This is a genomic window from Acinetobacter sp. ANC 4204 (assembly GCF_002135205.1).
Lineage (GTDB): Bacteria > Pseudomonadota > Gammaproteobacteria > Pseudomonadales > Moraxellaceae > Acinetobacter.
The window spans coordinates 57672-114457 of record NZ_NEFZ01000001.1 but is presented as its reverse complement, the minus strand read 5'-3'; the positions used below and the strand labels follow the sequence as shown (position 1 = coordinate 114457).

Below are 56786 nucleotides of genomic sequence, written 5' to 3'. Positions count from 1 at the left end.
AAGTTCAAAGCTGATAAGCGTGAAGGAGATATTAAAGCGCTTGAGACAGCTTTAAATAAGCAGTTTAGCGCTGAAGAAAAGACCTCTTATACCAATATGGATGACACTTCATTTGCATTCATGTCTCAGCAATTAACGCAATTCTCAGCAGGCAGTCAGCCACCAGCTGGTCAACAGCAGCAGCAACAAATTCCATCACATCTTGCCCACTTGTTCAGTCACCAAGCTACAGGTGGTCAGGGTGGGCAAGGGCAAGGCGGTAATCAAGGTTCAGCACTAGATCAGGCTTTCAGTAAATTCGCAGCCTCTCAGGAGCAAAAATAATGGGAACAATTACTCAAACGATCACATCAGAACAATTGGTCGTTGGAAATGGTGTACGCACTGAAAATGCAAAGGTCACCACCAATACAGCTTATAAGCGAGGAGATTTGCTTAACATCGACGCAGCTAACGTGGCTGGTCATCCAGTAGTGACGGGTGGCGTAGTTGGTGATTGGAATGCTATCGCTGTCACTGATTTCACAGCGGAGCAAGCAACCTACCATGCAGCGAATGACCTAGAAATGCCGATCTATACACAAGGTCCCTTTGATGTGGCTGTGGTTACTGTCAACGGTGTGAAGCTAACAGCGGGTCAGGTCGATGCTGTTCGCGCACAAGGTTTAAACAACAAAATTGAACTACGTAAGGTAGTGGGGAATTAAGACATGGGTCAAATTTTTACCTTTCAGGAAGCACCTGTAGAACTCCTAGATGTACCTCAATTGGTGTTACTAACAGATAACACACAGAAGGTGGATACATGGTTAATGGATCGCTTCTTTCCACAGCGTGTGTCATATAACAAAAATGTGGTACCAGTTGGTGAGTTGAATACGGCTACACCGCTTGCTCCATTTGTAACCCCGAATGCTGGTGCGCGACCGATTAAAGTTGAAGAGTCTGGTCACGTGCAATTTGTTAAGCCAGCGTATTTAAAGCCAATGATGACAGTAACGCCTGCAGATGTTCAAAATGCTGCATTGGTTACCCAATTGCGTAGACATGGCGTTATTGCAACTGGTTCAAACCGCTTAAGCGACGCTGATCTGCTTTTGATTGACCAAGCGCAAAAGGCTCTATATCTGCGTCAGTCTATTGATAACCGAAAATTGCTCATTGCACGTGATGTCTTGTTATATGGTAAGACCACATTTGCATCTGCTGACTTTCCGAAATATGAAGTGGACTACCGACGTAATCCTGCCTGCAATTATTCTCCACTAATCAAATGGGGCCAATCGGGGGCAAAAGTTCTAGATGATATGCAGGCGATGATTGATCTATCTATTGAACATGGCGGTTCATCGCCAAATATGATCTTAACAAGTTCAAAAGTATTCAACGCAATGAAACAGGATGCAGCGTTTATGGCTAAATTTGTAGCTCCATATGCAGGTATCAGCGTTCCATTAACACCTACTTTTGATCATAAAGATAAACCGCAATTCCGTGGTGTGGTGGACAACATTGAAATCTGGACATATGACGTTCAGCACAACATGGATGGTGAAGCGGGTCGCTTCATTCCGGAAGATTTCTTTGGCCTGATTAATGATGCTAATGGTTGGATTGCGCACTGTGCTATTCAAAACCTAGAGGCATTTGGTCAAGCTTTAGATTTCTTTTTAACTCAAGATCAGAAAAAGAACCCGTCTAGCATCGAGTTATTAGCCGAATCATCACCACTCGCAGTTCCTAACAACAAGAACGGTCTTGTTGGTGGTCGTGGGTTTGTATAAGGAATAAATCATGCCAAAGTACATTGCAAAACAGTCCCTCGGTCACTTCCGACCAGGGCAAGAAGTTCAAGGGCTTGAAGAAAATCATCTTCAGGCCCTTTTAGCATCTGGAGCAATTGAAGAAGAAAAAGCACCAGAACAACCGAAGGCGGATGGTACCGCTGCTCAGCTTGCAAGCCTTACTGCAGAAGTAGCAGAGCTGAAAGCAAATGAGGCAATCCTTATTGATGGTAAGGATAAAGCTGAAGCAGAAGTAGCAGAGCTTCAAAAGAAAGTTGAGGGTTTGGAAAAATCACTAGCCACATCCGAAGCTGCTTTAAAGAAAGCCACTGCCGAAGCCAAGAAAACTACAGCTGATAAGTAAGGTGATCTATGTACGCGACTGAAGTTGATTTAAAAACACGGTTTGGTGCACAGGTTATTGATGAGCTTAAGTTGGGGCGTGAAGGTGGCGCGGATCCTGTTGATGTTGTGCAAGTTGCATTGCAGGATGCAGAGGAAGAAATTAACGGCTACATCGGTAGCCGTTATTCTTTACCACTTGCAAGCGTACCTTCCAACTTAAAACGTATAGCGTGTGATATCGCGCGTTATCGTCTTTACACTGAAGATCCTTTGGAGCATATCAGCAAGCTTTATGACGATGCGATTGCCTTCTTGAAGCGTGTCCAGGACAAGAAAGCGGATCTGCAAATCATTGATGAACAGAGTAAAGAAATTATAGACGACGCACCCAAAAACAAACCATCTACAGCACCAATAGGCACGACTTATACGGGTGGTGTTTTTGGTGACGATGTCCTTGGAAAAATGCCGAGCATTAAGTGAGGTGACGTATGCCAGGCGCATTAATTGAAATCCGTACCGATGGTGACTCAGCGATCTCAAAAGCTCTGAGTTTGTATGCTGACGTTGAAGAGCGTCAGTTCAGACTTTATGAGCGTATGGGTGCCGCCTTGGTGGAGAATATCCGCGATCGCTGGTCTCGTGGTGTGGGCTTATACGGCAAGTGGCCATTATCCGTAAGGGTGATGCGCCAAGGCGGTACCACGCTTCGCGATACATCCCGTCTAATGAACTCTATTACCAATAATACAATCAGCAATGGTTTTGAAGTGGGTACAGACGTTGAGTATGGAGCGATCCATCACTTTGGCGGTGAAATTAAACATGAGGCTCGTCAAAGCACGGTTTACTTCCGACAAAACCAAAAGACCGGTGTTGTTGGTAATCGTTTTGTTCGTCAAACACGATCTAACTTTGCTCAAGACGTAACCGTTGGTGCTTATACCGTGAAAATGCCTGCACGTGCGTGGTTGGGTTTAACGTCGGATGACGAGCAGGATTTATTAGACATTGTTGAGGATATTGTCCTAGATGAGTGATGAAAATCTATATGCGGTACGCGATGAGATCGTAGCGCGCCTCGAGCAATTCATGGATGAGTGGGGTGTAAAGAAAATCTATACCCCTAAGAATCTAGGTGTAACTACTGAACTGTCCCAAATCACCCCCAACATTCAAGTGAATTTCCGCCGTACCAAAAGTGCAGGAGTGGTAAGCAAAGGTGATGCACTAAAGCTAAAAGTGGTCTGGGAAGTGACAGCTTGTTGCAAGCATGCAGCATCTCAGGTGACAGATGGTTCTAAAGCATTTGATATGGCTGGTGATCTAACCATTAAGATCATCAAAAAATTGAGTGGCTGGGAACCCGAATCGAGTGCTGAACCACTTATTTATATGAATACGGAAGAAGACATTTCTAAAAGCTGTGTTTACTCAACAGTGGTTCTAGAGTCTGAGTTATTCATTCAAACCGAACCCGATTAAGGAGCATTATGAAAACGCAATACAAAGCCCTAAAGCCGATTGGCCCATGGTTGAAAGATCAAATTGTGGGTGATCTACCACAAGAAAAAATTAAACAGCTTTTAGATGATGGTGCGATTGAAGCAATTAAGCCTGATGTGAAAGTAGAAGCTAAACCAAAAACAAAAGAGGTGTCTGCAAATGGCTAAGAAGTACATTTCATTGCGTGGTAAGTTCTCCCTTGCCCCAATTGTTGAGGGTGTTGTGGGGGCAATGCGAGAGCTGGGCAACATCCCAGACTTTACGCTCGAAATCACAGCTGATAAGACTGAGCATACTGAATCAATGTCTGGTGATGATACGACTGATTTGGTGCTATACAATACCACTGCAGTTTCATTCAGCGGCACACTCGAGCAGGTTGATGCTGATAACCTTGCATATATCCTGTCGGGTAAAAATGTCGCAGTGGCAACGAAAACCGTAGCTGACCATGATTTAGGTGCTGTCACCAAAGGTCAGAAGATTAAACTGGATGGTTTTAATTTGACTGTGCCAACCGTAACTGACGGTGCATCAACACCCGTTGCGATTGAATCAACGAAATATAAACTAGATGCAGTTTATGGCACTATCGAGTTTCTTGATGATTTGCCAAAAGTTGTACTTGGTTATACGACTGGCGCTGTGACACATACTACGATCGCATCTGATTTTGGTGCTGAATATGCATTGTTCTTTGAAGGCATTGATAAGATCAGCAAAGACAAAGTGTTCTTAGCTTTGCACCGTACAATTAAATCTCCCGATTCGAGCTTTGGCCTAATTCATGAAGAATTTGGTTCATACGAAGTCAGCGGAGATGCCTTGGGTGATCTGACCAAAGACAAAGATGGTGCACTTGGCCTATACGGCTATTACACCCAAATCCCTAAAGTAGCATAAACCCATTACAGGCACTTAAATAGGATGCAATAGGCATCTTTTTTTGTGCCCATAAAAAGCAAAAGCCCAGCGACTGCAATCGTTGGGCTTTTTATTTCCACCCGCCAGATAAAAGCAAGGGAAAGAAACTTGTGGTTGAAATTATAGCAGTAGTTTTACAAAAAGTAGAGGTTGTAATGGAAAAACATGGTTATTGGAAGGTAACAGGTGCCATTTTGATGGGTATTTTTATCTGGCAACTCTCAAACATCATTAATGCATTTGTGGCACTAGCTAAGGTATTTCAATGAATGATTTTTTTATCGCTTCAAATCGACCTGTCAAAGTTGGTGAGCTATCGGTGCACCAGCTGCAGATGCATAACTTTGATGAGTGGTCGGGTGCAGCGCAGGTCATCAAAGACTTTTTGAATAATCATCCAGATGGAACCACACAAAAGATATTTGATGATTATTCGTTTGAATCGACGCAATTGATAGCCCACTGTTTGCAATACAGTATTGAACAGGTCATCGATCTATTCAAGAAAGAGGGTGAACTCAATATCTTGTTGTTGGATGCAGTCATTAAAGTGAATGACTCATTCTTTTCCGAGCCAAAACCTAAACACCGGGACGATGTGGATCCGCGTAAAAAGAGCAGTTGGTATGATGTATTTCAGCTTCTCGTATCGAATGGCCACTCACATGAATGCATTATGCAAATGAGCTACGGTTCATTCCGACACTATCTTAAAGCGGCTCAAAAAGCTGAGCGTATGAAGATGCGTAATTTAGCGATTGCAACTCGGGCGCAGAACGCTATCAATAAGAAGTTCAATGAATTCATTAAGAGCCTTGAGAAAGAACAGTAACTTTCACATTGTGCTGTGAATTTTAGCAGGTTATGATTTATCCAATTATAACGAGGGGTAAATTCATGAAAAAATTAATAATTACAGCTGCTTTGATGTCTGTTTTTACATTAGCAAATGCAAATTTGGCAGGGGCAAGCATTAACGGTAAGCAAGTTCGCAAAGGCCAAAGCTATGGTGAGGTGGTTGCAGCTGCAGGACAACCAGTATCTCATTATGACTACGTTAAAAACGTGGGTGGTAAAGACGTTTCAGTGCGCGAACTAAGCTACGTAGATGGCAGCAAAACTTTCACTGTTGTTATTGAAGATGGCAAAGTTACTACGATTCGTAGTGGGCGTTGAGGGTAGGCGATTGCGTTTGATTATTTGGTTACATAGGATTTGATATGTCAAATTGTCCAAGTTGTAATTCATCTAACACCAAGACTCTAAGTATGGTTTGGTCAGGTGGAACTAGAAATGGGAAGAGTGGTTTTGGTGGTGTTGGGGTGTCTAGTACCGGGCGTATCACGGTTGGTGGTGGTAAGGGATCGTCTACATCACAATCTAATCTAGCTGCTTCGTGTGCACCTCCAAAAAAAGGCACTTCAGCAATTCTTATTGTGGGTGTGCTTTTTGTGATGTTTTGGCTTCCATTGCTGGGGGCTTTGCTTAGTGTTAGGGATGCACCAAATTTTTTCCATGGTTTTTTCACAGTAGTTCTACTTGTGCCTTTACTGTTATTAATGGGTTATGGGTTGATAAGGCTATATAAACATTTAGATAAGACAAACAAAGGGCGAATACAAGACTACTCTAGAAGTTGGATTTGCTTAAAGTGTGGGACGAGGTTTGTTCCATACAGGTAGAAAAAGCACCCTAGGGTGCTTTTTTATTATCAAGCCTTTTTAAGATTTCTTTAATTTCTTTGATATCCATCTCAACCTCTAGGGTGGCGGTTTGATGAGTTGAAGTGTTCCCAGAGAGGCTCTGTTCAAGTCTAGTAACAACCTCTGCATTAAGGGATCGGCTATTTTCAACAGCCAGTAACTCTAATTTCTTTTTTAATTCAGCAGGCACTCTGATATTGATTTGAGGGTCTGTTCTAGCCATCACATTGAAGCTCAAAATATTTTCATAAGAATAATGGTATTACCGTGCTTGACACAATGGTATCACCGTTATATATTTATATCACCGTTATATGGGTGATTAAGAATGGCAAGACAAGACCCGCAGGTAAACTTCCGCATACCTGAAGAAACATTAGAGCGATTTAAGATTGAAACAGTCAAAGATCGTAGAACTCAAACAGCTCAGTTGGTTTTAATTATTGAAGAATGGTTGGAAGCGAGAGCAAACAAAGAAGCAAAAGCATGAAATCAATAGGCACAAAAAAACCTTGCTCTCCGCCAAGATCACAAGGTTTTGAATGTCTCACCCAAATCAATTAAGAGAGAATTCTTATGGGCAGTATAGCACAAATAAATAATACTCAAGTATCAATCATTAACTTCAATTCTATCCCGGTAGTAACAACAGAGATGCTTGCCAATTTCTACGGAACGGAACCAAAGCATATTCAAAACAACTTTCTTCGAAACACTGGGCGTTTTGTTGAAGGCAAGCACTTCTTTAAAATTATGGGTGAGCAACTTCGTGAGTTTAAAAAATCACTAACCCTCTTAAAGATGGTTAGTCCAAATGCTAAACATTTAACCCTATGGACAGAACGCGGTGCAGCACGACACGCCAAGATGCTTGATACGGATCAAGCGTGGGATATCTTTGAACAACTGGAAGATTGTTACTTCCATCGCCAAGAGGTTTTAGCTAAAACCCACAAATCTGAACGCACAGCACTACATGAAGCGCATGCACTATTGGTGACTAAGACAAAACACTTAAATGTGAATGAAGCATGGAAGTTGATTCATCAACGTTTTAACGTGAATCACATCGAAGACATTCCATACGAAGCAATCCCTGTTGCCGTGGAATATGTACATCATCTGATTGCTTTATATAGCAGTGCTAATAAACAGGCGGGATTGTTTGATAAGGATGCTTATGAGTTAGTTCGCCATCTTTGTGAGCGCGTTATTTTGGAAAATGAAGAAGTGGTTGTGGTCTTGGAAAAATTTAGAGGGATTTTAGATAGTCGGAAGTTCTTGTTTTACGCCAATTATATTGTTCGCTCTAATGAGGCTGTGAGAAATCTTAGCCGACTATTGGACTTCAAGAATAAGCATGACCAGCCGTTAATTGATGTAAATTGCAAAACTATCGCGCTCTCAACTGGGCAGCGTTTTATAACAAATCCGAATTGGTTTAATGCACCTGCGTGATGGGTTATATTCAAGCAAAGCTATCTAGGTGATAGCTTTGCACTTTAATGAGAATAATATCGCGAAGAGTAAATACAATGGCAAAGATTATACCCACTAATATTCCAGTGAATTTCCAAGCTTTGGCAGAAGAGGTGGTTAACATTCCCGAAGTGGTAAAAACTGTTAAAGAAATTGAGCAGTTTGGCACCGATCCAAATATTGAAGTGGAGTTGTCCTATGAGGCTTCTGGAAATGGTTATACGCTCTTTTATATCGGGTATTTTGATTACTGGGCAATCCATACACCTGATAGAGGGTGGTTGAGGGCTGCTATTGGCTTTGATGATACATACATCCAAACAGTGCTTGAAAGGGATAATTATATAGAGGCGTTCAAGGCTAAAATTAACTCAATGCAAACAGCAGACAAACCACTACCTATTTTTATTCCCCGACAATTGTCTTAAGTAATTAACACAAACCTCCTTCGGGAGGTTTTTATTTAGAAGTCAGACGTATAAGACAAGAGCTACCTGTTGACACCACGTGACCTTATTGGGTTTTAAACCCTATTGACAAGTTTTAAGATTTAACCAAGCGAAGCCGACCTTAACAAGTCGGCTTTTTTAATGCCTGTTTGTTTTATTTGCATTCTGCACTCAGGCCTATCAAAACTCAAAAGGAGTTAATTATGAATGCTATGTTGAAACCAATTGAAATCGTGCGTGTTGAAAATGGCGAACCCATGACAACCACGCTACAAATTGCTCTAGGTTTGGGTATCCAGCATGCCACAATTATTAAGCTTGTTCGAACTTATATGCCAGATTTTCAAGAGTTTGGCTTGGTCAGATTTAAAATCCAACCAAGATTAGAGGGTCAGCACGGTGGTGGTGATGTTAAGTTTGTTCCGTTAAACGAGCAGCAAGCAACATTTCTCATGACACTAATGCGTAATAGTCTACGAGTAATTGAATTTAAAAAAGCCCTAGTAAAAGCTTTCTTTGAAACACGAGAATTTATTCGCTCTCAGGATTTAACATACAACAATATTCATAACAAATTATCGCTTCAATTAAACCTTGAAAAAGCAGATGCAAGTTTGGCTGGTCACATTCTTGGTAGTTATCGCAAAAAAAGGGATTTGCTGGTAACAGCAATTACTGATGTAGAGCGCCTTATGCAACCATGTTTATTCGAGAAATTAGATTAACGCCATGCTGATTAACAAAACTTAAAGGGTCGCATTTTAAATGTGACCCTTTTTTGTATGTAGATGTTTGTGTTTAAAGGAAAATTCATGTCTGGAAAAAATCTAACTTTCAAATTAATCATGGATGGTGATAGTAAAGGCCTTGTAGCCGCTGCCAAGCAATCTGAAGCCGTTACTAAAAAGGTTTTTGACAGTATCAAAGCTGAAGCAGATCAGCTGAAGCAGGCAAGTACTGATACAGCTAAGACTCTTGGGAGTATTGTCCCAGAGAAAAGCAAGGAATTGGCAGATGGCCTAACTAAATCTTTAAGCGGTGCAACTCAAATCATTCGCGATGCTGGAGATAACGCCAAAAGTGCTGCAAGTAACTTCACTGATTTTGGTAATAAGTCTGTAAAAGCTTTGGCATTCTTAAAATCAGATTTAGAAAAAGCAAAGATTAGACTTGAGGCTTTTTCAAAAACAAAAACTACTCCTGCAGATATTGAGATTGCACAAAAGCAAGTAGACCAACTTGAGAAAGAAGTTCAACAGGCTGAAAGTGCATTTATTGATTTTCACACAGAAGTAGGTAAGGCAAATAATTCTTTAAAGCATACGGATACAGCGGCACAGACCGCGCAGAAAGGATTGAATGGTGCAAAGTTTGCTGTAAATGCTCTTGCTGGAGCTATGGCGGCACTAGGTGTTGGGCTTGGAATACGTGAATTAGCTCAAACAGCCGATACCTATACCAATCTATCAGCGCGTATCAACATTGCCACCAAAGAAGGTGGTGATTTCACATCAGCAATGGCTGGTGTACACCAAGTTGCGTTGATGACGAACTCCAGTCTTGATGCTACAGGCAGTTTGTTTACTCGTTTAAATGCTGTCGGTAAAGACATGGGGATGACCCAGCAACAAGCATTAGATTTAACTAAAACTGTTACTCAGGCCATTCAGATTGGTGGTGGATCAGCCCAAGCAAGTGAGGCGGCGGTACAACAATTCATTCAAGCGATGCAGGGCGGTGTTCTTCGGGGTGAAGAGTTTAACTCAATCATGGAGAATGGCTTCGGTGTTGCAGAAGCGTTAGCTAGAGGCTTAGGTGTTACCACTGGTGAACTTCGCAAGATGGCTGAAAATGGAGAGCTTTCAGCAGAGCGAGTGGTAAAAGCTTTGCAAGGACAGGCCAGTGAAGTCCAAAAGACTTACGATCAATTTCCAACCACTATCACTAATGCACTTCAGAAGATTGCAACGTCTTGGCAGATCTTAATTGGTGAAATGGATCAATCTAACAGTGCATCAGCAACAGTAGCTATGTGGCTATCAACTCTTGCCGACAATATGTACCTATTAAAACCGATTATTGAGGATATTGGTAATGGATTTACACGCTTTGGAGAATACTACAGCAACATTTATGATCAAGGCACGATTGATTCATTAAAAGCCACTCTTCTCAGTGTATATGAAACCATCAAGACTCTTTTTAATACGGTTTTAGAGGTCGGTGAAGCATTCCATGATGTCTTTAGCGATGCCTTATCAACCGTTCTTGGGTTTACAAATGGCTTATATCCTGCTGGTGAGCAAGTTAGTGGATTCCAAAAGTTCATTGATCTTCTAAATATAGCATTAGGCTTTTTAAATGATGGATTCAAAACCATCGGGATTGGAGTGAATCTCTTTACTGGTACTCTTTATGGTTTGGCTTCAGCTTGGTATGAACTTAAGTCAATTTTGTCATGGGGTGAGGTGAAGGAAAAAGCCATTGCTGATATGGAAGCAATGAGAGCCAAGTCTGACGAATACTTTACCAAAGGATTTGATGGTGCCAAGAATTTCGAATCTAAAACAATTGAAACAATTCAGAATATTGGTAAAACAGACAAGGAGAAAAATCAGGAGCGTATAGCTGATAACCAACAAACGCTTGAGCAGTTAAAAACCCAAGAGGAAAAGCATAAAAGCGATTATAGGGCTATCAGTGATGAGCGAATCAAATTAAATCAACAGTTAGAAGATGCAAGAAAATCAGGAAATCAATCCACTATAGATGCCGCCGTGGCAGGCCTTGCGGAGCTTGATTCTAAAGAAAAGGCCTATCAAGCTGAAAGCCAGAAAATTACACAGCAAAAGATTGAAGCAGCGCAAGCAATAGCAAATGCAACAATTCAATCTGCTGATGCAGCAGGAGTGGCTCAACTCAAAGCGTTAAATGCTCAGCTTGCGGCTCAAGGCTTGCAGGCAGAATTTGATAGTGCAGGGAAAGTTGTTGTTAAGGCAATGACGGATGCTGTGATATCAACAGAAGCTCAGGTCAATGCTACAGACAAGGCTCGTAAAGCCGCCACAGCCCTTGGGATTGATCTTGATGTATCACTAAACAGGATTTCTGAAAAGTTTAAAGAAGGTGGAAATAATGTTGATGCTTTTGTTGCTGGGTTGGATGGACTGGGTGTTACCGGTCAACAAGCGGCCGAAGTAACATACCAGGCTTGGCAGAAATGGACTGAAAGTGCTAAATCTCAAGTCGAGCTTGATGCAGCCAAAGCCAAGCTTCAATCGTTTGGTGAACAAGGCAAATTATCAACTTCACAAGTTGAGATGGGCTTGCAAGCCATTAAGCGTGCTAGCCAGGAATTGCCTGCCGCTCTAAGCCCTGCTGAAGCAGCAATGGAGCGACTTGGGATCCAATCAAAGAAACAGCTTGAGTTGGCAGCTACTAATGCTCTAACCGATCTTGATACCGCAATAAAAAGTGGTGAGGCGACTCAGGAGGGATTACAGCAAGCATATGAAAAAACGATACGCTTAGCAGAGGCGTCTGGAAATGCTCAGCTGATTGCGGCTGCTAAAGCTAAGGCTGCTTATTTGGGACTTGAGGTCCAACTCGATGCCACAGGCAAAGCCACAGTCACTAAACTTGGCGAGATCCAGCAAGCAGCAATCGAGACTCAGCGTAGTGTGAGTCAAGTCAGCCAAGCGACTTCACGTGAGCAACCTGAGATCAGTGCTGAGCAGCAAGCCACCAATGACCACTGGGATGATTTTAAAGCCAAAATGAAAGCGCGTACGGATGAGCTGAATGCGAAATCTCAATCACGTGGCTCAGGTGGTGGTAATGCTTCATTACTGTCGAATGGCGGTGATTCAGCTCAGCAAATTTCCGCCGTGCCTGATGCACCACTTATCGCGACTAGTCTTGATATTCAACCAATGGAAGGTATGGAGACAAAGCAAAGTGTGGAAATCAAAATTGATATGGGGACGGGGCAGACAGCAACAGTATCAGCGGCACCCGATCAAGCCACAGCTCTTGAGGAAATGATGCGAGAACTTGAAGCAATTAAAGGAAGATCGTAATGCAATTAATGCGTAAAACAACATCGGAAACCATCCAAATTGAGGATGGTTTTTTTTGGTCTGATGAAAACTGGGCTGAGATCGAGCAGAACCAGGAATATGCCATCAGTGGTGCCTTGATTATCCAAGAAGGGCGCAAGCAAGCAGGTCGACCAATCACATTGCAACCAGCGAATAAAACCAAAGGTTGGATCAAGTTGAGAGATTTGAACACGCTTCGTGCGTGGCAAAACCTGCAAGAGCAATTCACGCTTCAGTTTGAGTGGCCACATGATCAACGTGAGTTCAATGTGATTTGGAATCATAAAGACGGTGCGCTGGAAAGCTCTACAGTCAAAGGCACCCCAGCAACATCACTTAATACTTATTTTAACGTCACCATGCGATTCATTGAGGTAAGCGATGACAATTGAAACCAATAATTTAAAGCTCCTTGAGTCAGAACGCATTCGTACAGATGCTGATGATGGAGGGGGGAAGTACTCAGGCCGTGAAATTGTTGATGGTGAAAGTAATAACCTGTTCAATGATATTTCAGAGCTTGATCGCACCACGGGTCGTACATCTATTCAAAAGATTTATGCTGCAGTGGATACAGCTGATACCGATGCTTTGATGGGGGCGACAGTATTCATCTCTCAAAATGCACAAGATCCCAATGTGTCCGCCGTGTTATTCAGCACAGACAGTTGGACAGATGAACGTACTAGTGCGCAAAACCGAATTGAAAACTATTTGGCTAAAGGTGCACAGGTAGCAGGCACACCATTAGACACGCATTGGCAAGGGATGAAACTCTTGCAAGTTGCGCTTGCAACACAAGAAACCGAGTTGTCGATCGGAACATCTATTGTATTAATCTCCAATGAGGGTAAAACCTTAGAGATTGAGCAATACTTGCGCATTACCGAGGTAACGACACGAACAGCTTATTTCATGGTTGATGGTAAGCAAGTTGAATATAAGATTGCCACTTATGGCCTCAGTGATGCATTGAAAGCCGATTTTGTGGGTCTGTCAGCGAAGCAATGGTATAGCGGTGAAAAGAGCACGACTATTCTTCGGGATACAATTGTCGCAGATACGGGTAAGTACTACTCGAGCGCAAACCTCAAAGAAGCTGCTCAAGTCGGTGATTATTCTGTCGTTGCAGAGGGTGTCTACACACAGTTGGTTCCCTCAGCACAGACAGAAACCGCGATGATAAATATCAATGCAGCGGGTGACTCAGTTGCCTTGGTGAAAGCTAAAGATGATGTGTTAACCAAGACATTTAGTAATGTCACCATTAATACAGTGCTCGGGTTGTATCTCGGCTCATCTGTCATGCCAAAGTCTGTGGAATTCACGTTGTTTGGCTCCGCGATTACTGACGTGGGGGGGGAGCTTAAAAATGCCGCTGGTACGTCGATCGGCACAATTAACTATCAAAACGGATCCATTGCGTGGAATGCGAATGCTGGGACGGGTACCACCAATCTAACGATTAACTTTCTTCCAGCGGCTGCGGTAACAGCTCCCGTTGAATCAGAGCTAATTTATGTCAATCAGGAAAACATCAGCTTCACTTGGTTACGTAATTTGGTCCCATTGCCATCTCCGGGTAGTTTACAAGTGTCTTACTTGGTGCAGAACCAAGTCTATACGCTTCGGGACAATGGTGCAGGGCAGTTAAAAGGCTCTGATTCTTCCTTTGGCTCGGGCAGCATTGATTACGATACGGGTACCATGTCACTCACCACAGGTGAACTTGCTGATGTTGGCAGTGCAATCCTGATGACATGGAGTAATATGATTACAGCCCAAGAGCGCTCAGGATTAACCATCAATAAGGCTTATGTTGAAATCCCTGTGAATGACTCGATTGTTGCGGGCACACTGACTGTGGGGTGGTTGCTAAATGGTGTGTCTAAAACAGCAACTGATAATGGTCAAGGGCAGTTTACAGGGGATGCAACTGGCACTATTGACTATGCTGACGGTGTAGCCAAGCTAATGCCGACACTGTTGCCCAATGGTGGTACCACGTTTAATGTATCCGGGCAAAAAGGAACTAAGTCTTCAATCCAAGTGACTGCGGTGCCGACCAGTGGCACGATCTCGATTGAATTGGATAACGGATCCGCAGCATTGATCCCAAAATCTGTGAAAGTACGTGTACCTGTAAAATATATGACTTACACGGGTGAAGTGGAACTGCATGATATGCCAGTTGATGCTACTACTGGACGCTTATTTAACGGTTCAGGGCAACAACAAGGCACGATCAACTATGCATCGCGCACAATGAGTATCACTCCAAGCACTACGCTTGAAACGATCGAGCGTGAGAAGATCGTGCAGGCTTATTATGGTCAGTACAACACCAGTGCAGAGGCGATTGCAGCCGGCATGCTTGGAGCAACAATCAAGTATAAAAATACAACGGAGAGCTACACCCTGAGTCTGAATGAAGTTGCGACTGCGGTGACGGTGAGTGTGTCTTATCGAGACAGTTCCAGTGCTGCGACTTGGTCGGATACAGTAATCGGCACTATATTAAAAACGGATTTAACTGAGGGTTTTGCAGAGCAGATTCTCGCCAGCTCAGTTCGCTTTACATTAGCGAGCTCAACTTATGTCGATAAACTTGGATCGCTTTATCGTAATCCATCGGTAACTACGGGTGCGGGAACCGTTGCAGGTCAGATCCATTATGGAAATGGGGCAGTAGAGCTATCTGCATGGGATGTAGGTGGGGCAAATAACCCAACTCTAGAGACTTTGGTGACTCAATTGGAGAATGTTCAAACAAACCAAGTTTCCTACCGCGCACCGATGATTCCTATTCGGGCGCAGTCCTTAACCTTGTCAGCAACCAAGGTGGAAGGCGGGGTATTAAATATCACGCCTGATGGCTCAGGTACGATTGATACCGCAGAGTGTGATGGCTTCTTTAACTTTGAGCAAGGCTATGGCCAGTTTGTATTCCGTGAAAAAGTAGTAATTACATCTGCCAATCGTGCTGAAATCATGACGCAAGATTGGTATGTAGTCGAACTTGAATATACCAAAGATGGCAAACAGTGGATTCACAAGCCCATTATGGTCCTGCCTGAAACCATCAAATACAGCGCAGTCGGTTATAGCTATATCCCGATTGATGCTGAGTTGCTGGGTTTATCCGCAGTACGCCTACCAATTGATGGTCGGGTGCCGATTTTCCGATCGGGTGAGATTGGGATTGTGAGTGCGAGTAAGACGCAGGAATTACCTGATTATATTGCTGGTCAAACCTACCCATTGAGTGATGCGCGGATCAGTTGGTGTGAACTTGAAGATGCTGACGGCATTAAGATCTCGTTTGATCTTTATACAGTAGATTATGACTACGGCAAAGTGACTTTAAATGGTGATTTTGCTTTGGGTAATTTGACTGGACCATTGACAGCCAAGTATCGCTATCAGGATATGGGGTTAGTTCGCGATGTCAAAATCAATGGGCAAGTGACTTTCACAAAACCACTGACCCACAATTATGATCCAAGCAATACTATTGTAGGTTCCGCACTAGTGATTGGTGATATGCAAGCGCGTTACACCCTAAAGTTTGTGCAGTCGACTTGGGATAGCATTTGGAATGATGAGGCTACTGGTGCGGCCATCTCAGCCAACTATAACGATACGCTATATCCAATTGAAGTCACCAACAAAGGCAATATTCAGGAGCGTTGGGCGATTGTTTTTACAAGTACCACAGCGTTTCGGATCATCGGTGAATATTCTGGTCAGATTGATACAGGTGTTATTACAACGGATTGCACCCCTATGAACCCAGTGACTAATGCGCCGTACTTCACCATCAAAAAGGAAGGATGGGGCAATGGTTGGGCAAGTGGCAATGTACTGCGTTTTAATACGATTGCAGCCAATCATCCAGTCTGGGTGATTCGCACTGTGAAGCAATCAGAGCCAACAGTACTGTCTGATTCATTCCAAATCATGCTACGCGGTGACATTGACCGGGTGGCTTAATCTTTAATTCAAATATGACCGCTTCGGCGGTCTTTTTTTATGGATAATCAAAATGGTTGCAAGCACAGATATTAAGTTTTACGTACAGAGCAATAACAACACGCCACAGCTTCAAAACGTTTTCGGTTCAATGATTGGTGTTTTGGATGCGTGCTTGGTCAACGGGATCAGTCTTGGGATCGTATCAACACTGACAGCAGTGGGAACAACAGTAACAGCTGTGTTTAGTGCTTCACATAACTTGATGCAATACCAGGTGCTTAAAATCACGGGTGCGAATCAAGCTGAATATAACGGTGAGCATCGTATCTTGACGGTACCGAATGCAACGAGTGTGACTTTTCAACTGGCAAGTGCGCCAAGCGTAACAACAGCTACAGGTTCAATTACAGCATCATTGCCATCATTGGGGTGGGAGAAGCCATTCTCTAGCACGAATGTTAACGGGGGCGGCAAAGCTGCCTATCGCTCGAAGAATACATTATTACCAAGTCGACCATTTTTACGTGTGGTCGATGAACTTGATCCTGCTTATACAGCAACATATGCCAAATTTGCCAAGGTGGGCATTGTTGAGGATATGACAGGGATTGATACGCTATTAGGCGTACAAGCGCCTTACGACTCAACAAGCGTTGATAAGAATTGGGTGGGAACAGGAACGGGTACGGCGGTACTTAATGGGTGGGCGAAGTGGTATTACTCAACAAACGCTGCTGCAAATGCTTCCTTTAATGAAACAACAACCCCCGCAAGTGGTAGTAGAACGTGGATATTAGTCGGGAGTACCGATTATTTTTATATATTACCTGCAACCAATATCGACAGTGTTGTGAAAAACCCTTATGGATTTGGAGCTTTCGACTCTCTATTACAAAGTGATTCTGCTACAAACTTTCTTTCAGCAACATATGATTATCGAGCTGCCAGCTCAAGCTCCACAAGATCATCATTTATGTCGACGACATCAAGTAGTGGGACTTACTTGCTTCTTCAGCGTGCTTATAGTCAATTAGCTCAGTTTAAAGTGGCATCATGCTTTGGTTTGGGGGCTGCAAGCACCATCAATTCTGGCGCGACCAATTATATTGGTAGTGTAGCATTGAATAGTATTGCGCCATTTAGTCCTGTCTATATCAATGAAGACGTACTAAGGGGCATGTTGAAAAATCTGTACTGGCTATATCAAGCATCTCCCTACACAAATCTACAGATCATTGAAAATAAGGGGCAGCTTTTTATTGCAATTACCGCTTCAGCGCAATCAAGTGCGGGTCAAGTTGTTCTAAAAATTGGAGAGCTTTAGTGTTGTTAAGTCTTAAGGTGGTAGCAGCACTTTGTCCTAATGCAGACTTAGTGTTAACAAGCAACAAGGGTCTATCAATTAAAGGCAAGGTGTCTGAAAAAAACACTCCGATTCCATGCCGGGTTAGGCTTTTTGAAAAATTATCAGGACGGCTAATCGCTGATGCTCAAACAGACAGTAGCGGGAATTATGAGTTCGATCATCTAACAGAAACTAAGTTTTTTATCGTAGCTCATCATCCGCAAAATCAATATAACGCAGTCATTCAAGATAACGTGGTGCCGAAATGATTCAACCCTCACTCAAAGCCAGTCTTGTGCAATTGCAAGCGTTGGCCACATACCTCGATCAAGGAAGCTCAAATGCTTCTTTTGTTTTTTATGATGATACTAAACCTGCATCTGTGGCAGTGGCTGCTAATAATACAGCTAAGTTGGTCATTCTTACTTTACCAAAACCTTGTTTTAAAACCCTACACGCAGACAGTATTGAGCTCAATCAAACTGATGCGGCAACGGTAACGAAAGCAGGTGTAGCAACTTGGGCACGCTTGCTGAATGGTGCTGGTGAAGCCGTTGCAGACTTCACAGTGGGAACTGATATAGAGCTGGCTAATCCTGAATTGGTTTTGGGTAGCACCTTAATGATGAACTCATTGATCCTCAAACCATCTACATAAAAGAGGTGGACATGTGGCGAACTATATTCCACCTGATGCACATTATGTAAATCTTGATTTTAAAGACCTTGCGACAGGTTCTACCAATCTTAACTTTGGTGCAGATGAACAAAACCTTGCATCACTTGAAGCCACGATTGATACTTCCTTTTTGGCTTTATTTCAGACACAAAGTTTCGACTTTAATGCACTTGAAGCTGAAATTAATGTCTCATTTCACGCAGATTTTCATGCCGTTTCAGGGCAAACAGCAACGCTTGAAGCCACTATCAATACAGGGTTTATCCCTGAGTTGAACGTGGTGGGGATTAATGCGTATTGTGCACTTGATGCAGTGATCAATACGTCATTCAATCCAGCCTTTCAAGCCTTGTTTGATATCAATCATCAGCTCGGCGTTGAGCTGCGATTTAGTGCTGTCTTTGAGCGTGCAATCACTCAGCTTGGATCAACGGAAATACCATGGGCGAAACCAGTACTCAGGGTGTCAAATAACACCTTTTTTTACGACCGTGGATTGGTGGTGAACCATGGTAATGACATTGGCTTTCAGCGCTCACTAACTTTATCTGAATCTATCTATGCAGTATTTGATCAAGGCGTAAAGCTTAATCTTAATCAGAGTGTTCGCTGGCAAGAAAATCTGAAGATTCGTATTGCGCGTGATTTGTATTTTGCTGAATCAATCAAACTTCGATTGAATCGTGAATTGTCGCATCAGGAGATGATCCGAAAGCGGCGCAACATCTCGTTTTCACATCAAGTTGCGCATATCTTTGAAAAGCGCTTCAGCTTTGATTGGGATAAAGGCTTAGAGCTGGTCACACAGGACGAAATTCCTTGGGATAAAGCCAAATCAATACATTATCGCAAGCATCCAATTGAACCGTGGCCAGAACCTGAGATTCCCCAGTATGAAGGTACAGGCGATCTGAATTTTATATGCCTCTGCCATGAGGTGGATTCACACAATGTTGCACTCAACTTCGGTGCAGATGATTGCATACCTGGCATACCAAATCGTGAGTGGTGGTACATATTGAATAGTTTATCTGTGACACGTCTCGACAATGGCGTAGAGATTGAAGTCTATGACGGGAATTACAGTACCGATCGCAGCTGTTGGTGTTGGTCCTATAGTTTGACCGTACCAGCTGCTGAGATTGGCAAACTTGAACCGATTAATGGTCAACCTGTGATTTTAAAAATTATGGTGAATGGTACAGAACATCAAATGTTGCTTGAGAACCGTCGACGTTCTCGTAAATTCGCCCAAGACACCTATACCTTAATTGGTCGCAGTCAAACAGCACTACTTGCAGCACCGACAGCGCCTTTACGCTCATTCTTACAAGAGAATGATCGTACCTCCGTCCAGTTGTGCCAAGCAGAGTTGGATCGCGTGTTTAGCGATACGGTACTGAATTGGCAGTTGATTGATGCCTTGGGCTGGATCGTTGAGCGTGAATCCTTAAGCTATTCCAATTTAGCACCAATTGATGCCATCAAGATGGTAGTTGAAAGTGGTGGTGGGTTTATCTATAGCGAAAAGGGTAGCAATATCCTGACCATTAAACCGCTTTATAAAAAGACCTTTTGGGATGTGCTGTCAATCGCTGAATATGATCGCTTATTGCCTGAGTCTGCAGTGGTGAGTCAGTCGACTGATTACCAGATCTATCCAGATTACAACGGCATCACGTTGACCAATGATCGAAAGGCATTAGTCGCTCAAGTGAAACGCACTGGAACCAGCGCGGATACATTACTTCAACCTGAAAATAATCCATTGTTTAACCATGTCAGCATGGCGGCGTATGGTAAAGCTAAACTTGCAAAAGCCGGGATGGTTGAGACGCATACCTACAGCATGCCGATTTCGCCTGAAGTGGGTGAATGTGTGCCAGGAGAAGTGCTTGCTTTTAATACAGAGTGGTGGGGCATTGTAGATAGTGTCAGCGTCTCGTTCAGTCATGCAGTGGTCAATCAAACCGTGAAAGTGGAGCGCGTCAATCGTGAGTAATGCCTTACAACGTTTAATTGATTTACTTCCTACAGCAGCAGAGTTTGTAGGAACCATTACCAGTGTGGATCACCCTAATTACAAAGTGTTAGTGGTGGGAGGATCCGGATTAAACCTTGTCACCAGTTCAACACGTTACAACTTAGGAGCAACCGTATTTGTATCTGATGGTGAGATCAAACGGCTCGCACCATTAGGTGAAGTAATTCAAATCGAAGTTTAAGTTTAGAAAGTATATGGCACCGAAAGGTGCTTTTTTATTGCCAAAAAATTAGGGGGCGAAATGTCAGAGACAACAGCTGCAGTAGCTGAAACTTCAGCAGCAATTGCAGGGAAGGCGGCAACAGCAACAGGCACAGGTGTAACACTTGTGTCATGGGCAGCAACATGGGATTGGGGGTTTTTGATTGGTGTGGGGATTGGTTTGGCTGGTTTACTTATCAGCTTGATGAATTTCCTTTCTAATCGCCAATTCCAAAAACGCAAAGACAGACGCGAACAAGAAATTCACGAACTTGAAAAGCGCAAAAGAAATGGGGAATGTAATGTCAAAGACTAAAATTGCAGTCGGATTATTAGCAGCTTCGGCTGCTTTTTTTACGGGTTTAGAAATACACGAAGGCTATTCGGCAAAGCCTTATAAAGATACTGGGGGCGTAGTGACTCAAGGTATTGGGTCAACAGTAAAACCGAATGGACAAGTGATCAAAATGACCGATCCACTCATCACGCGAAAAACAGCACAAGAGTGGGCGAAAGCTCATGTGTCCAAAGATGAAATTCCTTTTCGTAAGTCACTCCAGAGCGTGAAGTTATCTCAAGTCGAATATGACGTATATCTCGACTTTACATATAACTTTGGTCAAGCAAATTGGAACCAATCCTCAATGCTTCGAAACTTGAAAGCAGGGAAGTACAAACAGGCATGTGATTCATTACTCAAGTGGAAGTACGTAGCCAAACGTGATTGCTCGGTTCGATCTAACAATTGTTATGGGGTTTGGACTCGTCAGGTTGAGCGTCATTCGAAATGTATGGGAGCGCAGTAGATGGGTGAATTTAAAAAAGTTAGCAATGTGCTTCTTGAGTCTAACGGTATTTATTTTATTGAATGTCCTGGTTGTAAAACCTTGCATCCATTTCATGTTGATCCAAAACATAAAATTCGTTGGGATTTCAATGGCGATTTAGAGAAACCAACATTTAGCCCAAGCTTAATGGTGAATCAAGGCCACCCTAGCCAATGTCATTCTTTTGTCACGGATGGAAAAATCCAATTCTTATCTGATTGCCATCATGGATTAGCCGGGCAAACAGTGGACCTCCCTGACGTGGAGGAATTCTGATGCCGTTACTTTATTGGATTTGGAACAATAAACGCTGGACATTAATCATTGTGCTTTTAATTTATGCCGCGTTTCAGATATGGCAATCCAATTCACTGACAGGTGATTTGAATAAAGCAAAAGCGAATTGTGACGTGCGTGTCGCGGAAGCAATTACCCCTTATGAAACCGCAATCACAAAAGCCAAAGAACAGAAGGCTATTACTGAAAAGGCTTGGTCAGATAAATATATTGAGGTAGAACAAAATGCGATTAAAAAAATACAAGATGCGAATGCTGCCGCTCGTAGTGCTGACTTGGCTGCTAGTGGGTTGTCAAAGCAACTCAGTGAAGCAAACAAACGTCTGTCCTCAGCTCCCCGTCAAACCATCATTGAGTACACCATTACCAACGGTGAATTACTCGAAGCTTGCACAGCAGAATATCGAAGTATGGCAGAAAAAGCAGATGGCCACGCAATTGATGTCGAACGATTAAGTAGGTCTTGGCCTGAATGAAATAAAAAAGTTGTGCATCCTGCTTTCAGGGTGCACAGCGCATTCGATTTCAACAAATGTTCATGTCACTGTATGTGTGCAGTGCGTGAATTGAAGGAGCCCTCTAAGTGAGGGCTTTGGTATAAGTTTTATCTTGAGCGAAATAAGCGTTCTTAATTAATAGATTGATACGACTAAAAGTGTTTAAGCATCTGATTGATTTTTAATTTAATTACTTATCAATAGATGCAGTAATAAAGTTTGCAGGGTGGTATGAGCTTTGTATATGGGAAAAAATCATCATTCCCGAAACTAAAAAAACTAGAATTGTTATTACAGAGTTATAAAATCGCATTCATTACTTATCAATATTGCTGAGCTTCAGAGTAACAACATCTTACTGTATTTACAATAAAGGTTTAATTTTATTGTAAAAATCAAAAAAATATAAGGTAAATAAATATATATATAAAAGAACTTGATTAAATTAATTTTTAGTGTATAGTTAACTTAACTAGAAAAAAGTCTTGTTTCGGTAAATCTTCTTTAAGCATCGCAGTTTTAGTCATAATCCTTCGTTTTTTCAGATTTTAAGTCTCAAAATTTATTATTTTCAAAGTTATAAACAGTCAATCAAATGACTCACAATTATTAAAAAATCAGTAGGATTTATTATGTCAAACTCGAATGTTGTTAAAGGTACTGTAAAATGGTTCAACGAAACTAAAGGTTTCGGTTTTATCCAGCAAGAATCAGGTCCAGATGTTTTTGCCCATTTTAGCGAAATTGCTAATTCAGGTTTCAAAACACTGTTTGAAGGCCAAATGGTTGAGTTTAGTGTAGCTCAAGGTCAAAAAGGACCAAATGCTGTAAATATTGTTGCTATCTAAGCAATAATTGACAGTAATAAAAAGCACTAAACAGTGCTTTTTATAAATTGAAAGTTAGTTTTAAAGTTTTTTCAAATCGAGAAAACCTCCAGAAATAGGATACAAGTTGTTAAAAATAAACGATTTAATTGCAAAATCAAAAAATGGTACAGAAATTATAGTGTCGCTCATCCCTCTAAATAAAATACAAAATACTCGTAATGGGTTAAAAACTATAGAAGTGGGTAAGCGAATACTTCTTCAATCAGGTAAAGAAGTTGATTTGAACCTAGATGGAAGAACTTTTTATACGTCTTTAAATCAGATGTTTAAGTTAAATTATAAAGTAATTTAATCAAGTTATATAATTTCTAAATAATTTAAATTAAGGATCCATCTATGTTAAAAAAAGAAGTTACCGTAAAAGATCAATTTGGTACTGAATATAATATTCTAGCAACAGTTGATAAGTCTATTGTAGACCTACAAGATCACTCAAATTTAAAATATATTACTTTTGAAGGTGAGGATATTCGCCCTAGTTTTGAAATGTTTTTTCAGAGCCTTGAAAGTAGTAAGATTTTTAAGTTAATTTAATGTCTATATATAAAGAAAATTTGAATTTTTTATTTGATTTAAAATATATTAAACCTGTTTTTTTTATTTTAAAATCATATATGTTAGTTTTTATTTTATTTGTATCTATTGTTTTAACTAGTATCATACACAATGATGTTGTTGATACTATTTTGACTATTTTAAATTTTTTTATTGTTTTTAGAATTATTTTTGTGCTGCATGTAAAAATTATAAAGTCCATCTTCGAAATTTGTAGCCCTTAAAAAGCTCTTATTTTCAAGAATCAATAGAATAATCAAACCATGATATATCACTCCCTCTGTCATGGTTTTTTGTTGCCTCTTCATAACTCATATACATATTTGTTATTATATTTCACTTCCCAATTTTTATAAGTTTGCGCACATAGACTTATCCATTTTAAACACAATGCTTAAATAATAGCCTATTTAAAGAAACTAATAAGCGAACAAAAACAAGTAAAGAGAAAGGTTGCTCACAAAAAACCATAAAGATTATTTGTGTAATCTGTATGGCTTATTAAATAAAAATATCTAATATTTATGGAATTAGCCTAATGAACATACTAATCATTTTTGAGGTAATTCAATAAATGAACCGCAATGCTTGCATTTACGGGCATCAAATCTGATCAGTTCCCTGCAGTCAGGGCAATTGACTTGAGGCACATTTTCAAATGGGGGAGGCACGTTGTCAAATGGAGATTGAATGGGAGTAACTTTTTGTTGGTTAAGCTGGGCCGGTTTTTGACTTGCTGGTATTACATCAGAACTAGAACAGAATTTACATTCACCTAAACCAGATCTACGCCAAATCATATAGATCAAACCAGGAATGATGTAAAAAAGAATTAAAACGAGGGTTATCCAGCCACTACCTTTTAACTTGGAATCACCACACTGCTTACATTTGTTGCAATAGATTAATGCCATATTTTTAAACTTATAAAATTTTTATTAATTTTAACTATTTATGCATAAGGATACAATCTTGGGTTTATACAAGGATTATGTCACTAAATTACACGTCCTAATTTTTTCTCAATAAAACACCTCACCACTGCCTCAATTGCAGTATCACCAACTTGCTCAGCTTCTCGACTATCAGCACGAGGACCAACATAAAAAGCAGTCCATCTTGAATAGGAACGCACCAAGCTAATTTTTTCTTTTTCTATCAACTTTCCACATAACTCCCAATCAATCACTGGAACTGATTTCACTTTCATTGCTTGAGCGAGAGCGTATGGTAATTGGGTGGGTGTTAGATCTGATACTTTCATAATTTATTTGTTCCAGCTATCAACCACAAAAATTACGATGACTATATATAGGCATAATCTAACCAAAAAAATGTAGACTGATATGTAGACTGTTGAGTTATAGATGTAGACTACTATATATAGTCATTGCAAAGTATAAGCTAAGTTCAATATCACTGTTTACAACTACTTATAGTTATTGATTGCCAAATACATTTAATGCTAAACAATAGTCACAGAACTGGAAGTTCTAACGCATCTATTTCCAGATAAGCCTACATTGATGTGGGCTTATCTTCGGTCAAATGGCGCATTATTTTTCAGAATAAATAGTCTTTGTGTAGATGAATAAAATCTATAAATAACAGACAGAAGATACTTAAAATCAATTAAGCCATATTAAAAGTAGGTGTATAGTAAATGGACTAGCTAAATTAAGAGTGAAGATCATAATGCCAATCAAATTTGTAATGCGTTTTGCTGCAATTCTATTTTCCGTTTTAATTTTGGTGGCACTTGCTATTCAATTTTTCTTTGATCCTCACTATACCGTGATTTTTTGGATTTTTTCCGTACCATTCATTTTAGGTACGCCAATTTTGGCTTCGGTCGTTTTAGCGAAAAATGAAGAGCTGGATATCCATTCAGTTAACTAAAACAGGCTTAACAAGGCAAGTTTTAAGTATAAGAAGTCCATCTTTTGATGGGCTTTTCTTTTTTGTTCAATATTTTGCAAAACTCGCACAGTTTCATTCGTGCTTATTTGCTATGTTGATCTTTTATTTAAAGAAATCCCCTTTATGAAAAAAACTGTAATGCTCGGATTGATTGTGGCAGCTTTGTCTGGTTGTAGTACTGCACAAAAGAATGAAGCAGAAAAGCCCAATATTGGTATGGCAAATCCTGCCAGTACTTTTTGTATTGAACAGGGTGGCAAATTAGAGACTCGAAAAGAAGCGAATGGTGAAGTGGGATATTGTCATTTGCCCAATGGTCAAGTTATTGAAGAGTGGGCACTGTTCCGTGCTAGCCAGAGCAAATGTGTCGCAGAGCAAGCGACAGCCTTGATTGGTCAGTCGAATTTAACGGAAGCGCAGATTAAGCAAAAAACCAGTGCGAAGATCGTGCGTTTAGTCCAACCTGGGCAGCCAGTCACGATGGATTATCGTGAAGACCGAGTGACAGTAACGGTTGATCCAAAGACCAATAAAGTAGTTCAAGCGAACTGCGGTTAATTTGCTCAGTCAAAAAGCCCAAATCTGGGCTTTTTGACATTTAAAGCAGGGGAATGGTTCTTCATTTTTAAAAGTTTGATTATGATAGGGCACATAGGAGAGTTGTAATGAAAAAGTTATTTGTTTTGGCTGCTGCCATTGCTTTGGTGGGTTGTGCAGAAAAAAAACCGTTAACGCCAGAAGAACAATGGCATGGCTATTGTAAAAGTGTAGGAAATGCAGCACGTTCGATTATGCTAGATCGTCAAAATGCAATTGAAAAAGATAAAGCAATTGAACATGCCAATAAGGTAGAAGATGCGACGACCAAAGCATTTATCTTAGATATTATTGAGCATGTATATGCTTTGCCTGAAGCGGACATTAAGAGCGATATTGAAGGGGCACGAGAAAAAGTTCGTGCAGCATACACTGAAAAATGTATAGCGACCCCTCATAAAGACATGCCAGATTACAAACCGTTCTAATGAACGGTTTTTTATTTTAAGTTGGTATTTTTTTGTGACAAAACACTAAATCATATATATAGAAAAGCATATAAAAATAAAGAATAATGAAAAGAGAACAAAAACGAGAGGAGCAGAAAATGGAAGTTGTCGGCTATTTAAATCAAGCAGATTTACTCTTGGAAGATGAAAATGGCGTGGCCGTGATTGGTGGAGGGCACTATGTCCTTAGCTTGGGTGATCAGGTTTACTTTAAACAAGCCCTTGAACATGAACCTACACGGTTTTTGGTTCAAATTTCATTTGCCGGTTCGGCGCACCAAAACTTACATGACGACGAAATTCAGATGAAATTTGAAGGATGTCGGGAAAGTTTTAAGCAATATATTCAAGCCACAACAGTACACTAAGGTTGAATACTTATATTTGGAAAAAAAAGGCAACATGAGTTGCCTTTTTGTTTTTAAATACCAGTCCAAAGTTAATGTGTTAAAGACTGAGCAAATAGCAGTAAATGTGGTATTCATTGTGCAATCGGTATGAACATCATTTAGTTAGAAAATAATGGGCATCACGAAGAAACACGCTGCTTGCATTAACTTTTAACTGGAATTTTAGTAAAATTTAGCAGTCCATATTATTTACGTAGCTTTAATTAAAGCAGGAATACGTAAATAATTTTTTAAAAAAGAGGAATAACACCGTGCTAGAAGCTTACCGCCAACACGTTGCAGAACGTGCCGCACTCGGAGTCCCACCGAAGCCACTTGACGATGCTCAAACAGCTGCATTAGTTGAATTATTAAAAAACCCACCAGCTGGCGAAGAAGCATTTTTAGTTGATTTACTAGAAAACCGTGTTCCAGCGGGTGTTGACCAAGCTGCATACGTTAAAGCTGCATTCTTAGCTGCTTTGGCTAAAGGCGAAGCGACTTCACCATTAGTTTCTAAAGAACGTGCGGTTTACTTACTAGGCACTATGCTTGGTGGTTATAACGTTGCTCCTTTAGTTGCACTTCTTGATGATGCTGAACTTGCTGAATTAGCAGCTGAAGCACTCAAGAAAACGCTTCTTGTATTTGATGCATTCCATGACGTTGCAGATAAAGCAAAAGCGGGTAACACGAATGCACAAGCGGTTATGCAATCTTGGGCTGACGCTGAATGGTTCACGACTCGTAAAGATGTTCCTACTGAAATCAAACTTACAGTTTTCAAAGTAACTGGCGAAACCAACACTGATGACTTGTCACCTGCACAAGACGCTTGGAGCCGTCCAGATATTCCATTGCATGCAAATGCAATGTTGAAAAACGTACGTGACGGTATCAACCCAGAAGTTCCTGGTGAAGTTGGTCCATTAAACCAAATCAAAGACTTGATCGCAAAAGGCAACCAAGTTGCATACGTTGGTGACGTTGTTGGTACAGGTTCATCTCGTAAATCTGCAACGAACTCTGTACTTTGGTTCTTCGGTGACGAAATTGCGCACATCCCGAACAAAAAAGACGGTGGTTACTGCTTAGGTTCTAAAATCGCTCCGATTTTCTTTAACACAATGGAAGATGCTGGCGCGTTGCCAATCGAAATTGATGTTGCAAACATGAACATGGGCGATGAAATCGTTCTTAACATTGATCATGCTGCTGCAAAAGTAACTGCAACCAAAGACGGCGCAGTAATTGCTGATGCTGAACTTAAAACTCCAGTACTTCTAGACGAAGTACGTGCAGGTGGTCGTATCAACCTAATCGTTGGTCGTGGCTTAACTGCTAAAGCACGTGAAGCTTTAGGCCTTGCTCCATCTACGTTATTCCGTACTCCAGTTCAACCTGCTGCTACTGGCAAAGGTTTCACTCAAGCACAGAAAATGGTTGGTCGCGCATGTGGTCTTCCTGAAGGTCAAGGCGTACTTCCAGGTACTTACTGTGAACCTAAGATGACAACTGTTGGTTCGCAAGATACCACTGGTCCAATGACTCGTGACGAATTGAAAGACTTAGCTTGCCTAGGCTTCTCTGCTGACCTAGTTATGCAATCTTTCTGTCACACAGCTGCATATCCAAAGCCAGTTGACGTTCAAATGCAACACTCGCTTCCTGATTTCATCATGAACCGTGGCGGTGTATCTCTACGTCCAGGTGACGGTATTATCCACTCTTGGTTAAACCGTATGCTTCTTCCAGATACCGTTGGTACTGGTGGTGACTCACATACACGTTTCCCAATTGGTATTTCATTCCCAGCGGGTTCTGGTCTTGTAGCATTCGCTGCTGCGACTGGTGTTATGCCATTAGACATGCCTGAATCTGTACTTGTTAAGTTCAAAGGTAAAATGCAACCTGGTATCACACTACGTGACCTTGTACATGCAATTCCTTACGTTGCGATTCAGCAAGGTGACTTAACTGTAGAGAAGAAAGGTAAGAAAAACATCTTCTCTGGCCGTATCCTTGAGATCGACTTAACAGAAATGGAAACTGACCTCACTGTTGAACAAGCATTCGAACTTTCTGATGCGTCTGCTGAACGTTCTGCTGCGGGTTGTTCTATTACACTTTCTGAAGAGAAAGTTGCTGAATACTTGAAATCAAACATCACAATGTTGAAGTGGATGATTTCTGAAGGTTATGGCGATGCGCGTACGATGGCTCGTCGTGTAGAGAACATGGAAAAATGGTTAGCGAACCCATCACTTCTTAAAGCTGATGCTGATGCTGAATACACGAAAGTGTATGAAATTGACCTTGCGACAATTACTGAACCAGTTCTTTGCTGCCCGAATGACCCAGATGATGCGAAATTGCTTTCTGATGTTCAAGGCGTGAAAATTGACGAAGTATTCGTTGGTTCATGTATGACTAACATCGGTCACTTCCGCGCAACTGGTAAGTTGTTAGAGAAAGTTCCTGGTGGCGTACTTTCAACTCGTTTGTGGATTGCTCCGCCTACGCGTATGGACGAACGTCAATTGATGGAAGAAGGTTTCTACAATACTTATGGTAAAGCTGGCGCGCGTACTGAAATGCCAGGTTGTTCATTGTGTATGGGTAACCAAGCACGCGTAGCTCCGAACACTACTTGTGTATCGACTTCTACGCGTAACTTCCCGAACCGTTTAGGTCAAGGTGCGAACGTTTACTTAGCTTCTGCTGAACTTGCATCTGTTGCTGCTGTACTTGGTAAATTACCAACTCCAGAAGAATATCAACAGTATGCAGCTCAGATTGATAGCATGTCTGCTGACATCTACCAATACTTAAGCTTCGACAAGATGACAGACTATACTAAACCTGCATCTGAGATTGATACGAAGAAAATTGCTGCTGCTCAGTTGACTTAATTCTTTGTTAATTAAGCAATAAGCGGTATAAGATAAGGGCTGAGTAATCAGCCCTTATTTTTTGAGTAGAAAATGCAAGAATATATAAGAAAATTAATATCCCAAACGATAGCGTTAATTGAAAAAAATAAAAGTCATGGAAATGAGTTTAATTTACTAAAAATATCAGGTATGGGGAGTAGTGAGGTTTTTACTCATACTCCAATTTTAAAGGAGTTATTAGATCCACGCGGTTCACATGGCCAAGGAAATTTATTTTTAAAAAGTTTTATTGATTCTTTTTGTTCTGAATTTATAGTTGACGAGTTCGTTCAAATAAAAAAAGAGCAACGTGTTGGCGATAAAAAGAAAAGTTATGGTCAAATTGATTTAATTATTTCAAATAAAACACAAATTTTAATTATTGAAAATAAAATTTATGCCGAAGATCAAGTTAAGCAATTGAATAGATATTATGAATATTGTGAAAGTACCAAGAAGCAACAATTTATGATTTATTTAACATTGGACGGCAAAGAACCAAGTCAATTTTCATTAGGAAATATAAAAAATGTAGATGGAAAATATTTCTTGAATGATGGTGAAAATCAACAAAATATATATTTGAAATGCTTGAGTTACCAAACAGATATTATTTTTTGGTTGAAAAACATTCAATCTGCAATTGGTAAAGCATCGAATCTTGTAGCTGCAATTCAGCAGTATATCAACTTGTTGAAAATGCTAACAGGTGAATTAATCACAGGAAAGAAGGAATTACAAAAAATGCTTATTGATGTTCAACTAAATGAACTAGAGGCTATCAAGAAAATTTCGGATGAATATAGCAGTAGTGAATATAGAGGAAAATTACTTTATAATTTATTTGAATATATAAAAAATGTGTTTGTGCAAACGGGCGAATTTTTGGACTCAAATACAGATGATTTTTTAAATATTCAATATAATATTAGAAATTGTCAAAAATGGTTTGACCAACTTAGTAGTAAAAATTTATCACAAAATAGAGATGTAATCGGTTGTGTTTTACAAAGTAAAATTAATCCAAATATTACATTTCTATTTGTTGCTGCTACAGATTATTTCCACTATGGTATTGTTTTAAAAGAAAATAAAAACTTATCTCTTGATCAGATTCAACAACTTTTTCCAACGTGGGCAGTGAGAGATACTTGGAAAAAAATACCAAATTCTTGGATTAGTCATTCTATTGGGAATTTACGTGGATTTTCAGGTGATGCTTTTAAACTACTTACGATTAGAAATAATATTTTCTTAGATGATTTTATTAATGACCGCCTAAAAGAATTAGATTTAATTATTAAAAAATGAAAATCGGCATCTTTTGGCAATGCCAAAACTAGATCGTAGGTATTGCCCATAATTGTAAATTATCAGACTAAGATTTATTTGGGCAGATTGGTAGTGCTTATGTGCATGTCAACTCTTGGGAAGTGCTTAAAAACCAAATAGCTGAATTGCAGAATATAGAAAATGGAGGAATTTCACAAGGTCGTGTGATTTATAATAGCCTAAGCAGTGATATGGCATCTATATGGATGCTAAACTTCTTAAAAAAGCATAGCTAAAAAATTGCTGAATTTTTAGAACTTAATTTTGATGAAGCAGCTTGGAAAAAAGATCAGCATTATCGAACCTAAGCTTTACAGCATATTCAGGTCATTGTTAAATCATTACAAATTTAGTAATTTAAAAGTTGATGTATTAATGGCTAAACAATCTCGATTTCTCTGTATTGGTGGTTTCCTCAATGGAACGCAAGTCAAAGACCAAGGCGGTAGCTTCGTCTGTGTCGAAAACTCTAAAAACGTGACTTATCGAAAAATGGAAATTTTCCATCAAGACGCATGGGACCATGACTACTATGTGTGTGAAACGACAACAGAGCAACAAGCTAGGAATTGGGTTTATGACATTGAGCCTAATTAATTTCGATTCATTTGGAAAAATCCAAAAAATAGAATACGACATGCGGATGTTGTTAAATAATAGACATTAAAAAGCCCCATTTTTCAGGGGCTAGTCGTATAGCTCGCGCCATACTCATATAAGGCTCATCTCATACTGAGCATATTAAAGCATATTTCTTAAATATTTTCAGCTCTTATTCAATGAGGGTTAAATCTGCTTTGTTTTCAAGTTTTAATGGACGTAAGGCAAAAATAGACCGCGTATGGCGCACACCTTTCATGGAGTATAAGTTCTTACGTAAAAAGCGTTCATAGTGCTCTGCATTTTTTACAGCGACTTTGAGTAAGTAGTCATAATCACCTGTGACTAAGTGCGCCTCAACGACTTCGGGCATATAGGCCAGTGCTTCACTAAATTGCTCCAAAATTTCATCATCATGGCGCTCAAGTGTAATTTCAATAAAAAACAACTCATTAATCCCAATCGCTTTGGGATTGATATTGGCAGTATAGCCTTCAATAATCTTTGCATTTTCAAGACGTTTAAGCCGTGTCCAACAAGGGGAGGAGGAAAGACCAACTTTTTCAGCTAACTGAGTCACAGTCAAACGCCCATCTTGACGAAGTTCTGACAAAATACGGCGGTCAATTTTATCTAAAACATGGCGATTGTCATTCATGTGCAATTCCTGCTAATAATTTTCTTTATAAATGGTTTTATGTGAAAATATTTCTCAAAAATACTTTGAAACAAGCAAATAATAGAGAAACTATTGAAGCGTCTTCTGATTACAATAAGCTTATTCAATCAAAGTCATTTGGGAGATTGGCTTTGATTTGTAAATAACACCATTTAAGGGAAGGGTGCCTTTACATGGTGTTATTTACGCACTTATTTACAGTATCTTCTGCTTCATTCGCTTTTGCTTAAACCAATAGGTAAGCGTTAAACATCCAATCCAGAGTGGGATCAATGCCACCGCAATACGCATATCAGGTGTCAGCCACATCACTACTAAAATCCCTAGCATAAATATAATGCAAATGTAATTACTTAACGGATACATCAGCACAGGGAATAAAGTCGGCTTTTTCAAAGCCAGCATGTGTTGCTTGAACTTTAAATGAGTCAGTGCCAACATCATCCAGTTAATTACAATCGCTGAAACCACAAGACTCATCAGCAACTTAAAGGCTTTTTCTGGAAAAATATAATTCAGTACCACACAGATCAATGTCACCAGTGCAGAGCATAAAATAGCAGCATAAGGGATGCCACGCTGGTTAATCTTCTTTAAGAACTGTGGTGCATTGCCTTGCTCAGCAAGTCCCAAGAGCATGCGACTGGTGCCATAGCTGGTGCCGTTATATACCGAGATGGCTGCAGTTAAAACTACAAAGTTCAGTACAGTTGCAACGCCTTGACTGCCCAATGAGTCAAAGATCAACACAAAAGGACTACCACCTTCTGCAATTTGATTCCATGGAAATAAGGAAAGCAGAACAATAATGGTTAGTACATAAAACAATAAAACACGATAGACAATTTGGTTTACGGCTTTAGGAATAGTTGTCGTTGGATTTTTGGTTTCTGCCGCAGCAATACCGACCAATTCAATTCCACCAAAAGAAAACATAATGATGGCCATTGCCATGATTAAGCCTGAAAGACCATTAGGAAAGAAACCGCCTAGAGCCCATAGGTTAGAAATGGAAGCAGTTTCGCCACCTTGCCCACTGGTAAGCAACCAAGCCCCATAAGCAATCATGCCAATGATCGCGAGAATTTTAATCATGGAGAATAAAAATTCTGTTTCGCCAAAGACTTTGACATGCAGCAGGTTGATGGCATTGATCAGTACAAAGAAAGCAAGTGCTGAAATCCACGTTGGAATTTCAGGCCACCAATATTGGACATAGAGGCCGATGGCGCTTAGCTCTGCCATGCAGACCAAGACATTGAGCACCCAATAGTTCCAGCCCGACATAAAGCCTGCAAAAGGGCTCCAAAATTTATAGGCGAAATAGCTAAAAGAGCCACTCACTGGTTCCTCAACCACCATTTCACCTAATTGGCGCATCATAAAAAAGGCAATTAAACCTGCAAGTGCATAACCTAAAATGACAGAGGGACCTGCCAGTTTAATGGTTTGAGAAATGCCTAAAAATAGACCCGTACCGATAGAGCCACCTAAAGCAATCAACTGAATATGGCGGTTGCTCAGCCCATGATTAAGCTGACGTTGCTGTTGTGCAGACATGATTCATCCATCTCTAGAACATGCGATAGACATCACATGAACTATGACTTAATAAAAATTTGTGATGGAAATATAATATTTATTTATCAATTAATAAAACTAAATTTATCAATGCTTGTGGTTTTTAGTTAAATATAGCGCTTGCTGGTTAAAATTAAACCAGCTCAGACAATGAGTGCTTGAACTGGTGTAATACGTGAGGTCGTGATTTATATGAGGTTAAGCCTGCAGTTGCGCTGCAATTTTGGGCCATAAGTTTTGGTGGGAACGTTTAAACATGGCCATGTGACCAATGCTTTTGTGCCCATAAGCCTGTGGTTTTAATTCAATATGTTCTGTTTGTGCATTGGGATAGAGGTTAAGCAGTCCTTTGACATTGGCCTGAGTGGCAATTTCATCATCCGATGCCCAAATTGAGGTAATGGCGCAACGAATTTGATGGTGGAAGTCCTCTTGGACTGTATTTCCTATGGCATTCATGACATAACCAGGTTTGCTACAAAACTGTGCCCATTCACGTGCCACATCTTTAGGCAAGTTTTCACCCATCCCGATGGCTTGAGTTGGGCCGTAGCCCAATGTATATCGAGCAATTGGGAAGATTAGCTTAAACATGACTGGAGCGAGTAGTTTGGTGCGGCCCTTTAAGTCTTTAACGTGTCCAGTAGAACCAGCAATAGCTACCACCTTTGCCACTTTTTTAAAGTTGGGATTAATACCTAAAAGTTGCCCACCTGCACTATGCCCGAGCAAGATCACTTGAGTTGCTTGGGTTTTATCTAATAGAGCATCTACCGCAGCAGGAATATCCAATTGTCCCCACTGTACAATACTCGCTTTTGACTGTTTAAGTGGTTCGTGCAGAGATTTCCCAATTCCACGAAAGTCAAAAACCAAAACAGCATAACCTTGTTCAGCAAGCCACGATGCAAAATGGTGGTAAAACTGTTGGGTAATGCCAGTTGCAGGGCAGATTAAAATAGGAAAAGTTTGCTGCGTAGCTTGGGCAGTATAAAAGCGTCCACTGAGTGAATAATGGTCGGAACAGGTGATGTTGAGCGTTTCGTAATTCTGCATGGTTGGCGTATATATTTAAGTTGTTCATACTTTACTTGAGTTCCAAAAAGAAACTTGTCAAATCTATGACTTTAAAGTCAAGCGGATTTGTATAAAATGGATCGAAAATAAAAAGGAAAACACATGCAGTTTGTTGAATTAGAGATGTCAGTTAAATTCGCACTTTTATTCAGTGCAATTTTTCTATTTGTAGGCATGCTAACTGGGGTGTGGAAATATGCTCAAATTCGCCATTCACCACAATTTCGCGCGCATTATTATGTCGATATCGCACATCGTAGTAGTTTGCTATATGCACCTGCTAGCTTAATCATTGCCGTCATGGCGGTCATTTCAGTGTGGTCAGAGCCTGTAAATATGTTGTTTGTGGCAATTAATCTATTCTTTTTTAGCTTTTCGATACTGAGCTATATTGTGCATGGTGTATTACAAGATACCAATAACCAGTTTCGTAGTCCGCACATTTTAGGCAAATGGATTTTACCCAAATCAGTCATGGTGATGGCAATGATGGCTTTGGTTGTAGGGGAAATTGTGGCAACTTTTGGATTATTATGGGGTATGTTTTTAGGTTTATTCTAAGTTATTATGATTTTTAGTCTTGGTACTTTTACAAAGGTGGATGACTGATCATCCACCTGTTTGCTAGTCAATTGACTGTGTGGCCTTTCGGAATTTTTGGTCGACAACTGCCCATAAGTAAAAGGCCAGTGAAACGACAATAGCATAAATAAAATATTCAGCTTTAAGGTTACCTTGAATTAAGCCATGCATGATCATAATAACCATCAGGGCAATGGTGGTACTTAAATACGTCACCATATTCTTGTTTGCCTTCAGAGCGCTAATGAAGACTTGCTTGTTGAAATGTAATGATAACATCTCCATCCCTCCTTGAGTTTTTGACTAAAAACCAATGTATTTAGTCGGGTTAGTTCATACTGTTGTACTGCTAAAATTTGAGTTGATCAAGAGCAAAACAAACTATTTTTCAGAAAAATTATGCTATACCAATCAAAATATAAGTATGTAGCATTTTTTTAGCGAATAAATAGTATTTCCGTACGGTATAAGATAGCAAATAAATGTTCTGCCTAAGCTTATATGCCCATTGTATAAAGCAATATTGATGCCATGAATGGCATGATAGGATGGGCTTTAACGGTTTTTTTGTTTTCTAATTCTAAATTTATAAGAGATATGAAGTGCTTGGTATACGACTTTAGCGGTGTATGGTTTATGTATAGAAACGTACAAAAACTGATGTGAGCTAAAATGAAACAATATATGTACATTTGGATAAAATGTGACAAATATTGATCATAATTAAAATCAGGTTTGGGTAAAACAAGATTTTAATGACATCAGTTTGTGTTTACTTTTTCACTTTGTCGATCACAACTGCAATGATAAATACAATGAGTGATGGAATTAGCCATGCAAGATTTTGTTCTGCAAGTGGCAGGTGAGTGAGGGTATAAGGAAGTTCAAAGTTGGCCACTTTTAAACCATCAAGAATACCAAAGACTAATGAAATAGCTGTAACTGGTGCAATTACACGTCTAGGATGGTTAAAGTATTTCCAGCCAAAGCTCAGCATAATCACCACAATCGCTGGTGGATAGATTGCACTTAAAACAGGCACAGAAAAGGCAATCAGTTTGGTTAAACCTAAATTGGAAATAACAAAAGAGAAGCCAATCAGGATGAAGACCCAAGTTTTGTAGCCAATTTTAGAAATTGAGCTGAAATATTCGGCACATGCGCAGGTTAGACCAATCGCAGTAACCATACACGCAATGAAAATCATACCTGACAGGAAAAATGAACCTAAGTCACCAAATGCATGTTGAACATATGCATGCAGGATCACTGCACCATTGCTCGCATTTGCTGCGACTTCGTGACTTCCGAGGCCAAGTTTGAATAAGCTTAGATAAACTAAAGTTAAGCCAATACCAGAGATAATACTTGCAATCACTGCATAACGTGTAATTAGCTTAGGGTTGCTGACCCCACGTGAACGAATGGCTTGAATAATTACAATACCAAAAACCAGTGCACCTAAAGTATCCATGGTCAGGTAACCATTGACAAAACCTTCAGAAACAGGGCTATCAATATAGTTGTTAATGGCTGGTGGAACAAAACCTGTTGGAATCACCATTGCGGCGATACCTAAGGTGGCTAAAGATAAGATCTTTAACGGAGAAAGTACATAACCAACCGTATCTAAAATCTTGTTTGGATACAGTGCAATGAGAGTGACGACACTAAAGTAAATTGCACTATAGATCAGCAAGCTGCTACTTGATGTTCCAAGATAAGATGAAAAACCTATTTCATAGGAAACGGTTGCTGTGCGTGGTGTTGCAAACAGTGGTCCGACAGTTAAGTAACATGTAATGGTTAAAATGAGACTGGCTATTTTACCCAATGGCGAACTTAAAATCTGAATCGAACCCTCGACACGAGATAGCGCAATAATAGTGATGACAGGTAAGCCTACAGCGGTGATTAGAAAACCAAACGCTGCTAGCCAAACATGTTCACCCGCTTGTTGAGCCACAATCGGTGGAAAGATAATGTTGCCCGCACCAATGAAGAGTGCGAAAGTCATAAAACCCAAAGCAACAATATCCCGAGTACGGAGACTTGTCATAAAAGGGAGATCGAGTTGAACAAAGGGGACGATTTTAGTGCATAAGTGTATTTTTGGCTAATTTATTTCATGGGTAGTATTAAATTTTTTTATAAGATGAAAAGTGAATATATCAACACGTAAAAAATGGGTTGATATATGTGTTTGATTATCCATTTTAAAATAGAAAAATTATAAATATTAAAAGCTTGGGTTTTAATATTTTGATCATCCAATATTGTAGTTTGAGTGGCTTAAAACTATACAAATTATTTTCAATATGAGGCTTTACTATCGTAAGACGATTTAAGTTTGAACAAAAACAATGTGAAAAGGACTATACTTGCGACTTCATAATTGAGGGTATTTCAATGCGTGGCTTAAATGTGAGCATAAAAACTGAACAAGATGTAGAAAAACTGCGTATATCTGGTCGTTTGGCTGCCGAAGTTTTAGCGATGATTGGTGAGCATGTGAAGCCAGGCGTTACGACGGAATATCTAGATGATATTTGTCATGACTTCATTGTAAATACTCTAAAAGTAACGCCTGCCAATATTGGTTATCACGGTTATACCAAGACTACCTGTATTTCACCAAATGAAGTGGTCTGTCACGGCATCCCATCGCCGAATGTTGTATTGAAAGATGGCGATATTATTAATATTGATGTGGCGATTATTAAAGATGGCTACTTTGGTGACACTAGTCGTATGTATTACGTGGGTACAGTAAAGCCAGCAGCTAAAAAGTTAGTTGATACGACTTATGAGGCGATGGTTGCAGGTATTCATGCTGTGAAGCAAGGTGCCACTTTGGGTGATATTGGTTATGCCATCCAGACAGTTGCGCACCGTGAAGGCTATAGTGTGGTACGTGAATATTGTGGTCATGGTATCGGTAAGGTGTATCACGAACAGCCAAGCGTATTGCACTATGGTCAACCAGGTAAAGGAATGCAACTTAAAGCGGGCATGGTGTTTACCATTGAACCGATGATTAATATGGGTAAAGCACATGTCAAAGAACTTAAGGATGGTTGGACCGTTGTTACAGCAGATCACTCTTTGACTGCGCAGTGGGAGCATATGGTACTCGTGACTGAAACAGGTTTTGAGTTGCTGTCTCCTTGGCCTGAAGGCACGGGCAGTTATCCAGAAATTTAACTCGATGTTTTGTGTGCGGTTAAATTTTAGACTTTGGTCTAGCTTTGTGGTCTAAAAGCTAAATTAAGTCTTAAAAGCAATAACTGATATTTCTAAGCCCCTTTATTTGTCGTATCTTTGATGCTTTTTGATTAAAACTTATACATGTAAGCTATTGGTCTGGGCTTTATGTTTTCACTAAAATAGTTTCCAAGATACTCGCTGTAGTTTCTTATTTTTGAAAGTTTATGAGCTTATCCACCTCGGTTAAGCTCTTTTTTTTCCAAAAAATATTTATTTTTTAGGCATTGAGTCTATATTGGCTTGGTTTAAAGGGACTTATTTGAACTCAATTGATCAATTAAATAATCAATAAACACGCGTACAGCAGGCAGTAAACCACGACGTGAAGGATATACTGCATGAAAAATACCATGCGGTGCTTTCCAGTCGGGCAAGACACGAACCAGCTCACCACTTTTTACCATATCTTGTACGATGCTGTCTGGAAGTAAGGCAATACCGCAGTTTTTACGGACTAGTTGAGCCAACATACTCAAATCAGAGCCCATCACTACAGGGTTTACGCGTATTTTCTTTTGTTGCTGTGCATCATTATGTACGATGATATGTTGATCTAAATGCTCATCGACCATACTCAAAATATGATGTTGGCTTAAATCTTCGGGTTGTTTCAGTTCGCCAAATTCATTCAAATACGCTTGGCTGGCAAATAAATGCTGTTCGATGTTCTCAAATTTGCGAATCACTAAACTTGGATCATCATCTAAGTTGGAGCGGACACGAAGGGCAATATCAAAACCTTCATTGATAATGTCAACTCGGCGATTGGTCACCATCATTTGTACTTTGATTTCAGGGTAGGCTTTTAAGAATCCTGGAAGAATGCGTGCAATTTCATTTTGTGCAATTGAGACAGGTAGGCTGAGTTTGATCACACCACGGGGTTGTAAGCTGAGATGATCGACCAAGTCGTGTGCGGCTTGTGCAGCATTCATCATCACTTGCGCATGACGGTAAATGTTCATCCCGATATCGGTCACTGCGAAATGTCGAGAACTGCGTTGAATGAGACGGACCCCTAAGCGTTCTTCAAGATTATACACGCGTCGACTGAGCTTGGATTTGGGAATGTCTGTTGCGCGTTCTGCTGCACTAAACCCGCCATGTTCAACCACTTGAGCAAAACAATAAAAATCATCTAAATCGCTTAACATTCACCATGTCCATTTGTGCAACGATGTGCTTAATTAAAAAGTGATCGTTGCGATTTGTCAATTTTGAAATTGTAGAGATTCAATTAAAAAGACTTAATTATTCAAGGTGTTTCACTGTGTTTTTTTGCTTGCTCGAGTATCTCAAGTACCATTTTATATTCCTCAAAACGTGCAAAGTCGCGAGATGTTGGATTGTTTATGCGCGCAAGGTTCATATTGTCTAGCACATCAACATATTTGACTTGGGTTGCAAGAGGGTTTAATACAGTGCGTTTGGCTGCTTCCAAACGGGATTCGCCTGTTTGTTTGGTGAGGGCTTGTATGGCTTGAATAATTTCGGTACTGAAGCCAAGCTCTTTTAAGTCTTCAGCAGTCGTTGCGGTATCTTCCAAAATGTCATGCAACACAGCAATGATTTGTAGGGTGGGATTGGAAAATTGCAACATGAGGCGTAGTGGATGCAGGATGTAAGGTTGTCCAGCCTTATCGAGCTGTCCTGCATGTTGAGTTGTAGCCAATACAATGGCATTTTCCAAAGTCGACATGATTGTTCTAGGCACTTTATCCTATGCTAAACTTCGCAGCATCTTTGTTTAAAAACTAAATTATGACTTACCAATTGATCTCATTAGACTGTGAAGCGACAGATCCTGTAGCGTGTCCACACTGCCAACAACAGGTGATTGATTGGTCACAAGAACAGTATGTTCAGCCCTGTGAACATACCTTATTTATTGCAATGGATATTGGCTTTGAATATATCACAGATGAGTTTGAAGTGACTATGCAGCGCAGTGTTGATGATCTCCATGCACATGATGATCAAGTCATTATGTTTGAAGAGTTAACGCAAGCCAGTTACCCGAAATTTATTATATTAAAAGCACCACTTGGTGTTGAAGGTTATTCACGCTATTTAGGCTTCACGGCTTAAACAATAAAAGCGCCATTGTGGCGCTTTTATTTTGAGTCAGTTATGAAGCTGCTTTTAGTTTTCTAAAGCTTCTTCTTCACTTTCATCATCTGCGGTATCCATACCGAGTTCTTTGAGTTTGCGGGTGAGAGTGTTACGCCCCCAACCGAGTAACTCAGCCGCATGCCGTTTACGGCCACGGGTTTGTTGTAGCGCAGCAATGATTAAAGTGCGTTCGAACATCGGGGTGGCGATATCGAGAATTTTCATCTCGCCATTTTTTAGCTTCTGTACAGCCCATTGACCCAATAACTCATCCCAATGATGAACTGCAATACGGTCTAGATTATGTGCGGACTGCGCATCTTCACCTGAGCGTGTAATTGGAATTTGCTTCAGTTCTGATGGTAGATCTTCAGGATAGACTTCACGTCCTGTAATCATGACTGTTAGCCAGCGACAGGTGTTCTCGAGCTGACGTACGTTGCCTTGCCAAGGTAACTGTTGCATATATTCTTGCGTTTCTGGGCGAAGGATTTTAGGGCTTACACCTAATTCTTTGCCCGCACGTGCCAAGAAGTGCTGCGCCAACATTGGGATGTCTTCGCTACGATGTGCCAGTTTTGGAATGTGAATACGAATCACGTTCAGACGGTGATATAAGTCTTCACGGAAGCGGCCATCATGTACCAGTTTTTCTAAGTCTTGGTGTGTTGCTGCGACAATACGGACATCTACTTTTACTGGAATATGACCACCGACACGGTAGAACTCGCCATCAGCCAGCACCCGCAGTAAACGCGTTTGAGTTTCAAAAGGCATATCGCCAATTTCATCTAAAAACAGCGTTCCGCCATTGGCTTGTTCAAAGCGACCTTGTCGTTGTGTATTTGCTCCTGTAAATGCACCTTTTTCATGACCAAAAAGTTCTGTTTCAATCAGGTCTTTTGGAATCGCGGCCATGTTGAGCGCAATGAAAGGTTTGCTGCTACGTGGTGAGTGACGGTGTAAAGCATGCGCAACCAACTCTTTACCTGTACCAGATTCACCATTAATCAGCACGGTAATGTGTGACTGAGACAAACGACCAATCGCACGGAAAACTTCCTGCATGGCAGGAGACTCGCCAATGATCTCGGTCGATTGAATCGGTTGTACCGTTTTTGCTGATTCTTGCTGCTGCATTTTAGTGATGTGCAAAATCGCACGATTCACTAAAGCCAAGGCTTCATCAATATCAAAAGGCTTAGGTAAATATTCAAATGCACCTGTTTGATAACTTGAAACAGCAGATTCCAGATCGGAGTGAGCCGTCATAATAATGACAGGTAGGTCAGGATAGTTAGCTTTAACTTTCGCTAAAAAAGTTAAGCCATCAATGCCGGGCATACGAATATCAGTCAAAATCACATCGGGTGCATCTAAACTGAGTTGGTCTAAAGCGGATTGAGCTTCTTCAAAGCTTGTGACGTCAAAACCTTCTTCTTTGAACGTTTTTTCCAGCACCCAGCGCATGGCGCGATCGTCATCAATTACCCATATTTTATTTCGCGACATGGTTTAACTCCCAAGGTATATATAAGCTAAAAGTTGTTTTTCCGGGAACAGATTGGCATTCAATCATTCCGTTATGTTGATGCATAATATTTTGCGCAATACTTAAACCCAGTCCTGTGCCTTTAGCACGACCCGTGACCAGTGGGTAAAACACGGATTCTAAAATTTCTTCTGGAACGCCTGGACCATTGTCTTCGATATCAATCCGTACCACGGAGCGTTGCAGTACACCATTGATGGTCACTAAACGTTGAATACGGGTGCGTAACATGAGTTCAGGTTGGTGGTCGACAAAGAACTCTTTATTTTCAGTCATGGCTTGCACTGCATTGACGCTAATGTTCAACATGACTTGGATTAGTTGATCACGATCGGCCATCACTTCAGGTAATGACAAATCATAATCACGGGTGATCTTAATTTTCTTTTTGGTTTGGTTGGTAATGAGTGAGCGAACACGCTCTAAGGGTTCATGTACATTCACCAACTCATAACTTGGGAGCTGACGAGAACCAAGCATGGTGTCTGCTAAATTACGTAAGCGATCGACTTCACTAATAATAATATCAGTGAACTCGCTGTATTGCGGATCATTGAGACTACGTGCTAACAGTTGTGTAGCACCACGAATCCCGCCCAGAGGGTTTTTAATTTCATGTGCAACACCGCGAATGAGTTGGCGTGCGACTTGATGTTGTTGTAGGAAATTTTCTTCCTTGGAAATTTTGAGCATCCGATCAATCGGATTGATCTCAATTAAAAGTAAAGGGTGATAGGGTTTATTTGAATTCAGCTGTGACACTGTATAGTCAACATGAATATCTTTAAAGTTAACCTTTATAATGGCTTCACGACGGGTGTAGTGTTGTCCCGAGTTTAAAGTATTGAGAAGTGCTTCTTCTGTATTGAACTCATCATTGGGCGCATGGAGTAAATTAAGCGCAGGTTGGCCAGAGGCACGTAAAAGACTGATATCAAATAATGCTTCGCAAGAGGAATTTAAGTAAAAAATATTTAATTTACTGTCGACCAATAAAATCGCAGTGGTCAAATTGTCCACTAAAAGTCGGTAGTCGATAGAAATAGGGTGATCCATTAGCGAATGTATCCTGTATTAAAATAGCGCAATGGCATCTTGATAAAGCATTAAGCGTTCCAAATAGCGGACTGAATTGATGCAAATTAAGCAAAATGCACGCCAACTTTGATTTTGTATAGTGGAATGAGCACACTTTTTTTGCGGAATGCGCTGTAAATGAACGATTGGCTTAAGATATAGCGGATTCTAAAAATCAAGTAAACCGAAAGTGGTTTAAAATGGTGCGTTATTTAAATTTTACTACACTATTGGCTTTATTTTAGTGCATTGCACAAAGAGTATGGAATCGACCTATTTTTATAAACAGAAAAGACATACAATACGCGCATTCTAGTGGAGCGCAGATTCATGAAATCCCCCAAAGTCGGTTTTGTTTCTTTAGGTTGTCCTAAGGCATTGGTTGATTCCGAACGAATTTTAACTCAGTTGAAGACTGAAGGCTATGATGTGGCATCAGATTATGATGGTGCGGATTTAGTCGTTGTAAATACCTGTGGTTTTATTGAATCTGCAGTGCAAGAGTCTTTAGATGCCATTGGCGAAGCCATGAGTGCGAACGGTCGTGTAATCGTTACGGGCTGCCTAGGTAAAGACGAAGACAAAATTCGCCAAATGCACCCAAATGTCTTAAAAGTGACAGGGGCAGCAGCATATCAAGAAGTGATGGAAGCTGTGCACCAATACGTGCCTGAGCCACCAAAACACAACCCATTTATTGACCTTGTTCCAGAACAAGGGATTCGTTTAACCCCAAAGCATTATGCGTACTTAAAAATCTCAGAAGGGTGTAACCATCGTTGTACCTTCTGCATTATTCCAAGCATGCGTGGTGACTTAGTGTCTCGCCCAGTCGGTTCTGTTTTAGAGGAAGCGGCTGCGCTGAAACGTGCGGGTGTTAGAGAAGTACTCGTTATCTCCCAAGATACTTCTGCTTACGGCCTCGATACCAAATACAAATTAGACTTCTGGAATGGTCAACCTGTTAAGACAAAGTTCTATGACATGTGTGAGGCCTTAGGTCAACTGGGTATTTGGGTACGTTTACACTATGTCTATCCATATCCACATGTGGATGCAGTGATTGACTTGATGGCACAAGGCAAAATTTTGCCTTATTTGGATATTCCATTCCAACATGCAAGTCCAAAAGTTTTAAAACTAATGAAACGACCTGCACATAGTGAAAATACCCTTGAGCGTTTAAAGTTATGGCGTGAAAAATGTCCTGACTTGGTGATTCGTTCAACCTTCGTTGTGGGTTTCCCAGGCGAAACTGAAGAAGATTTTGAAATCTTACTTGAGTGGTTAAAAGAAGCACAACTGGATCGCGTAGGCTGCTTTACCTATTCACCTGTTGAAGGTGCAACAGCAAATGACTTGCCAGATCATGTGCCTGAAGAAATTAAGCAACAGCGTTATGAACGCTTTATGGAAGTGCAACAGGCGATTTCTGCTACAAAACTTCAAAAGCGTGTTGGTCAGAAAATGACGGTGCTGGTTGATGAACTGGACGAAGAGTTCCCAGTTGCGATTGCACGCTCATACGCAGATGCTCCTGAAATTGATGGCAATGTATTTGTGGAAGACATTGATAAAAGCCAGATTAAATCAGGTGATTTGTTAGAAGTCGAAATTACCGATGCAGATGAATATGATCTGTATGCACAATTGATTTCGATTAAATCGAATTAAGACACAAATAAAATTTTAAAATTTAGATATTGGAGTTATTACGATGTTGGATTCTAAAAAACCACGTTTTGAGCGCATCTTGCTGAAACTTTCTGGTGAAGCATTGGCTGGAAATAAAGATATGGGGATCGACGCTCAAGTGCTTGATCAGATGTCTTTGTCGATTGCTCACTTAGTTGGTTTGGGTGTGCAGGTCGGAATCGTTGTGGGTGGTGGTAACCTGTATCGTGGTAGTCAATTACAGAAAGATGGTTTGGTTGGTCGTGTAACGGGTGACCAAATGGGTATGCTTGCAACCGTGATGAATGGTTTGGCTCTACGCGATGCTTTGGTGCGTCGTAACATCAAAACCCGTTTAATGTCAGCACTTCCAATTGGTGCAGTGGTTGAATCATATTCAAGCCGTGATGCAATTCGCCACCTGACCCAAGGTGAAGTATGTGTGTTTGTAGCAGGTACAGGTAATCCATTCTTTACTACAGATACAGCAGCATGTTTACGTGGTATTGAGATCGAAGCAGACCTTATCTTGAAAGCAACGAAAGTTGACGGTGTCTACAACAAAGACCCAAGTAAATACGATGATGCAGTGAAATATGACAGTCTGACATTTGATCAAGTGCTAGATGAAAAACTGGGTGTGATGGATTTAACAGCGATTTGCTTATGTCGTGACCACAATGTACCGCTTCAAGTCTTTGATATGAATAAAGCAGGTTCACTGCTTTCAGTGGTTATGGGTGAAAAAGAGGGTACTCACGTAACGAACTAATGTACGTGACCTTGAAAGCTCTCTATACTACACACTATTTTAGAATTTATATCTTTTCGAATTAAGTAAGGAAGATCACATGATTAACGATCTTAAAAAAGACGCAGAAGACCGTATGAACAAGTCACTTGACTCGTTAGAGCATGGTTTTGCTAAGGTTCGTACAGGCCGTGCGCATCCATCTATCTTAAACGGTGTAATGGTTCCTTACTATGGCTCTGACGTGCCATTAAACCAAGTGGCAAACGTGGGTGTTGAAGACTCACGTACACTGTTGGTTCAGCCATTTGAACGCACAATGGTTGCAGCAATTGATAAAGCGATTCGTGAATCAGACTTGGGTTTAAACCCAATTACAGCTGATGCGATTCGTGTTCCTATGGCGGCGTTGACTGAAGAAACGCGTCGTGACATGCAGAAAGTTGCACGTAACGAAGCAGAAAATGCAAAAGTTGCAATTCGTAATATTCGCCGTGATGTACTGGGTGATATCAAAGCATTATTGAAAGAAAAAGAAATTTCTGAAGATGATGAGCGCCGTGCATCTGATGATATTCAAAAAATCACAGATAAGTTTGTTGCAGAAGTGGACAAACGTCTTGCGACTAAAGAAGCTGAGTTGTTGAAGGTCTAAACTTTATAATGACCGATTCAGAAGACAACCTTTCTCTTCCAAAACATGTTGCCATCATTATGGATGGCAACAATCGTTTTGCCAAAAAAAATGCTTTACAAAAGGGGGATGGTCATCGTGAAGGTAAGAATGTCCTAGATCCGATTGTTGAGCATTGTCGAACAAAAAATATAGAAGCATTAACCGTTTTTGCTTTCTCGAGTGAGAATTGGAAGCGCCCCCAAGCTGAAGTCGATTTGCTCATGAAGTTGTTGGAAGATACTATTCATGAACAACTGCCTCGTATGCATAGATATCAAATGTCTTTGCGTTTTATTGGTGACCGAGCAAAATTATCCCCGCAATTGCGTGACTTGATGTTGCATGCTGAACAAGAGACTGCTAATTTCAAGGGCATGACTTTAACCATTGCTATCAGTTATGGTGGGATGTGGGATATGGCACATGCTGCCAAGCAAATTGCACTTGCTGTTCAATCTCAAGCGTTAGATCCTGAGCAAGTTGATGAACAATTGTTTGGAAAATATGTCAGTTTGAGTGACTTACCCGCTGTGGATCTATTGATTCGAACAGGTGGGGATTTTCGCTTATCGAACTTTATGTTGTGGCAAGCATCTTATGCAGAGCTTTACTTTACTCCAACGCTTTGGCCGGAGTTTAGTGTGGAAGAGTTTGATGACGCCTTGGCTGTATTTGGTGGTCGTGAACGTCGTTTTGGAAAAACGACTGAACAAATTCTACAAGATAAAATTGAGAAAAAATAAATGTTAGAGCGGATTATAACCGCATTGGTTTTGGTGGCCGTTGTATTGAGTTGTATGTTTGCAACCCAGTCACACTATCCAATGTTTGTGCTGATGATTATTGCGGCAGGGGTTGCAGGCTATGAGTGGTTTAAACTCATGCCCCGCACAACAAAAAATGTAAATAAGCCTCTTGCATGGGGTTTTGGTCTGTTAACCGCAGGCTTAGCAACCTTGGCTTTATATTTTAATGATATCGCACTGTTGCTCTGGGCGGCGTCTATTCTCTGTTGGCTACTAAGTCTTTATTGGGTGAAAACTTATCCGCAATACGATGCTTGGTATAACTCAACACTAAATGTTATTGGGATCGTACTTGTTTCTTCTGCAGTGACCGCTATTTTTGCATTATGGAAAATGTCGCCTTGGTGGCTCATGTATCTGTTTTTGTTGGTGTGGGGTGCTGATAGTGGAGCATATTTTGTTGGGCGAAAACTGGGCAAGCGTAAGCTTGCACCTGAAGTCAGCCCAAATAAATCATTAGAAGGTCTTTATGGTGGTGTGATTACTGCCATGATCATTGTGGTTGCAGTTGAAATCCTCTATTTAAACTTAACTTATGCACAGCATTTATTGTTTCTTATTTTATCTGTAGTGACAGTATTTAGTTCAGTGTTGGGTGATTTGTTTGAGTCCATGATCAAGCGTCGTGCTGGAATTAAAGATTCAGGCCGTATCTTGCCAGGGCATGGCGGTGTGCTCGATCGTATTGATTCCCTACTCGCTGCTGCACCAATCTTTGCAGCAGGTGTATATGTGTTAAAACTCATTGGCGTAGATTTGTAAATGTCACAATCAGTTTGTATTTTGGGTGCTACTGGGTCAATTGGACAGAGCACCTTAAAAATATTGCAGCAACATGCTCAACGCTATTCAGTATTTGCGGTTACGGCTCACAGTCGACTTGGTGAGCTTGTTGAAATATGCCAACAGTTTCATCCTAAAATTGTGGTGGTTCCCCAAACTAAAGTTGATGAGTTGCGTCAGCTTTTAGTTGCAGTCAATTTACCGGATATTGAAATTCTAGCTGATGAAGCGGGATTGATTGCAGTTGCTGAGCATCCCGCAGTTGATATTGTGATGGCTGCTATAGTTGGAGCAGCAGGCTTAATGCCGACGTTGGCAGCGGTTAAAGCAGGCAAGCGGGTACTGCTTGCAAATAAAGAAGCTTTGGTAATGTCTGGTGACATCATGATGCAGGCTGCTCATGATCATCAGGCATTATTGCTTCCTGTTGATTCTGAACATAATGCAATTTTCCAGTGTCTTCCACACAGTTATTTAGATACTGAGCGTTCAGGACAACCCAAACTTGGCGTTTCGGGGATTTTGCTTACAGCATCAGGAGGCCCTTTTTTAAAGCATAGTTTAGATGAGCTTCGAAAGGTAACTCCTGCGCAGGCGTGTAAGCATCCGAACTGGTCGATGGGGCAAAAAATTTCAGTAGATTCAGCGACGCTGATGAATAAAGGTTTGGAATTGATTGAAGCGTGTCATCTTTTTTCAATTGAAGAACATTTTGTTACAGTAGTCGTGCACCCACAGAGTATCATTCATTCCATGGTGCAGTATGTGGATGGATCAACGTTGGCACAAATGGGTAACCCAGATATGTGTACGCCGATTGCGCATGCTTTAGCATGGCCTGAGCGTATTGAAACACATGTACCTGCTTTGGATTTATTTAAAAATCATCAGTTAGATTTTCAGGAACCAGACACTATACGCTTTCCATCATTGGGTTTAGCGCGTCAAGCGATGAAAACAGGTGGTACGGCTCCAGCAATTTTAAATGCTGCTAATGAGGTAGCCGTTGCTGCATTTTTGAATCAACGGCTTGGTTTTATGGATATTCCTGCTATTGTTGAACACACTTTAAATACTATCCAATATCAAGCTGCAACAGAACTTGATGTTATTTTAGAAGCAGATCGAAACGCACGTCATGTTGCTCAGCAATATGTGGTGAATATAGGAATTTAAGCATGAGCGCCTTGTTTATTATTGTTGCGGCAATTTTGCTTTTAGGCCCACTTATTGCAATACATGAGTTTGGGCACTATTTTGTTGCGCGTAAATTGGGCGTAAAGGTTTTAGTTTATTCTATTGGATTTGGTCCAACGCTTTTAAAGTGGACTTCTAAAAAATCGGGCATTCAGTATCAACTGTCAGCACTGCCATTGGGTGGTTATGTCAAAATGCTTGATGAGCGTGAAGGCGATGTATCTGAAGAAGACTTGCCTAAAGCATTCAATCGTCAGCATCCGTGGAAGCGTATTGCGATTGTTGCAGCTGGCCCGTTGATTAATTTAGCATTAGCAATAGTTTTGTTCTGGATACTCTTTTTACCTGCACAAGAGCAATTGAATACGCGTGTGGGTAAAGTGTTACCGAATACCCCCGCGGCGCAAGTTCAAATGCAAGTCGGCGATAAAATTACCGCAGTTGATGGTTTAACAACACCGACTTGGGAAAAGTTGAATTTTGCTTTGGTTGATCGTGTGGGTGAAACAGGTTCAATTCAGATTCAGGCCGAACGGAATGGTCAGATCAAGACTTTTAATCTGCCTATACAGCATTTTCTGAAAGATCAAACACAGTCTCCACTTGATGTGCTTGGTTTTATGCCATACAGGCCTAAAATTCCAGCAGTTGTTACAAAGCTAAGTGAAGATGGCGCAGCTATTCGTCAAGGCATGCAACAAGGCGATAAAATTGTTGCAATTGATGGCGTCAAAATGAAAGACTGGTTTGATGTGGTGCAGGTCGTTCAAGCATCGCCTGAAAAGTTGTTAAAAATTGAGGTGCTTCGCAATAATCAGTTGGTACAGCTTGAAGTGATGCCACAAGGTAAACGCGACAATATGGGTAAGGTTTCTGGTGTCTTGGGTGTACAAAGTGACTCAGGAAAGATCAGTATTCCTACAGAATATAAACAAACGATACAATATAATCCTGCCGAAGCCTTCATGATGGCGGTGGACAAAACTGGTCAATTGTCGAGTATGATTTTAAACTCGATTGTGAAAATGGTACGCGGTTTGATTGGTTTAGATAACCTATCTGGGCCGATTACCATTGCCAAAGTTGCGGGACAAAGTGCAGAAATGGGGTGGCAGACTTTCATCTCATTTATGGCGCTGATGAGCGTTAGTTTAGGTATATTAAATTTATTACCTATTCCTATGCTTGATGGTGGACATTTGGTCTATTATTTTATAGAACTGATACGTGGTAAACCTGTTTCTGAACAAATACAATTGGTTGGTTTGAAAATTGGTATGGTATTGCTCGGAAGTATGATGCTTCTGGCACTATTCAATGATTTTATGCGTTTGTAAGAAAGCGTAGATACGGAATTAAATTTTACATCGGAAAAGACTGGCATGCAGCACACACATTTATTTATGCCTCTGGCGCTCGTTAGTGCTATGGCAACAGTACAACAAGTATATGCAGCAGAAGATTATATAGTACGTGATATTAAGGTTGATGGACTTGTTCGTTTAACGCCAGCAAATGTTTATGGAATGATTCCGTTGAACAGTGGAGATCGTGTGAGCGATGCTGCGCTTGCCAATGCCATTCGTAGTTTGTATGCAACAGGTTTATTTGATGACATTAAAACTGAAAAGCAGGGCGATACGCTGGTTTTCAAGGTTGTCGAACGTCCTCTTATTTCTAAAGTTGAATTTAAAGGAAATAAGCTTATCCCTAAAGAGGCCTTAGAAGAAGGTCTCAAAAAAATGGGTATTACAGAAGGTGAAGTGCTGAAAAAATCAGCCTTACAAACTGTTGAGTCTGAACTTGAACAACAGTACATGCAGCAAGGTCGTTATGATGCTGATGTAAAAGTTGTCAGTACACCAAAGCCGAACAATCGTGTAGATTTGACGATTGAGTTTGTAGAAGGTAAAGCTGCAAAAGTTGTAGATATCAATATTATTGGTAATACCGTTTTTAAAGAAAGCGAAATTGAACAAGCGTTTGCAGTAAAAGAGAGTGGTTGGACCTCTATTATTTCGCGTAATGATCGTTATGCACGTGAAAAGATGGCCGCAAGCTTAGAGTCGTTACGTGCACTTTATTTAAACAAAGGCTATATCAACTTTAATATTAATCACTCAAGCTTAAACTTAAGTGAAGACAAGAAGAATATTTTTGTTGAAGTTTCTGTTGATGAAGGTGAGCAATTCAAATTTGGCGAAACCAAATTCTTAGGTGATGCTTTATATACACCTTCAGAACTAAAAGCATTACAAATTTATAAAGATGGCGATATTTACTCGCAAGAAAAAGTAAATGCAGTTAAACAATTGCTTCTACGTAAATACGGCAATGCTGGTTATTACTATGCCGAAGTTAATGTAGTGCCTCAGATTGATAAAGAAACCCACTTGGTTGGCTTAAATTATTATATTAATCCGGGTCAACAAGTGACAGTTCGTCGTATTAACTTTGCAGGAAATACCAAGACTGCGGATGAGGTTTTACGTCGTGAAATGCGTCAGATGGAAGGTGCATTAGCGAGCAATGAAAAGATTGATTTATCTAAAGTGCGTTTAGAGCGTACAGGTTTCTTTAAAACTGTTGATATTAAACCAGCACGTGTACCGAATACTGCAGACCAAGTCGACCTTAATGTAAATGTTGAAGAACAACATTCTGGTACAACAACATTAGCTGTTGGTTTCTCGCAAAGTGGTGGTGTCACGTTCCAAGCAGGCTTAAGTCAAACGAATTTCTTGGGCACGGGTAATTCGGTTGCTATTGATTTAACACGCTCAGAGACGCAAGACTATTATAATTTAAGTGTAACTGACCCGTATTTCACCATTGATGGTGTAAAACGTGGTTATAACATGTATTACCGTAAAACCAAGCTTGATGATGACTATAACGTCAACAACTATGTTACAGACAGCTTAGGTGGTGGTCTGACTTTTGGTTATCCAATTGATGAAAACCAAAATATTAGTGCAGGCTTAACGATTGATAAAACTAAAGTAACCACTGGTCCATACGTATCTACCTATGTGCGTGATTATTTGTTAGCACATGGCGGTAAGAAAACTGGCACAGGCACATATTGTTCTGGTTCTTGGAGCGATGGTGTATGTGTTGATGATGATGGTAATGAAATTTCAACCCAAGAATATAGTTCAGAGTATCAAGGCGATTTCTTTACTTATAATATTAACCTTGGTTGGTCTTATAATACATTAAACCGTCCAGTATTCCCAACATCAGGTATGTCGCATCGTGTGAATGGTGAAATTGCATTACCTGGTAGTGATGTTGAATATCAAAAAATTACCTATGATGCACAAGGGTATCTTCCATTAGGTAAGGACTTCGTACTTCGTGGTTATGGTAAGTTGGGTTATGGTAATGACCTTCCATTCTACAAAAACTTCTATGCTGGAGGTTTTGGTTCGGTTCGTGGTTATGACACAAGTACATTGGGTCCTAAATACGATGGTGTTTATTATACTGAAACAGGTCAAAATGATCCTTCTCCTGAAGAAGTGGGTGGTAACGCACTTGTACAATTTGGTACGGAATTGGCATTACCTTTACCATTTAAAGGCGATTGGACGCGTCAAGTTCGCCCAGTGATTTTTGCTGAAGGTGGTCAGGTTTTCGATACGCAATGTGATGTATTTTCTACAGAAACTGAGCGAAAAACTTGTAAAGATGAATATGGTTTTGACCTAAGTAATTTGCGTTATAGTGTTGGTGTTGGCTTTACGTGGATTACGATGATTGGCCCATTATCGTTAAGCTATGCGTTCCCACTGAATGATAAAGACGGTGATGAGACGAAGAGCATTCAATTTGAAATTGGTCGTACCTTCTAAGGTCGACCTTTCTTTATTTATATGACAGATTAAATCATGAAAAAAATTTTTACAGCATTGGTTTTAACGGCTTTAACTTCAACAGTAGTCAATGCGGCAGGTTATGGTGTCGTGGATCTTGAGCGTGTAGTTGAAAATAGCACATATTTAAAACAACAAAACTCAAGCTTCCAACAAAAAATACAGCCACAAAGCACTAAGCTTGATCAACTAGGTAAAGAGCTTCAGGACTTGCAACAGCGTTTGCAGACTGGCGATAAATTAAGCGATGCAGAAAAGCAAAAATTAGTGGCTCAATACCAAACGAAGCTGAAAGAGTTCAATACTTTACAGCAAACAATGCAAAATAGTGTACAAAGTTCTATTCAACAAGTTCGTTCAGTTTTTGATACGCGAGTGAAGCAAGTTGCTGAACAATTGCGTAAAGAAAATCAATTAGATGTTGTTTTGAATAAAAACTCGGCACTTGCCTATGACGCTAAGTATGATTTAACTGATAAAATGATTCAAAAGGTTAACGCAATTAAGTAATCCAATGAATCCTCAACAATATCGCTTAGAAGATCTTGCTCGTTTAGTTCAAGGTGAGTGCGTAGGTCAAGCAGACTTGATCTTCAAAGGATTGGCTAGTCTAGACTCTGCTGAGTCTAGACATGTTGCTTTTGTGAATAGTGAAAAATACTTAGATCAAGCACGACAGTCTAAAGCTGGAGCCTTCATTGTTACAGCAGCTTTGAAAGATCACTTGGTTGAACATCAAAACTTTATTATTGTTGCTAATCCTTATTTAGCATTTGCAATTTTAACGCATGCTTTTGAGGCTAAGCATACTGAGCAGGGTATCGAAAGTACTGCACAGATTCATTCCTCAGCAATTATTTCGGATAGTGCCTATATTGGTCATTATGTTGTGATTGGCGAAAATTGTGTGATTGGTAATCATACAATTATCCAGTCGCATGTCACCATTCATGATGGTGTTGAAATTGGACGTAATGGTCTGATTGAATCGCATGTAAATTTAATGTCATGTAAAATTGGCGATCGTGTACGTATCCATGCCAATACTGCAATAGGTGGAGAAGGTTTTGGTTTCGCTCCATACCAAGGTAAATGGCATCGCATTGCACAATTGGGTTCTGTCATTATTGGAAATGATGTGCGAATTGGGTCGAATTGTAGTGTCGATCGAGGTGCTTTGGATGACACGATTTTGGAAGATGGTGTCATTATTGATAACCTTGTGCAAATTGCACATAACGTTAAAATCGGTGCAAATTCTGCATTTGCTGCAAAGACCGCTGTAGCAGGTAGCACGACCATTGGCAAAAATTGTATTGTTGGTGGTGGTTCTGCAATTGCTGGACACTTAAATATTGCTGATAATGTGACGTTAACAGGAATGTCAATGGTCACAAATAATATTTCTGTGGCTGGAACTTATTCTTCAGGCATAGGGCTTTTTGAAAATCAAAAGTGGAAACGTACGGTTGTGCGTTTAAGACAATTAGCAGATGTGCCATTGACCCAACTGGTCAAAAAAATTGATCATATGCAGACTCAAATAGAGTCCCTTGAATCAACAATTAAATTGCGTAAATAGAAATATGATGACTGAGTCGAATTCTACTAGTTTCACGAAACCTGAATTGCCAATGACAATTCAAACGATCCGTGAATACTTGCCACACCGCTATCCTTTTTTATTGGTCGATCGTGTTGTTGATGTGACTGAAAATGGTATTGTGGCTTATAAAAATGTGTCTATTAATGAAGAATTTTTTCAAGGACACTTCCCTAATTATCCAATTATGCCAGGTGTTTTGATTGTCGAAGCATTAGCACAAGTATCAGGCATTCTTGGTTTTATCATGAACGATGAAAAACCGAGTGAAGGCTCTTTGTTCTTGTTTGCAGGTGCAGAGAAAGTTCGCTTTAAAAAGCAAGTCGTTGCAGGTGACCAATTGGTGTTAAAATCAGAATTGGTTATGCAGAAACGTGGTATTTACAAATATAATTGTATTGCCACCGTTGACGGTGTAGTAGCAGCATCTGCGGAAATTATGGTTTCGCATCAGAAAATAGAGCAATCATGAGCAATAACGAATTTATTCACCCTACAGCAATTATCGATGCATCTGCCGTGATTGCAGCAGATGTAAAGATTGGACCGTATTGTGTTATTGGTCCAAATGTCACCATTGGTGCAGGTACACAGTTACACTCACATGTGGTGGTCGGTGGTTATACGCGTATTGGCGAGCAGAATGAAATTTTCCAATTCGCAAGCGTGGGTGAGGTATGTCAGGATCTAAAATATGCAGGTGAAGAAACCTGGTTAGAAATTGGCGACCATAATAAAATTCGTGAACATTGTAGTTTACACCGTGGTACGGTTCAGGATCACGGTCTTACTAAGATTGGTAGCCATAATCTATTGATGGTTAATACACATATCGCACATGACTGTGTGGTAGGTAATCATAATATTTTTGCAAACAATGTTGGTGTGGCTGGTCATGTTCATGTAGGAGACTATGTGATTGTCGGCGGTAACTCAGGGATACACCAGTTCTGTAAGATTGATTCTTACAGTATGATTGGTGGTGCATCCTTGATCGTGAAAGATGTACCTGCTTATGTAATGGTTTCTGGTAATCCTGCACATGCTTTTGCGATGAATGTTGAAGGCATGCGTCGTAAAGGTTGGTCTAAAAATGTGATTCAAGGTTTACGCACAGCATTTAAATTGATCTATAAAGAAGGTCTAACGACAGAGCAGGCTTTAGAACGTATCCGTGTAGAAATTTTGCCTGAAGTTGCTGAGGTACAATTGCTCATCGACTCATTAGAACAGTCAGAACGAGGCATTGTGCGTTAAGCTCATTCTAGATATAAAAAAAGACACTTCGCGTGTCTTTTTTTATATCTATAGGAAAATCATTTTTTAAAGAAAGAAGCCTCTTCAGACTTAGGATATTGTTTAAGTAGCTTGGCTTTATATTGATTGGCTTGAGTCGTGTTTTTATCTACTTCTTTGGCAATATTATAGAGCTGATAAACAGCGCGTGGTGCACGCGAGGAGTTTGGGTATTTGTTCGCCACAATACCATAGTTTTTCTTTGCTTCTGCATAGTTGGTGGGTTCAACGGCTAAGTTGAATTCTGCTAACCAAAAATAGGCATTGCTAATATAAACACTATTGGGATTGTTCTTAATAAAATTTTGCATAGGTGCAATGGCTTTCTTTGCACCACCTTGCTTATACGCATCTAGAGCTACGGTATAGGCTGCT

At 40.4% G+C, this 56786-nt stretch carries 67 protein-coding genes (2 of these 67 cut by a window edge); 53 read left to right on the top strand and 14 right to left on the bottom strand.

Translation table 11 applies throughout. The annotated features are described in order from the left end of the window. The 12 genes from B9T36_RS00610 to B9T36_RS00560 form a co-directional block, all read left to right on the top strand. Positions 1–324: the final stretch of a hypothetical protein gene (locus B9T36_RS00610; RefSeq protein WP_086207669.1), read on the top strand. 642 nt of this gene lie to the left of the window's left edge; the window shows 324 of its 966 coding nt (coding positions 643–966); its start codon lies beyond the left edge, outside the window; the stop codon is at positions 322–324. Then, positions 324–707 (top strand): hypothetical protein, encoded by a 384-nt coding sequence (locus tag B9T36_RS00605; protein ID WP_086207668.1) that lies wholly within the window; start codon positions 324–326, stop codon positions 705–707. Before B9T36_RS00610 ends, B9T36_RS00605 begins: the two co-directional genes overlap by 1 nt. Positions 708–710: 3 nt before the next feature. After that, the gene (locus B9T36_RS00600; RefSeq protein WP_086207667.1) at positions 711–1784 is read left to right on the top strand and encodes a major capsid protein; all 1074 of its coding nucleotides are present in this window, start codon (positions 711–713) and stop codon (positions 1782–1784) included. A gap of 10 nt (positions 1785–1794) precedes the next feature. After that, on the top strand, positions 1795–2148 hold the full coding sequence (locus tag B9T36_RS00595; protein WP_086207666.1) for a hypothetical protein: 354 nt from the start codon (positions 1795–1797) through the stop codon (positions 2146–2148). An 8-nt stretch (positions 2149–2156) separates the two neighbouring features. Further along, positions 2157–2612 carry a gp436 family protein gene (locus B9T36_RS00590; RefSeq protein WP_086207665.1) on the top strand — a complete coding sequence of 152 codons (456 nt, stop codon included), beginning with the start codon at positions 2157–2159 and terminating at the stop codon, positions 2610–2612. A gap of 8 nt (positions 2613–2620) precedes the next feature. Next, complete coding sequence (locus B9T36_RS00585) at positions 2621–3169, top strand: phage virion morphogenesis protein (protein ID WP_086207664.1); 549 nt, start codon at positions 2621–2623, stop codon at positions 3167–3169. Beyond that, positions 3162–3614, top strand: a complete 453-nt coding sequence (locus B9T36_RS00580) for a hypothetical protein (RefSeq protein ID WP_086207663.1) — start codon at positions 3162–3164, stop codon at positions 3612–3614. Before B9T36_RS00585 ends, B9T36_RS00580 begins: the two co-directional genes overlap by 8 nt. 8 nt (positions 3615–3622) lie before the next feature. Further along, on the top strand, positions 3623–3802 hold the full coding sequence (locus B9T36_RS00575; protein ID WP_086207662.1) for a hypothetical protein: 180 nt from the start codon (positions 3623–3625) through the stop codon (positions 3800–3802). After that, a complete protein-coding gene (locus tag B9T36_RS00570) occupies positions 3795–4538 on the top strand; it encodes a hypothetical protein (RefSeq protein ID WP_086207661.1) in 744 nt (247 codons plus the stop codon). Before B9T36_RS00575 ends, B9T36_RS00570 begins: the two co-directional genes overlap by 8 nt. 131 nt (positions 4539–4669) lie before the next feature. Continuing rightward, on the top strand, positions 4670–4828 hold the full coding sequence (locus tag B9T36_RS18995; protein ID WP_171264384.1) for a hypothetical protein: 159 nt from the start codon (positions 4670–4672) through the stop codon (positions 4826–4828). Beyond that, positions 4825–5391, top strand: a complete 567-nt coding sequence (locus B9T36_RS00565) for a hypothetical protein (RefSeq protein WP_086207660.1) — start codon at positions 4825–4827, stop codon at positions 5389–5391. The genes B9T36_RS18995 and B9T36_RS00565 overlap by 4 nt, the downstream gene beginning before the upstream one ends. Positions 5392–5456: 65 nt before the next feature. Continuing rightward, entirely contained in the window at positions 5457–5735 is a 279-nt protein-coding gene (locus B9T36_RS00560; protein ID WP_086207659.1) for a DUF2845 domain-containing protein, read from the top strand. Positions 5736–5763: 28 nt separating this feature from the next. Here B9T36_RS00560 and B9T36_RS18990 read toward each other — a convergent pair whose 3' ends face one another. After that, positions 5764–5979 carry a hypothetical protein gene (locus B9T36_RS18990; RefSeq protein WP_171264383.1) on the bottom strand — a complete coding sequence of 72 codons (216 nt, stop codon included), beginning with the start codon at positions 5977–5979 and terminating at the stop codon, positions 5764–5766. A 272-nt stretch (positions 5980–6251) separates the two neighbouring features. Next, positions 6252–6485 (bottom strand): Arc family DNA-binding protein, encoded by a 234-nt coding sequence (locus B9T36_RS00550; RefSeq protein ID WP_086207657.1) that lies wholly within the window; start codon positions 6483–6485, stop codon positions 6252–6254. A 105-nt stretch (positions 6486–6590) separates the two neighbouring features. Here B9T36_RS00550 and B9T36_RS00545 point away from each other — a divergent pair, with 105 nt between their 5' ends. From B9T36_RS00545 to B9T36_RS00455, 19 genes are all read left to right on the top strand, one after another. Continuing rightward, entirely contained in the window at positions 6591–6752 is a 162-nt protein-coding gene (locus B9T36_RS00545) for an Arc family DNA-binding protein (RefSeq protein WP_086207656.1), read from the top strand. Between the two features lie 86 nt (positions 6753–6838). Beyond that, entirely contained in the window at positions 6839–7720 is an 882-nt protein-coding gene (locus tag B9T36_RS00540) for an ORF6N domain-containing protein (protein WP_086207655.1), read from the top strand. Between the two features lie 77 nt (positions 7721–7797). Beyond that, positions 7798–8169 (top strand): hypothetical protein, encoded by a 372-nt coding sequence (locus tag B9T36_RS00535; RefSeq protein ID WP_086207654.1) that lies wholly within the window; start codon positions 7798–7800, stop codon positions 8167–8169. Positions 8170–8393: 224 nt separating this feature from the next. Further along, the gene (locus B9T36_RS00530) at positions 8394–8915 is read left to right on the top strand and encodes a Rha family transcriptional regulator (protein WP_086207653.1); all 522 of its coding nucleotides are present in this window, start codon (positions 8394–8396) and stop codon (positions 8913–8915) included. 87 nt (positions 8916–9002) lie between these two features. Next, positions 9003–12269 carry a tape measure protein gene (locus B9T36_RS00525; RefSeq protein ID WP_139841331.1) on the top strand — a complete coding sequence of 1089 codons (3267 nt, stop codon included), beginning with the start codon at positions 9003–9005 and terminating at the stop codon, positions 12267–12269. Next, positions 12269–12682 (top strand): hypothetical protein, encoded by a 414-nt coding sequence (locus B9T36_RS00520; RefSeq protein WP_086207651.1) that lies wholly within the window; start codon positions 12269–12271, stop codon positions 12680–12682. The genes B9T36_RS00525 and B9T36_RS00520 overlap by 1 nt, the downstream gene beginning before the upstream one ends. Beyond that, entirely contained in the window at positions 12672–16283 is a 3612-nt protein-coding gene (locus B9T36_RS00515; RefSeq protein WP_086207650.1) for a hypothetical protein, read from the top strand. Before B9T36_RS00520 ends, B9T36_RS00515 begins: the two co-directional genes overlap by 11 nt. Before the next feature lie 52 nt (positions 16284–16335). Then, positions 16336–17589, top strand: coding sequence for a hypothetical protein (locus tag B9T36_RS00510; protein ID WP_086207649.1), 1254 nt, complete (start codon positions 16336–16338; stop codon positions 17587–17589). After that, positions 17589–17879, top strand: coding sequence for a hypothetical protein (locus tag B9T36_RS00505; RefSeq protein ID WP_086207648.1), 291 nt, complete (start codon positions 17589–17591; stop codon positions 17877–17879). The genes B9T36_RS00510 and B9T36_RS00505 overlap by 1 nt, the downstream gene beginning before the upstream one ends. Continuing rightward, a complete protein-coding gene (locus B9T36_RS00500; RefSeq protein ID WP_086207647.1) occupies positions 17876–18268 on the top strand; it encodes a hypothetical protein in 393 nt (130 codons plus the stop codon). Before B9T36_RS00505 ends, B9T36_RS00500 begins: the two co-directional genes overlap by 4 nt. Positions 18269–18281: 13 nt before the next feature. Beyond that, positions 18282–20291, top strand: a complete 2010-nt coding sequence (locus tag B9T36_RS00495; protein ID WP_086207646.1) for a hypothetical protein — start codon at positions 18282–18284, stop codon at positions 20289–20291. After that, positions 20284–20514: a hypothetical protein gene (locus B9T36_RS00490; RefSeq protein WP_004980417.1), complete on the top strand. Its 231-nt coding sequence runs from the start codon at positions 20284–20286 to the stop codon at positions 20512–20514. The genes B9T36_RS00495 and B9T36_RS00490 overlap by 8 nt, the downstream gene beginning before the upstream one ends. A 60-nt stretch (positions 20515–20574) precedes the next feature. Continuing rightward, positions 20575–20850 (top strand): hypothetical protein, encoded by a 276-nt coding sequence (locus B9T36_RS00485; RefSeq protein WP_139841330.1) that lies wholly within the window; start codon positions 20575–20577, stop codon positions 20848–20850. Continuing rightward, positions 20837–21340, top strand: a complete 504-nt coding sequence (locus tag B9T36_RS00480; RefSeq protein ID WP_086207645.1) for a lysozyme — start codon at positions 20837–20839, stop codon at positions 21338–21340. Before B9T36_RS00485 ends, B9T36_RS00480 begins: the two co-directional genes overlap by 14 nt. Further along, the gene (locus B9T36_RS00475; protein WP_086207644.1) at positions 21341–21637 is read left to right on the top strand and encodes a DUF6527 family protein; all 297 of its coding nucleotides are present in this window, start codon (positions 21341–21343) and stop codon (positions 21635–21637) included. Beyond that, positions 21637–22134, top strand: coding sequence for a hypothetical protein (locus B9T36_RS00470; protein WP_086207643.1), 498 nt, complete (start codon positions 21637–21639; stop codon positions 22132–22134). Before B9T36_RS00475 ends, B9T36_RS00470 begins: the two co-directional genes overlap by 1 nt. 653 nt (positions 22135–22787) lie before the next feature. Next, a complete protein-coding gene (locus B9T36_RS00465; RefSeq protein ID WP_004693381.1) occupies positions 22788–23003 on the top strand; it encodes a cold-shock protein in 216 nt (71 codons plus the stop codon). Between the two features lie 106 nt (positions 23004–23109). Further along, entirely contained in the window at positions 23110–23337 is a 228-nt protein-coding gene (locus B9T36_RS00460) for a hypothetical protein (protein WP_004693379.1), read from the top strand. A 44-nt stretch (positions 23338–23381) separates the two neighbouring features. Next, the gene (locus tag B9T36_RS00455) at positions 23382–23579 is read left to right on the top strand and encodes a hypothetical protein (protein ID WP_004693376.1); all 198 of its coding nucleotides are present in this window, start codon (positions 23382–23384) and stop codon (positions 23577–23579) included. 572 nt (positions 23580–24151) lie between these two features. Here the strand turns inward: B9T36_RS00455 and B9T36_RS00450 are convergent. Then, positions 24152–24514 carry a hypothetical protein gene (locus tag B9T36_RS00450; RefSeq protein WP_086207642.1) on the bottom strand — a complete coding sequence of 121 codons (363 nt, stop codon included), beginning with the start codon at positions 24512–24514 and terminating at the stop codon, positions 24152–24154. Positions 24515–24597: 83 nt separating this feature from the next. Further along, positions 24598–24864 carry a phage protein NinX family protein gene (locus tag B9T36_RS00445; RefSeq protein ID WP_086207641.1) on the bottom strand — a complete coding sequence of 89 codons (267 nt, stop codon included), beginning with the start codon at positions 24862–24864 and terminating at the stop codon, positions 24598–24600. 431 nt (positions 24865–25295) lie between these two features. Between B9T36_RS00445 and B9T36_RS00440 the strand changes: the two genes are divergently transcribed. The 7 genes from B9T36_RS00440 (at position 25296) to B9T36_RS00410 (ending at position 31817) form a co-directional block, all read left to right on the top strand. Then, positions 25296–25499 (top strand): hypothetical protein, encoded by a 204-nt coding sequence (locus B9T36_RS00440; RefSeq protein ID WP_086207640.1) that lies wholly within the window; start codon positions 25296–25298, stop codon positions 25497–25499. Positions 25500–25643: 144 nt separating this feature from the next. Continuing rightward, complete coding sequence (locus tag B9T36_RS00435; RefSeq protein WP_086207639.1) at positions 25644–26078, top strand: I78 family peptidase inhibitor; 435 nt, start codon at positions 25644–25646, stop codon at positions 26076–26078. A gap of 107 nt (positions 26079–26185) precedes the next feature. After that, on the top strand, positions 26186–26545 hold the full coding sequence (locus B9T36_RS00430; RefSeq protein ID WP_086207638.1) for a hypothetical protein: 360 nt from the start codon (positions 26186–26188) through the stop codon (positions 26543–26545). A gap of 119 nt (positions 26546–26664) precedes the next feature. Beyond that, the gene (locus B9T36_RS00425; protein WP_086207637.1) at positions 26665–26934 is read left to right on the top strand and encodes a hypothetical protein; all 270 of its coding nucleotides are present in this window, start codon (positions 26665–26667) and stop codon (positions 26932–26934) included. A 293-nt stretch (positions 26935–27227) separates the two neighbouring features. Further along, the gene (locus B9T36_RS00420) at positions 27228–29867 is read left to right on the top strand and encodes a bifunctional aconitate hydratase 2/2-methylisocitrate dehydratase (protein ID WP_086207636.1); all 2640 of its coding nucleotides are present in this window, start codon (positions 27228–27230) and stop codon (positions 29865–29867) included. 72 nt (positions 29868–29939) lie between these two features. Then, positions 29940–31199 (top strand): PD-(D/E)XK nuclease family protein, encoded by a 1260-nt coding sequence (locus tag B9T36_RS00415; protein ID WP_086207635.1) that lies wholly within the window; start codon positions 29940–29942, stop codon positions 31197–31199. A 396-nt stretch (positions 31200–31595) separates the two neighbouring features. Continuing rightward, entirely contained in the window at positions 31596–31817 is a 222-nt protein-coding gene (locus B9T36_RS00410; RefSeq protein WP_086208227.1) for a hypothetical protein, read from the top strand. Between the two features lie 175 nt (positions 31818–31992). Here the strand turns inward: B9T36_RS00410 and B9T36_RS00405 are convergent, their stop codons facing one another. The 3 genes from B9T36_RS00405 to B9T36_RS00395 form a co-directional block, all read right to left on the bottom strand. Then, positions 31993–32478, bottom strand: a complete 486-nt coding sequence (locus B9T36_RS00405) for an Lrp/AsnC family transcriptional regulator (RefSeq protein ID WP_086207634.1) — start codon at positions 32476–32478, stop codon at positions 31993–31995. Between the two features lie 216 nt (positions 32479–32694). Continuing rightward, positions 32695–34059, bottom strand: a complete 1365-nt coding sequence (locus tag B9T36_RS00400; protein ID WP_086207633.1) for an amino acid permease — start codon at positions 34057–34059, stop codon at positions 32695–32697. A 219-nt stretch (positions 34060–34278) separates the two neighbouring features. Continuing rightward, a complete protein-coding gene (locus B9T36_RS00395) occupies positions 34279–35136 on the bottom strand; it encodes an alpha/beta fold hydrolase (RefSeq protein WP_086207632.1) in 858 nt (285 codons plus the stop codon). Positions 35137–35259: 123 nt separating this feature from the next. On the opposite strand from B9T36_RS00395, the gene B9T36_RS00390 reads away from it, so the two are divergent. Further along, entirely contained in the window at positions 35260–35718 is a 459-nt protein-coding gene (locus tag B9T36_RS00390; protein ID WP_086207631.1) for a hypothetical protein, read from the top strand. 63 nt (positions 35719–35781) lie between these two features. Here B9T36_RS00390 and B9T36_RS00385 read toward each other — a convergent pair whose 3' ends face one another. Then, positions 35782–36018: a hypothetical protein gene (locus B9T36_RS00385; protein WP_086207630.1), complete on the bottom strand. Its 237-nt coding sequence runs from the start codon at positions 36016–36018 to the stop codon at positions 35782–35784. 493 nt (positions 36019–36511) lie between these two features. Beyond that, a complete protein-coding gene (brnQ, locus tag B9T36_RS00380) occupies positions 36512–37798 on the bottom strand; it encodes a branched-chain amino acid transport system II carrier protein (RefSeq protein WP_086207629.1) in 1287 nt (428 codons plus the stop codon). Positions 37799–38148: 350 nt separating this feature from the next. On the opposite strand from brnQ, the gene map reads away from it, so the two are divergent. Continuing rightward, on the top strand, positions 38149–38943 hold the full coding sequence (map, locus tag B9T36_RS00375) for a type I methionyl aminopeptidase (RefSeq protein ID WP_086207628.1): 795 nt from the start codon (positions 38149–38151) through the stop codon (positions 38941–38943). Between the two features lie 308 nt (positions 38944–39251). Here the strand turns inward: map and B9T36_RS00370 are convergent, their stop codons facing one another. Further along, positions 39252–40160, bottom strand: coding sequence for a LysR family transcriptional regulator (locus tag B9T36_RS00370; RefSeq protein WP_086207627.1), 909 nt, complete (start codon positions 40158–40160; stop codon positions 39252–39254). 101 nt (positions 40161–40261) lie between these two features. Continuing rightward, the gene (locus tag B9T36_RS00365; RefSeq protein WP_086207626.1) at positions 40262–40705 is read right to left on the bottom strand and encodes a phosphohydrolase; all 444 of its coding nucleotides are present in this window, start codon (positions 40703–40705) and stop codon (positions 40262–40264) included. Between the two features lie 62 nt (positions 40706–40767). Between B9T36_RS00365 and B9T36_RS00360 the strand changes: the two genes are divergently transcribed. After that, positions 40768–41094, top strand: a complete 327-nt coding sequence (locus tag B9T36_RS00360) for a hypothetical protein (RefSeq protein WP_086207625.1) — start codon at positions 40768–40770, stop codon at positions 41092–41094. A gap of 54 nt (positions 41095–41148) precedes the next feature. On the opposite strand, the gene glnG is transcribed toward B9T36_RS00360, so the two are convergent. After that, complete coding sequence (gene glnG, locus B9T36_RS00355) at positions 41149–42630, bottom strand: nitrogen regulation protein NR(I) (RefSeq protein WP_086207624.1); 1482 nt, start codon at positions 42628–42630, stop codon at positions 41149–41151. Beyond that, complete coding sequence (gene glnL, locus B9T36_RS00350; protein WP_004696555.1) at positions 42617–43726, bottom strand: nitrogen regulation protein NR(II); 1110 nt, start codon at positions 43724–43726, stop codon at positions 42617–42619. Before glnL ends, glnG begins: the two co-directional genes overlap by 14 nt. 351 nt (positions 43727–44077) lie before the next feature. On the opposite strand from glnL, the gene rimO reads away from it, so the two are divergent. From rimO to lpxA, 12 genes are all read left to right on the top strand, one after another. Then, positions 44078–45421, top strand: a complete 1344-nt coding sequence (gene rimO, locus B9T36_RS00345) for a 30S ribosomal protein S12 methylthiotransferase RimO (protein ID WP_086207623.1) — start codon at positions 44078–44080, stop codon at positions 45419–45421. Between the two features lie 43 nt (positions 45422–45464). After that, positions 45465–46193, top strand: a complete 729-nt coding sequence (gene pyrH, locus B9T36_RS00340; RefSeq protein WP_086207622.1) for a UMP kinase — start codon at positions 45465–45467, stop codon at positions 46191–46193. 79 nt (positions 46194–46272) lie between these two features. Continuing rightward, entirely contained in the window at positions 46273–46827 is a 555-nt protein-coding gene (frr, locus tag B9T36_RS00335) for a ribosome recycling factor (protein ID WP_086207621.1), read from the top strand. Between the two features lie 8 nt (positions 46828–46835). Then, entirely contained in the window at positions 46836–47591 is a 756-nt protein-coding gene (gene uppS, locus B9T36_RS00330; protein WP_086207620.1) for a polyprenyl diphosphate synthase, read from the top strand. Beyond that, positions 47592–48416: a phosphatidate cytidylyltransferase gene (locus tag B9T36_RS00325; RefSeq protein WP_086207619.1), complete on the top strand. Its 825-nt coding sequence runs from the start codon at positions 47592–47594 to the stop codon at positions 48414–48416. Further along, positions 48417–49613: a 1-deoxy-D-xylulose-5-phosphate reductoisomerase gene (gene ispC / locus B9T36_RS00320; RefSeq protein WP_086207618.1), complete on the top strand. Its 1197-nt coding sequence runs from the start codon at positions 48417–48419 to the stop codon at positions 49611–49613. 2 nt (positions 49614–49615) lie between these two features. Beyond that, positions 49616–50971, top strand: a complete 1356-nt coding sequence (gene rseP, locus B9T36_RS00315) for an RIP metalloprotease RseP (protein WP_086207617.1) — start codon at positions 49616–49618, stop codon at positions 50969–50971. 45 nt (positions 50972–51016) lie between these two features. Beyond that, positions 51017–53491, top strand: a complete 2475-nt coding sequence (bamA, locus tag B9T36_RS00310; protein ID WP_086207616.1) for an outer membrane protein assembly factor BamA — start codon at positions 51017–51019, stop codon at positions 53489–53491. A gap of 36 nt (positions 53492–53527) precedes the next feature. Further along, positions 53528–54022: an OmpH family outer membrane protein gene (locus tag B9T36_RS00305; RefSeq protein WP_086207615.1), complete on the top strand. Its 495-nt coding sequence runs from the start codon at positions 53528–53530 to the stop codon at positions 54020–54022. A gap of 4 nt (positions 54023–54026) precedes the next feature. After that, positions 54027–55094 (top strand): UDP-3-O-(3-hydroxymyristoyl)glucosamine N-acyltransferase, encoded by a 1068-nt coding sequence (gene lpxD / locus B9T36_RS00300; RefSeq protein WP_086207614.1) that lies wholly within the window; start codon positions 54027–54029, stop codon positions 55092–55094. Between the two features lie 7 nt (positions 55095–55101). Further along, positions 55102–55587: a 3-hydroxyacyl-ACP dehydratase FabZ gene (fabZ, locus tag B9T36_RS00295; protein ID WP_162900230.1), complete on the top strand. Its 486-nt coding sequence runs from the start codon at positions 55102–55104 to the stop codon at positions 55585–55587. Continuing rightward, positions 55584–56372 carry an acyl-ACP--UDP-N-acetylglucosamine O-acyltransferase gene (gene lpxA, locus B9T36_RS00290; RefSeq protein WP_086207612.1) on the top strand — a complete coding sequence of 263 codons (789 nt, stop codon included), beginning with the start codon at positions 55584–55586 and terminating at the stop codon, positions 56370–56372. The genes fabZ and lpxA overlap by 4 nt, the downstream gene beginning before the upstream one ends. Before the next feature lie 59 nt (positions 56373–56431). Here the strand turns inward: lpxA and B9T36_RS00285 are convergent, their stop codons facing one another. Continuing rightward, on the bottom strand, positions 56432–56786 hold the 3' end of the coding sequence (locus tag B9T36_RS00285) for a tetratricopeptide repeat protein (RefSeq protein ID WP_086207611.1). Its footprint extends 500 nt past the window's final position; only the last 355 of its 855 coding nucleotides appear in the window; its start codon lies beyond the right edge, outside the window; its stop codon occupies positions 56432–56434.

Coding starts and splice junctions, on each gene's coding strand:
- B9T36_RS00595 (WP_086207666.1), top strand. CDS start 1,795: ATGCCAAAGTACATTGCAAAACAGTCCCTCGGTCACTTCCGACCAGGG.
- B9T36_RS00530 (WP_086207653.1), top strand. CDS start 8,394: ATGAATGCTATGTTGAAACCAATTGAAATCGTGCGTGTTGAAAATGGC.
- B9T36_RS00370 (WP_086207627.1), bottom strand. CDS start 40,160: ATGTTAAGCGATTTAGATGATTTTTATTGTTTTGCTCAAGTGGTTGAA.
- frr (WP_086207621.1), top strand. CDS start 46,273: ATGATTAACGATCTTAAAAAAGACGCAGAAGACCGTATGAACAAGTCA.
- B9T36_RS00430 (WP_086207638.1), top strand. CDS start 26,186: ATGAAAAAGTTATTTGTTTTGGCTGCTGCCATTGCTTTGGTGGGTTGT.
- B9T36_RS00590 (WP_086207665.1), top strand. CDS start 2,157: ATGTACGCGACTGAAGTTGATTTAAAAACACGGTTTGGTGCACAGGTT.
- rseP (WP_086207617.1), top strand. CDS start 49,616: ATGAGCGCCTTGTTTATTATTGTTGCGGCAATTTTGCTTTTAGGCCCA.
- B9T36_RS00560 (WP_086207659.1), top strand. CDS start 5,457: ATGAAAAAATTAATAATTACAGCTGCTTTGATGTCTGTTTTTACATTA.
- B9T36_RS00410 (WP_086208227.1), top strand. CDS start 31,596: ATGGCTAAACAATCTCGATTTCTCTGTATTGGTGGTTTCCTCAATGGA.
- B9T36_RS00405 (WP_086207634.1), bottom strand. CDS start 32,478: ATGAATGACAATCGCCATGTTTTAGATAAAATTGACCGCCGTATTTTG.
- lpxD (WP_086207614.1), top strand. CDS start 54,027: ATGAATCCTCAACAATATCGCTTAGAAGATCTTGCTCGTTTAGTTCAA.
- B9T36_RS00540 (WP_086207655.1), top strand. CDS start 6,839: ATGGGCAGTATAGCACAAATAAATAATACTCAAGTATCAATCATTAAC.
- B9T36_RS00425 (WP_086207637.1), top strand. CDS start 26,665: ATGGAAGTTGTCGGCTATTTAAATCAAGCAGATTTACTCTTGGAAGAT.
- ispC (WP_086207618.1), top strand. CDS start 48,417: ATGTCACAATCAGTTTGTATTTTGGGTGCTACTGGGTCAATTGGACAG.
- glnG (WP_086207624.1), bottom strand. CDS start 42,630: ATGTCGCGAAATAAAATATGGGTAATTGATGACGATCGCGCCATGCGC.
- brnQ (WP_086207629.1), bottom strand. CDS start 37,798: ATGACAAGTCTCCGTACTCGGGATATTGTTGCTTTGGGTTTTATGACT.
- uppS (WP_086207620.1), top strand. CDS start 46,836: ATGACCGATTCAGAAGACAACCTTTCTCTTCCAAAACATGTTGCCATC.
- B9T36_RS00390 (WP_086207631.1), top strand. CDS start 35,260: ATGCAGTTTGTTGAATTAGAGATGTCAGTTAAATTCGCACTTTTATTC.
- B9T36_RS00415 (WP_086207635.1), top strand. CDS start 29,940: ATGCAAGAATATATAAGAAAATTAATATCCCAAACGATAGCGTTAATT.
- B9T36_RS00510 (WP_086207649.1), top strand. CDS start 16,336: ATGGTTGCAAGCACAGATATTAAGTTTTACGTACAGAGCAATAACAAC.
- glnL (WP_004696555.1), bottom strand. CDS start 43,726: ATGGATCACCCTATTTCTATCGACTACCGACTTTTAGTGGACAATTTG.
- B9T36_RS00565 (WP_086207660.1), top strand. CDS start 4,825: ATGAATGATTTTTTTATCGCTTCAAATCGACCTGTCAAAGTTGGTGAG.
- B9T36_RS00500 (WP_086207647.1), top strand. CDS start 17,876: ATGATTCAACCCTCACTCAAAGCCAGTCTTGTGCAATTGCAAGCGTTG.
- B9T36_RS00520 (WP_086207651.1), top strand. CDS start 12,269: ATGCAATTAATGCGTAAAACAACATCGGAAACCATCCAAATTGAGGAT.
- B9T36_RS00535 (WP_086207654.1), top strand. CDS start 7,798: ATGGCAAAGATTATACCCACTAATATTCCAGTGAATTTCCAAGCTTTG.
- lpxA (WP_086207612.1), top strand. CDS start 55,584: ATGAGCAATAACGAATTTATTCACCCTACAGCAATTATCGATGCATCT.
- rimO (WP_086207623.1), top strand. CDS start 44,078: ATGAAATCCCCCAAAGTCGGTTTTGTTTCTTTAGGTTGTCCTAAGGCA.
- B9T36_RS00475 (WP_086207644.1), top strand. CDS start 21,341: ATGGGTGAATTTAAAAAAGTTAGCAATGTGCTTCTTGAGTCTAACGGT.
- B9T36_RS00435 (WP_086207639.1), top strand. CDS start 25,644: ATGAAAAAAACTGTAATGCTCGGATTGATTGTGGCAGCTTTGTCTGGT.
- B9T36_RS00365 (WP_086207626.1), bottom strand. CDS start 40,705: ATGTCGACTTTGGAAAATGCCATTGTATTGGCTACAACTCAACATGCA.
- B9T36_RS00325 (WP_086207619.1), top strand. CDS start 47,592: ATGTTAGAGCGGATTATAACCGCATTGGTTTTGGTGGCCGTTGTATTG.
- B9T36_RS00445 (WP_086207641.1), bottom strand. CDS start 24,864: ATGAAAGTATCAGATCTAACACCCACCCAATTACCATACGCTCTCGCT.
- B9T36_RS00470 (WP_086207643.1), top strand. CDS start 21,637: ATGCCGTTACTTTATTGGATTTGGAACAATAAACGCTGGACATTAATC.
- B9T36_RS00305 (WP_086207615.1), top strand. CDS start 53,528: ATGAAAAAAATTTTTACAGCATTGGTTTTAACGGCTTTAACTTCAACA.
- B9T36_RS00395 (WP_086207632.1), bottom strand. CDS start 35,136: ATGCAGAATTACGAAACGCTCAACATCACCTGTTCCGACCATTATTCA.
- B9T36_RS00400 (WP_086207633.1), bottom strand. CDS start 34,059: ATGTCTGCACAACAGCAACGTCAGCTTAATCATGGGCTGAGCAACCGC.
- B9T36_RS00585 (WP_086207664.1), top strand. CDS start 2,621: ATGCCAGGCGCATTAATTGAAATCCGTACCGATGGTGACTCAGCGATC.
- B9T36_RS00605 (WP_086207668.1), top strand. CDS start 324: ATGGGAACAATTACTCAAACGATCACATCAGAACAATTGGTCGTTGGA.
- B9T36_RS00580 (WP_086207663.1), top strand. CDS start 3,162: ATGAGTGATGAAAATCTATATGCGGTACGCGATGAGATCGTAGCGCGC.
- B9T36_RS00385 (WP_086207630.1), bottom strand. CDS start 36,018: ATGTTATCATTACATTTCAACAAGCAAGTCTTCATTAGCGCTCTGAAG.
- B9T36_RS00480 (WP_086207645.1), top strand. CDS start 20,837: ATGTCAAAGACTAAAATTGCAGTCGGATTATTAGCAGCTTCGGCTGCT.
- bamA (WP_086207616.1), top strand. CDS start 51,017: ATGCAGCACACACATTTATTTATGCCTCTGGCGCTCGTTAGTGCTATG.
- B9T36_RS00450 (WP_086207642.1), bottom strand. CDS start 24,514: ATGGCATTAATCTATTGCAACAAATGTAAGCAGTGTGGTGATTCCAAG.
- B9T36_RS00455 (WP_004693376.1), top strand. CDS start 23,382: ATGTTAAAAAAAGAAGTTACCGTAAAAGATCAATTTGGTACTGAATAT.
- B9T36_RS00360 (WP_086207625.1), top strand. CDS start 40,768: ATGACTTACCAATTGATCTCATTAGACTGTGAAGCGACAGATCCTGTA.
- B9T36_RS00575 (WP_086207662.1), top strand. CDS start 3,623: ATGAAAACGCAATACAAAGCCCTAAAGCCGATTGGCCCATGGTTGAAA.
- B9T36_RS00465 (WP_004693381.1), top strand. CDS start 22,788: ATGTCAAACTCGAATGTTGTTAAAGGTACTGTAAAATGGTTCAACGAA.
- B9T36_RS00440 (WP_086207640.1), top strand. CDS start 25,296: ATGCCAATCAAATTTGTAATGCGTTTTGCTGCAATTCTATTTTCCGTT.
- B9T36_RS00515 (WP_086207650.1), top strand. CDS start 12,672: ATGACAATTGAAACCAATAATTTAAAGCTCCTTGAGTCAGAACGCATT.
- B9T36_RS00570 (WP_086207661.1), top strand. CDS start 3,795: ATGGCTAAGAAGTACATTTCATTGCGTGGTAAGTTCTCCCTTGCCCCA.
- fabZ (WP_162900230.1), top strand. CDS start 55,102: ATGACTGAGTCGAATTCTACTAGTTTCACGAAACCTGAATTGCCAATG.
- B9T36_RS00600 (WP_086207667.1), top strand. CDS start 711: ATGGGTCAAATTTTTACCTTTCAGGAAGCACCTGTAGAACTCCTAGAT.
- map (WP_086207628.1), top strand. CDS start 38,149: ATGCGTGGCTTAAATGTGAGCATAAAAACTGAACAAGATGTAGAAAAA.
- pyrH (WP_086207622.1), top strand. CDS start 45,465: ATGTTGGATTCTAAAAAACCACGTTTTGAGCGCATCTTGCTGAAACTT.
- B9T36_RS00545 (WP_086207656.1), top strand. CDS start 6,591: ATGGCAAGACAAGACCCGCAGGTAAACTTCCGCATACCTGAAGAAACA.
- B9T36_RS00550 (WP_086207657.1), bottom strand. CDS start 6,485: ATGGCTAGAACAGACCCTCAAATCAATATCAGAGTGCCTGCTGAATTA.
- B9T36_RS00485 (WP_139841330.1), top strand. CDS start 20,575: ATGTCAGAGACAACAGCTGCAGTAGCTGAAACTTCAGCAGCAATTGCA.
- B9T36_RS00525 (WP_139841331.1), top strand. CDS start 9,003: ATGTCTGGAAAAAATCTAACTTTCAAATTAATCATGGATGGTGATAGT.